Below are 55,331 nucleotides of genomic sequence, written 5' to 3'. Positions count from 1 at the left end.
GTTCATCGCGGCGAACACCGGGCTCAGGAAGTTCTCGAACACCGGCTGCGGGCGGCCGTCACCGGGCGCCTTGAGCAGCGGCCACGCGTACACGGAGGCCACCACGCTGAGCACCGCCAGCACCACCAGCGGCAGCGTCATCTGCCACGCGCTCTCGTGCGCGTGCGCCACCTTGGCCTCCTTGGAGCGGGGCCCCTCGAAGGTCAGCAGGTACACGCGCGTCATGTAGAACGCGGTGCACGCGGCGATGAGCAGGCCCAGGTAGTAGACCGCGCTGGACACCCAGTGCAGGCCCGCCAGGTGGTTGTGGTGCACGCCGTGGAAGATGGCGTCCTTCGAGAAGAAGCCGGACAGCGGGATGATGCCGGTGATGGCCAGCGTGGCGACGAAGAAGGTGCCCCACGTCCACTTCATCTCGTGGCGCAGGCCGCCCAGCTTCTTGATGTCCGTCTCGTCCCCGTTGCCGTGCATCACGCTGCCGGCGCCCAGGAACAGACACGCCTTGAAGAACGCGTGCGTCACCAGGTGCAGCACGGCCGCCCAGAAGATGCCCATGCCCACGCCCATGAACATGATGCCCAGCTGGGACACCGTGGAGTAGGCGAGCACCTTCTTGATGTCGTCCTGCGCGAAGGCGATGAGCGCCGCCAAGAGCGACGTCAGCGCACCGATGATGGCGACCGTGGCCATCGCCGTGGGGCTGAGCACCAGCAGCGCGGACATGCGGCTGAACAGGTACACGCCCGCGGTCACCATCGTCGCGGCGTGGATGAGCGCGGAGACCGGCGTGGGGCCAGCCATGGCGTCCGGCAGCCAGACGTAGAGCGGCAGCTGCGCGCTCTTGCCCGCGGCGCCCAGGAGGAACAGCAGCAGCGCCACCGTCATCACTCCGCCGAACGTGTAGCCCTCCAGGGGGCCCGCGGCGATGGTCGTGGACAGGTCCACCTTGCCGGCGCCGCCCTCGGGCATCGCCTCGGCGAACTTCTGCAGGCCCAGGAAGGTGACGGGGCCCTTGTCCTCGAGCGCGGAGGCGTAGCGCTGGCTGGTGCTGCCCGCCGCCGTGTAGTCGCGCTCGTCGGCCTGGCGGTTGAAGGCGCCGACCATCAGCACCATCAGGAACGTGGCGATGAGGAACGCGAAGTCACCGATGCGGTTGGTGACGAACGCCTTGCGGCCGGCCCACGCCTTGGCGGGGTCCGTGTACCAGAAGCCGATGAGCAGGTAGCTGGCCATGCCCACGCCCTCCCAGCCCACGAAGAGCAGGACCAGGTTGTCGGCCAGCACCAGCGTCAGCATCGCCGCGACGAAGAGGTTCAGGTACGCGAAGAACCGCCAGTAGGCCTCGTCGTGCTCCATGTAGCTGGTGGAGTACAGGTGGATGAGGAAGCCCACGCCGGTGATGACCAGCAGGAGGATGCCGGACAGGTGGTCCACCATCAGCCCGAAGTTCACCCGGAAGTCGCCCACCGAGAACCAGGTGCCGTAGTCGTGCGCAATCGCGTAGCGGACGTAGTCCCGCTCGTTGCCGAACGGGTTCACGATGAAGGACAGGAGCCGGCGGCTCTCCAGGTCCATGGAGCTGGTGGCCCAGAAGGCCAGCACGCTCAGCACGAAGGCGCCCGCGACCGCGGAGCACGCGACCAGGTGCACGTTGGCGCGGCCCAGCATCTTGCCGAACACGCCGCAGATGAACGCGCCCAACAGGGGCAGCGCGATGATGAGCCAGAGCGAGGGCGCCATCACTTCTGGCGCGACCGGCGCGACCTGGAGGAATTCCGAGAAGGTGCTCATGAGTGGGCTCCTGGCGTGTCCGTCAGTGCTTCATGGTCCGGATGTCTTCCACCAGGATGCTGCCTCGGCTCCGGAAGACGGCGATGACGATGGCCAGTCCGATGGCCGCTTCCGCCGCGGCCACCGCGATGACGAAGAAGGCGGAGACGTGCCCGATGCTGTCGCCGTGCATGCGGGCGAAGGCCAGGAACGTCAGGTTCGCCGCGTTGAGCATCAGCTCCACGCACATGAAGACGACCAGTGCGTTGCGGCGCACCAGCACGCCGAACATGCCCATGCAGAACAGGGCGGCGGCAAGCAGGAGGTAGTAGGAGATGGGGACCATGGCCGGTTCGGGGCCTCGCGGGCGGACGACCTGCGCCGCCATCTAGCACAGAAAGTTTGAGGGAGTCGGCTGCGATCAGATTCGCGACTTGGCCACGACGACCGCGCCCACGATGGCCACCAGCAGCAGCAGGCTCACCGCCTCGAAGGGAAGCAGCCACTGGGTGAAGATGACCTGACCCAGCGTCGCCATGGTGCCGAAGGTCGCCTGCGCCTCCACGCCCATGGACGGGGGCGGCCCGGAGGGCAGCTTGCTGAGCGCGATGCCCAGCACCGCCAGGAGGCCCACCGTCGCCACGCCACCCACGAGCCTCGCCAGCGTGGGCTTTCCACGCGAGGGCGACTCGCTCAGGTTCAGCAGCATGATGACGAACAGGAAGAGCACCATGATGGCGCCCGCGTAGACGAGCACCTGGAGCACCGCCACCGTGTGCGCCCAGAGCAGGACGTACAGCCCGGCCAGGAAGAAGAACGTGGAGACCAGGGCCATGGCGGAGTTGATGGGACTCCGCGCGAAGATGACCATCCCGGCCGACAGCAGCGTCAGGAGCGCGAACGCCCCGAAGAGGATGAGCTCGATGTTCAAGACCAGTCTCCGAACGAACCCCAGGGCTTGTCGCCGAACGGGCAGCGCTTCTCGCGGATGTGGGCCTCGAACTCGTCCTTGAACCGCATCAGGAACGAGTGCGTGGGCAGCGCCGCCGCGTCACCCAGCGCGCAGATGGTGTTGCCCAGGCCGATGGGCGGGTAGGGGGCGATGGAGGACGCCACGTTGGAGAGCATCTCCACGTCGCCCGGGTCGCCGCGGCCCTCTTCAATCTTGCGCAGAAGCCGCGTCTGCCACGGCGTGCCCTCGCGGCACGGCGTGCACTGGCCGCAGGACTCCTCCGCGTAGAAGCGGGCCACGCGCCACAGGCTGCGCACCATGCAGGTGGCGTCGTCCATGACGATGACGCCGCCGGAGCCCGCCATGGTCTGTTTGACCTTGAGGGCCTCGAACTCCATGGCCACGTCCAGCTCGTCCGCGCCCAGCACCGGCGCCGAGGACCCGCCCGGAATCACGGCCTTCACCTTGCGACCCGCCGGCATGCCGCGGCCGTACTTGTCGTCGTAGATGAGCTCCGCGAGGGTCGTGAACATCGACACCTCGTAGACGCCCGGGCGGTTCACCGTGCCGGACAGGCAGACCAGGCGCGTGCCGCCCGACTTGTCCGTGCCCAGCTTCGCGTACCAGTCCGAGCCGCCCGTGAAGACGTGGGGCACGCTGGCGAGCGTCTCCACGTTGTTCACCACCGTGGGGCTGCCGAACAGGCCGACGACGGCGGGGAAGGGGGGCTTCAGGCGCGGCCAGCCCTTCTTGCCCTCCAGGCTCTCCAGCAGGGCCGTCTCCTCGCCGCAGATGTAGGCGCCGGCGCCGCGGACCAGGTAGCAGTTGAGCTCGAAGTCCTTGCCCATCAGCTTCTTGCCGAAGATGCCCGCCTTGTACGCCTCGTCGATGGCGGCCTGGCAGCGCTCCGCGGGGAACTTGAACTCGCCGCGCAGGTACACGTAGCAGGTGTGCACGCCCAGCGCGTAGGACGCGATGGCGATGCCCTCCAGCATCATGTGCGGGTCGTCCTCGAGGATGTAGCGGTCCTTGAAGGTGCCCGGCTCGGACTCGTCGCCGTTGACCGCGAGGTACTTGGGCTTGGGGCTGTCCTTGGGGACGAAGCTCCACTTCAGGCCCGTGGGGAAGCCGGCGCCGCCGCGACCGCGGAGGTTGGACTTCTTCACCTCGTCGATGATGGCGGCCGGCTGCATCTCCAGCGCCTTCTTCAGACCCTCGTAGCCACCGCGCTTCTTGTAGCTGTCCAACGTCCAGGACTGGGGCTTGCCCCAGGCCGCGGAGATGATCGGGTCGATGCCCTTTGCCGTAGAGGCCATGTGATGACGTCCTGCCTGGGTGAAAGGGTGGCGCTTCAGCTCAGCTTGGCCAGGATGGCGTCCAGCTTCGCGCGGGTGAGGCTCTCGTGGTGATCCTCGTTGATCTGCAGGCACGGCGCCGTGCCGCAGGAGGCCAGGCACTCGGTCTCGCGCAAGGTGAACTTCTCGTTGGCTTCACCTGCCTTGAGGCCAAGCTTCTCCTCCAGGTAGGCGAGCATCTTCTCCGCGCCCCAGAGCGAGCAGGACAGGTTCGTGCAGACGTCGATGACGTACTTGCCCGGCTTCTTCAGGTGGTACATCACGTAGAAGCTGGCGACCTCGTAGGCGCGCTCCGGCGTGACCTCCAGGTGCTTGGCGACCAGGCGCAGGCCCTCGGGCGGCAGCCAGCCCTTGATCTCCTGGAGCAGGCGCAGCGCCGGGAGCATGCCCGCGCTTTTGCGATCAGAGGGGTAGTGGGAGATGATCTCCGCGATACCCGCGTCGAACTTCTTCTGCTCTTCAGGAGTGAACAGGGGCTCCGCCATGGCGGGGGGCTACGTATTGCTCCAAAGGCCGCGTTGTCAACATAAACCCTCGACGGTACACTGGGCCGCCATCAGCAAATTGCCGAGCGATTTCAACCCCTTGTTATGACCCCGGGCCCAGAGAACAAGCGTCAGCACCCCCGGGTCCCGGCCGTGCTGAAGGTGGAGTACGCCGACGGACGCCAGGCGCGTGACGTCACGGAGAACCTGTCCCATTCGGGGCTCTTCGTGCAGACCGACCAGGTCTTCACCCTGGGGGACGAGGTGCGGCTCGCACTTTCTTTCCCGGGACTGCTGGATCCGGTAGAAGTCACCGGCATCGTGGCCTGGATGAGGCCCGCGGGCGTCGATCAGCCCGGAGGAGTCGGGGTCCGCGTCGAGCGCGCGGAGGACAGGCGCAGACTGGGTGACATCTTGAGTGCGGCAGGACCCAACAGCCACGCGCCCCACGCCGAGCACGAGGGGTACCGTGTGCTCATCGTCGAGGACAACCCGCACATCATCGAGATGTACAGCTACGTGCTGAAGAAGCTGGCGTCCGGTGAGCTGCACGGGAAGGTGCCCCTGGAGGTCCACTTCGCGCCGGACGGGCACCACGCGCTGGGCATGCTGCGCGAGGGCCGCTTCAGCCTGGTGATGACGGACCTCTACATGCCGGTGATGGACGGCTTCGCGCTCGTGGAGCGCATCCGGGAGGAGGAGGCCCTGCGGGCCATCCCCGTCATCGCCATCTCCGCCGGCGGCAAGGAGGCCCAGGACCGCGCGCTGCAGCTGGGCGTGGACATCTACCTGCGCAAGCCGGTGAAGTTCGTCGAGGTCCTGGAGACGGTGAAGCAGCTGCTTCGCATCCGCTGAGAACCCCCCGGGTTCCGCCAGTCCCACGTTGAGCGGTGGCGGGTGGACGTCGTAGAGTCGCCCACCCATGCCGAAGGCCGCCATCAACCGCGACGCCGTCAGTGGCGAGGCGCTGTTCATCCTCCGAAACCTGAGGGAGAACGGCCAACTCGGACGCTCCAACAAGCTGGCCGATGTGAAGGCCGCGCTGGAGCCGTCCGTCTCGCTCGATTTCGACAACTACTTCTTCTTCCTGCGCAAGTTCCACTACATCGCCATGGACCGCGAGGCCCAGCTCAAGCTCACCGAGCAGGGCGAGCGCGTGGCGGGCGGGGAGCTGTCGGACAAGTTCTCCGTGGAGGTGGGCGAGTTCTTCGCCGACCAGATTGCCTCGGCCGAGGACGAGCCCCCCGTGGCCCAGGGCACCGAGGAGTCGCTGGTGTTGCCGCCGCCCCCGCCGGAGCTGCTCCTGGACGAGGCGGAGGTGGTGCCCACCGCGGCCACGCAGATTGCGCCGCCCCCGTCGCCGCCGCCCATGCCGCCGATGCGCGCCGCGCGCTCGGCCATGCCCGCGCTGGACCTGACGCCGCCGCCCAACACGTCGCAGGTACCCGTGCCCGTCCCGGCGCCCTTCACGCCGCCTGTGCCCGTGGCGCTCATCACCCCCGCGACGCCCGAGCCTCGCCGGGAGACGTCCATCGGTCTGGCTCCCACCGCGCCGCTGCCCCTCGCTCCCCCGTCGTCGTCCGCCGCCCCTTCCATGCCCCCTCCCGCCGCCACTTCTCCCGTCGCCGCCGCGCCCGTCGCCCCGAAGGGCACGGAGCTGGACTTGCGCTACCAGAAGTTCGACCCCATCGGCACGGGCCCGCTGGGCACCGTCTTCAAGGGCCGCTTCACGGCGCTGGGGCTGGACATCTGCCTGAAGGAGCTCAAGGACATCTTCGGGTACTTCTCCTTCCTGCAGCGCGGTGAGGTGCTCAAGCGGCTGAAGAAGGAGCTGTGCGCCCAGGCCCAGGTGCGCCACCCCGGCATCGTCCAGGTGGTGGACCAGAACGTGGAGGCCAGCCGCCCCTACTTCGTCCTGGAGCTGATGAACGGCAGCCTGAAGGAGCGGCTGGACGCGGGCGGTGGCAGCGGGGTGCCGGTGCCCTTCGCGCTGCGCACGTTCCTCCAGATGGCCTACGGCCTGCGCGCGGCCCACGCCACGGGGCTGACGCACCACAACCTCAAGCCGGAGAACGTCCTCTTCGACGCCTACGGCAACGCCAAGCTGTCCGACTTCGGCCTGGGCCGCGTGGTGGAGGTGGACGCCACCAAGGGCATGCCCCAGGTCTTCGTGGGCACCGGCGGCATGGCGTACATGGCCCCGGAGCTGATGAACCGCGGCGCCAAGGACCCGGGCCCCTCCGCGGACGTGTACGGGCTGGGCATCCTGCTCTACGAGATGCTCACCGGGCAGATTCCGGGCCGCCGCTCGCCGCTCCCCTCGGAGGTGAACCCCGAGGCGCCCAGCGGCCTGGACCAGCTCTTCGACAAGGCCACCCAGGACAAGCGCGAGCAGCGCTACCCGGACGTCGACGCCATGCTCGAGGACTTCTACAAGGCCTTCCCGGACAAGGAGTTCCTCGTCCGCGGCGACCTCATCCTGTCCTCCGAGTCGCCCCAGCAGTGACGCGCTCCAGGGCGCGGGCCTCCTCGTGAGGCTCGTCCCCCGTGTGGACGGTGGCGTGGAGAGGCCGTGCCCTGGCCCTCCGCCACCGCGGTAGCAGGCAGGCACGACGTGGGGGCCTCGCGGCGTCCGCCCCGTCCAGGCGGGGTCATGGCATTGTGCCGCGCGCCATGACCTCCACTGCTCCAGGCTGTGTGCTCGTCACCGTGACGGGCAAGGACCACCCCGGCATCACCGCCCGCCTCACCGGCCTGCTCGCGGACGCGGGCGCCGAGCTGCTCGACGTGGAGCAGGTGGTGGTGCAGGGCCGGCTGACGCTGTGCCTCCTGGTGCGGCTGCCCGAGTCGGTGGGCATTCCCCGGGCGCTGCTCTTCGCCGCGCGGGAGCTGGGCGTGGCGCTGGACTTCCAGGCGGTGGAGACGCCGGACCCCGGGGCTCCCATGCCCGCGCGCTACGTCGTCACCGCGGTGGGGCGCGCGCTGGGGGCGGGGCAGCTGCACTCGCTCACCTCGCACCTAGCCCAGGCGGGCGCCAACGTGGAGCGCATCGTCCGGCTGTCCGAGCCGCACCTGGGCTCCATGGAGCTGCACGTCACCCTGCCGCCCGCGCTGGAGCCCCAGGTGCTCAAGCGCTCGCTGCTGGCGCTGTCCATGTGCGACAACACCTTCGACGTGGCGCTGCAGAAGGAGAGCCTGTTCCGGCGCGGCAAGCGGATGGTGGTGATGGACATGGACTCCACGCTCATCCGCATCGAGGTCATCGACGAGCTGGCGCGCGCGCACGGCGTGGGCGAGCAGGTCTCGCGCATCACCGAGCGCGCCATGCAGGGGGAGATGGACTACGACGAGTCGCTGCGCCAGCGCGTGGCGCTGCTGAAGGGGCTGGACGTGGACGTGCTGCACCGGCTCGCGGCCAACCTGCCCCTCACGGAGGGCGCCGAGACGCTGGTGCGCGTGCTCAAGCGCCTGGGCTACCGCACCGCGGTCATCAGCGGCGGCTTCTCCGTGGCGGCGGAGGCGCTCAAGGGGCGGCTCGGCATCGACCATGCCTACTCCAACGTGCTGGAGGAGGAGGGCGGCAGGCTCACGGGCCGCACCGTGGGGGCCATCGTCAACGCGCGCCGCAAGGCGGAGCTGCTCGAGCAGCTCGCGGCCCAGGAGGGCATCCTGCTCGAGCAGGTCATCGCGGTGGGCGACGGCGCCAATGACTTGCTGATGCTGGAGCGCGCGGGGCTGGGCATCGCGTTCCGCGCCAAGCCCCGGCTGCGCGAGGCCGCCGACACGTCCATCTCCGCCGGCGGGCTGGACACCATCCTCTACCTCCTGGGGCTCACCGGGCGGGAGCTCCAGGAGGCGGGCTGAGCGCTACAGGCGCATCCTGGCGGCGAGCTCGCGCTGCTGCAGCTTGCCCTTCTCCAGGAGCAGCTCCAGCAGGGCGCGCAGAATCTTGGAGCTCTTCTCCTGGTTCTGCTGGAGCGTCTGCAGCCGCTGCAGGTCCTCGTCCGTCCACTCGGGGGAGGTGGACGGGCCACCGGCCAGGATTTCGTCGAGGATGTCCGCCGCGCTCGACCCCTGGGCCGCCGCGGGCGGTGCGGGCCGCTCCGGAGCGCGGGGGGCTGGCGCCGCCGCGGGTGACTCGGGCGGGACGATGTCGGCGATGCGCTTCACCACCGTCTTGCCGCTCATGTCGACGACCTTGAACTCGTCGTCCTGCTCGTCGACGGTGGCCTGCGTGTCCGAGGACTGGTTGCGCGAGGGAGAGAAGCGCGTGCTGACCACCGGCTCCTGGCCTCGGTAGTGCCGCAGGATGGCGTGCTCGATTTCACGCTCGCCCGCCACCATGGGGACCACCCGGGCGCGGCTGCGGGCCGCCACCTGGTCCAGCGTGGCCAGGTCCGTGGGGTCCGCCATGGCCAGCACCAGCGTCTTGCCGTTGTCCTTGAGCGAGACGGGGAAGACGGCCTTCTGCTCGGCGAGCGTCATGTCCACGCGCGAGAGCGCCCCCGCGTCCCGGCTGATGTTGCCCAACTGCACGCGCTGCATCCCCAGGCCCTGGCAGATGGCCTCCGTAATCGTGTCCTCGGTGGCCAGCCCCAGGTCGGCGACGACGCGCGACAGCCGCCCGCCCCACTGGTCCAGGGTGGCCATGGCGCTGCGGAGCTGGAGCTCGTCGATGACGCGGGCCTTGACGAGGATTTCGCCGATGCGATTGCGGGAAGGAGAAGCCATGGCTCGGGAGTCTACCGTCTGACGGCGCGGACGCTCAGTCCGCGACGCTTTCGCCCGCTACGAGGGCGAGGAGGCACCATCATGCAGCCCTTCGCGGAAGCCGCCATCCAGCAGTGCCCCTACTGTGGCGAGGAGGTGGAGGTCGACGTGGACCCCATCGGCGCCAGCGCGGAGCGCTACATCGAGGACTGTCCCGTCTGCTGCCGCCCGTGGACCGTGCACGTGTCCCGCGACGAGGAGGCCTACGCCGTAGCCCTGGCCCGCGACGACGACTGAAGTCTCCCATGTCCGCCCGTCCCGGAAGGCCCTCGCCCGGCGGTCCGCAGAGCAGGCGGGCGGGCATGGCGGGAGGGGGCCGCGAGGGCCCGGGGGCGTTGCTTGACACGTCCCGGAGCATGGTTCTCTTGAGTCTTGTGAGGCGGCGCTGGAGTGGAGCCCCGATGGGGCCCCCGAGGCGAGACCGCCGACAACGACAACGTCTGTGATTCACACACCGTGCACTCCCTCCGAGGAGTGTCACGCACAGGAGAAGACCATGCAGAATCGCAACCCGTTCAACTCCGCCGTGGTGGTGAACCCCCTGATGCGCGACTTCGACGCGCTCTTCCGTGAGTTCGCCCAGCCGGGCTTCTTCCGTCCGTCCGCGGTCCGCGAGCGCGTGCCCGCCGCCGACATCCTCGAGTCCGAGGCGGGCGTCACCCTGCACCTCGACATGCCGGGCGTGGACGCCAAGGACATCCAGGTGACGGTGGAGCGCGACGTGCTCACCGTGAAGGCCGAGCGCAAGGCGCAGCCCGTCGCCGAGGGCGTGACCATGCGCCGCCAGGAGCGCGCACAGGGCGGCTTCACGCGCTCGTTCTCCCTGCCGGAGACGGTGGACGCCACCAAGGTGGAGGCGCGCTACGAGCAGGGCGTGCTGACGCTCACCTTGCCTCGACGCGAGGAGTCCAAGCCTCGGGTCATCGAGGTCAAGGTCCAGGGCTGATGCTTCGCGCGAGGCGTCGAATCGCGCGCACACCCCTGCTGGGAGGCCGCTGTCCGGGGAAGAACGGCGCGGCTTCCTCCTTCTTCACCCCTGTCGAGGGCTTCCGCGAGGGGGCGGCGGAAGCCCTCCCGACCTCAGCGCTTGGCGCCGAGCGAGATGGGCACGCGGAACAGCTCCAGCACCTGCTGCACATCGAGCGGCTTGGCCAGGCACGCGAGCGCGCCCGCCTGCTTGGACTGCTCCACGACGTCGGCGGTGTGCATGGACGTCATCGTGATGAGCCGCACACCCTCCATCTGCTTGCGCGCGCGGATGCGACGGCAGACCTCGAGGCCGTCGATGTCCGGCATGTTCAGGTCGATGATCATCCCGTGCGGCTTCTGCTCGGACACCAGCAGCAGGGCCTCCACGCCGCTCGTCGTCGTCTGGAGCTCCACCTGCGCGGAGAACGGCTTGAACGCGCGCTTGACGGCGTCCAGCACCGCCCGCTCGTCATCCACCACCAACAGCCGCACCGTGCCGCTGCCCAGCTCCTCCGGAACCGGCATCTGGTGCGCGATGAGGAAGGTGCGCAGGTCCGCCGAGCGCACCCGGCGGTGACCGCCCGGCGTCCTGAAGGCCATCAGGATGCCCCGGTCAATCCACTTGCTCACCGTGGACGGATCCACCTGAAGCAAACGACTGATGTCGTGCGTCGTGTAGAGCTGGTCCGTCATCGCCGTACTCCCCTCTTGCTGCATCATTCCGCTGCCCATGGAATCAACCACCTACCTTGAATACGGGGTTTCCTTCAACCTCTCTGCGCACTGCGTCCATCAGTCCCCCTCATCAGACCCACGGCCCCGTCCCACCGGGCACTGGCCTTGAGGCAGAGCTCCACGAGCTCCCGGGCGGCCCCACGGCCTCCCGGGTTCTGAGCCACGAAGTGGACCTCCTGACGCACCTCGGGAACTGCATCCGCGGGACACGCGGACAAGCCCACCCTCGACAGCGGGGCCAGGTCATTGTGGTCATCCCCCATGTAGGCACAGGCCTCATGGGGGACGCCCAGCTGCTGGAGGAGCTCGTCCAGTGCGGCACCCTTGTCCCGGCGGCCTTGAAACACAGCCGCCAGCCCGAGCTCCCGCCCGCGTGCCTCCACGATGCCTGAGGTGCGAGCGGTGAGGATGGCGGCGGGCAGGCCCGACAGCCGGGCCATGACCAGGGCGTGGCCATCCTTCACGTCGAAGCGCTTCATCAGCTCCCCGCCGTCGCCGTAATACAGGCCGCCGTCGGTGAGCACCCCGTCCACGTCGAAGACCAAGAGCCGCACGCGCGCCGCGCGGGACGTCAGCTCTTCCTTTCCAGGCTTGGAAGGTGCGTCCGTCTGCATCGTCTGCTCGGCTCCCCTCGTCGTGTTCATCAGCCGGGCTCGTGTCCCAACACCCGGCGGATATCCAGCACATTTCGTACCACGTCCTCGAACATCTGTGGATTGAGGGAGCACGGACCGTCACACAGGGCACGGTCAGGGTCCTCATGGACTTCCGTGAACAATGCATCAATCCCGGCGGCCGCGGCAGCGCGGGCGAGCAGTGAGACGAATTTGCGGTCGCCTCCCGTGACGCCGTCCCCGGAGCTGGGCTGCTGCACGGAGTGCGTGGCGTCGAAGCACACGGCCAGGCCCGCCTCGCGCATCTGCGCCAGGCCCCGCATGTCCACCACCAGGTTGTTGTAGCCGAAGGTCGAGCCCCGCTCGGTGACGAGCACGTTGGGGTTGCCCGTCTCGAACGCCTTGCGCGCCGAGTGGACGATGTCCTTGGGGGCCACGAACTGTCCCTTCTTCAAGTTCACGCCCTTTCCCGAGCGAGCCACCGCCTCGACCAGGTCCGTCTGCCGGCACAGGAACGCCGGTATCTGGATGATATCCACAACTTCCGAGGCAGGACCTACGTGGCTGGTTTCATGGACGTCCGTGAGGACCGGGACGCCCACTTCATCCCTGATACGCGCTAGAATGCGCAGCCCTTCCCGGAGGCCAGGACCTCGGAAGGACTTCCCGCTTGTCCGGTTGGCCTTGTCATACGAGCACTTGAAGGCATAGGGCACGCCCAGCCGGCTGGTGATGCCCTTGAGCAAGTGAGCATGTTTCAGCGCCATCTCCTCGGACTCGATGCTGTCCGGGCCGGCGATGACGAAGAGTTTCTGTCCCGGGCCAACCTTGTGGCCACAGAGGGTAATCGGAAGGCTGCTGGCGCTCATGCGCGCACCTGGCCGGCGGAGGCGTCGCGCTGGTCGAGCGCGGCCTTGATGAAGCCGGAGAAGAGAGGGTGGGGGGCGAAGGGCTTGCTCTTGAACTCGGGGTGGAACTGGCAGCCGACGAAGTAGGGGTGGTCCGACAGTTCAATCATCTCCACTAGGTTCAGCTCCGGATTATGACCGGAGATGACCAGGCCCGCCTCCTGCAACCGGCCGCGGTAGGCGTTGTTCACCTCGTAGCGGTGCCGGTGGCGCTCCTGGATGAGGTCCTGGCCGTAGAGCTGGTGGGCGCGGGTGGAGGGCTTGAGCGCGCAGGCGTAGCTGCCCAGGCGCATGGTGCCTCCCTTGTCCTGCACCGACACCTGGCTCTCCATGAGCGTCACCACCGGGTGCGGCGTGTGCTCGTTGAACTCCAGGCTGTTCGCGTTGGTGAGCCCCAGCACGCTCCGGCTGAACTCCACCACCGCCATCTGCAGGCCCAGGCAGATGCCGAAGAACGGAATCTTCTTCTCCCGCGCGTAGCGCACGGCGGCGATCTTCCCCTCGGTGCCCCGCACGCCGAAGCCGCCGGGGACCAGGATGGCGTCCACGCCGGCGAGCAGCTTCTCGGGCCCCTGCGCCTCCACGTCCTGGCTGTCCACGAAGTGCAGGTTGACCTTCACGTCGTTGGCGATGCCGCCGTGGAGCAGGGCCTCGTTGAGGCTCTTGTAGCTCTCCGTCAGGTTCACGTACTTGCCGACGATGGCCACCTGCACCTGGCCTCGCGCGGGCTCGTACACCTTGCGGATGATGTTCTCCCAGCGCTCCAGGTGCGGCGCGCGGCTCCAGATGTTGAGCACCTCCGCGAGCCGGTCATCCAGGCCCTGCCGGTGCAGCTCCAGCGGCAGCTCGTAGATGCTGCGCACGTCCGGGGACGTGAACACGTTGCCGGTGTCCACGTTGCAGAACATCGCAATCTTGTCCTTCAGCTCGCGCGACACCTCTCGGTCCGTGCGGCACACCAGGAAGTCGGGCTGGATGCCGATTTCGCGCAGCTTCATCACCGAGTGCTGCGTGGGCTTGGTCTTCACCTCGCCGGCCGCGCCGATGTACGGCAGGAGCGTCAGGTGCACGTAGACGGCGTTCTGGCTGCCCACGTCGTAGCGCATCTGGCGGATGGCCTCGAGGAAGGGCAGGGACTCGATGTCGCCCACCGTGCCGCCCACCTCCACGATGACCACGTCCGCGTCCTGGGCCGCCTGACGGATGCTCGCCTTGATTTCATCCGTGATGTGCGGAATCACCTGCACCGTCTTGCCCAGGTACTCGCCGCGGCGCTCCTTCATGATGACCGCGTGGTAGATGCGGCCCGACGTGAAGTTGTTGAGCCGGCTCATCCGCGCGTTGGTGAAGCGCTCGTAGTGGCCCAGGTCCATGTCCGTCTCGCCACCGTCCTCGGTGACGAAGACCTCGCCGTGCTGGAACGGGCTCATCGTGCCCGGGTCCACGTTGATGTACGGGTCCAGCTTGAGCAACGTGACGGCGAGGCCACGGTTCTCCAGCAGGGCGCCGATGGAGGCCGAGGCGAGGCCCTTGCCGAGGGAGCTGACCACTCCGCCCGTCACGAAAATGAACTTGGTCTTCTTGGAGCGCATATCCCGTTCTGCCAAGTAGGGCAGGGATGCGTCAATTATTCTGCGCCGGACGGGGGGTCGACCGGTCCGCCTGCTGACGCCGCCTCAGTTGCCGTCCCAAGCACCAGGGCGGGACACGGCGAACTCCCGGACGTCGGGTTGTCCGACGCGGAAGTCACGCAAGTCGCAGTTGCGGCAGCTCCAGCCCTCCCAGCCACGCTTGACCACCATGTGCAGGCAGGCGTCGTAGTTGGGACAGTACAGGTTGCGCTGCGCCTGGACGGACTCCTCGTCACGCAGGGCGGTGGGTAGAGGGCTGGGGCACGGGGTGATGGACACGGCGAATCTCCCGGATGGGTACGTCAAGGGTCGGCCACTCCCCCCGGCGCGTCGGAACAGGTTGTCGGGACTTCCATTCCCGACCGGAAAGTAAAAGACCCGCCCCCGCATGTGCGGAGACGGGCCCCTGAAACCTTTAGCGTCTTCCACCGCGACGGAAAGCCGTTTCAGGCCACCGAAGCGGAGGTGGACGCCTGACTCTTGCTGTCGGTCAAGGCATCACCTCCTTTCTTGAGGCCGGAACAACTAATCGCCCCCCTGATTTCGCGCCACTTTCCGATGCGATGAGCGAAGGACGCGGAGGGTAGGCGGCCGTTCAGGCCGCGACGAACTGGCGCTCGACCAGGCGGCGGTAGAGGCCGTCCTGGCCCATGAGGCTGGCGTGGGTGCCGCTCTGGACGATGCGGCCCGACTCCAGCACGAGCACGCGGTCCACGTTGGCCACGGTGGACAGGCGGTGGGCGATGACGAGCGTGGTGCGGCCCTTCATCAGGCGCTCCAGCGCGTCCTTCACCAGGTGCTCGCTCTCCGCGTCGAGCGCGCTGGTCGCCTCGTCGAGGATGAGCAGGCGGGGGTCCTTGAGCACCGCGCGGGCGATGGCGACCCGCTGCTTCTGGCCGCCGGACAGCTGCACGCCGCGCTCGCCCACCTGGGTGTTGTAGCCCTCCGGGAAGCGCTGGATGAAGTCGTGGGCGTTGGCGGCGCGCGCGGCGTGTTCGACCTGGGCGTCGGTGGCGTCGGGCCTGGCGTAGCGGATGTTGTCCGCGATGGAGCAGGAGAACAGCTGGGGCTCCTGGGCCACCATGCCGACGTTGCGGCGCAGCCACTCGGGCTCGAGCGTGGTGAGCGGATGTCCGTCCAGCACCACCGCGCCGCCCTGCGGGTCGTAGAAGCGCGACATGAGCGAGGCGAGCGTGGACTTGCCTCCGCCCGAGGGGCCCACCACCGCGACGACCTCGCCGGGCTTGAGCTCCAGGTCCAGCCCCTGGAGCACGGGTACGTCCGCGCGCGTGGGGTAGGAGAAGCGCACGCCGCGGAACTCCACGTGGCCCTTCACCGACGGGAGTTGGTGGCCTCCGGCGGGGATGGCGGGCACGCGGTCCACCAGCTCGAAGACGCGCTCGGCGGCGCCGCTGGCGCGCATGAAGTCCGCCCACACCTCCGCCACCGCGCTCAGCGAGAGCGCCACGAGCGAGGTGTAGATGAGGAACGAGGTGAGCGCGCCGACGGTGAGCTCGCCGTCCACCACCATGCGGCCGCCGTACCAGAGCATGGCCGCGGTGGAGCCGTACATGGCCAGCGAGGCGATGCCCATGAAGAGCGCGGACTGGCGCGCGCGGTCCTTGGCCAGCGCCAGCGCGCGGTCCACCGCGGCGCCGTAGCGCTCCACCTCGTGGGCCTCCGCGGCGAACGAGCGCACGGTGCGGATGCCGGACAGGTCCTCCTCGGCGACCTCGCTGGAGGCGGCGAGCGCGTCCTGCACCTGGCGCGACAGCACTCTCACGCGCCGGCCGTACACCACCGCGCCGATGGCCACCGCGGGGATGAGCGCGAGCATCACCAGCGTCAGCCGGGGCGAGGTGAAGAACAGCAGCGCCACGCCGCCCAGGGCCTGGAAGGTGTAGCGCAGCGTCATGGAGACGTTGGTGGTGACGGTGTTCTGCAGGACGCTCGTGTCCGAGGCGAGCCGGCTGGTGAGCTCCCCGGTGCGGCGCTCGTCGAAGAAGGCCACCTCCTGGGACAGCAGGCTCTGGAACAGGCGCTTGCGCAGCCGCGTCACCACGCGCTCGCCGGCGGTGCTGAAGAGGTAGGCGCGCAGCGCCATGGCCACCGACTGCACGACGAAGACGGCGAACATCACCAGCGCGATGGTGTCCAGCTTGTCGCGGCTGCGCGCGCCGAGCGCCTCGTCCACCAAATCACCGATGGCGCGGGGGAAGACGAGCGTGGCGGCGCTGCTGAGGAGCAGGAAGAGGGTGCCCACGACGAGCGTGGGGACCTCGGGCCGGGCGAGGGTGAGCAGGCGACCCAGCGTCACGCGCGAGGGGAGCCGGGGCTTGGCGGGTGACGGGCGGGCGGACACCGGCGGAGACTAGCGCGGAGTTTCCCGCTTCGCACGGCTCCCGGCTGTCGGAGCGGGTGGGAGGTGCTCATCCTTCCGGACACGGAGGTAGGCCATGGAGCAGCGCGTCTTCGGCGGTACCGGCAGGCAGGTTCCCGTCCTCGGGCAGGGGACATGGCAGATGGAGGAGGATGACCGCGACGAGGCCATCCGCTCGCTGCGCGCGGGGTTGGACCTGGGGCTCACGCATGTGGACACCGCGGAGCTGTACGGCCATGGCCGCGTGGAGGAGTCCATCGTCTCCGAGGCCGTCGCCGGCCGGCGTCAGGAGGTCTTCCTGGTGTCGAAGGTGATGCCGTCCAACGCGACGTACGCGGGCACCCTGGCCGCGTGTGAGCGGAGCCTGAAGCGGCTGCGCACCGACGTGTTGGATTGCTACCTGCTGCACTGGCCCGGTTCGCATCCGCTGGAGGAGACGGTGCGCGCCTTCGAGAAGCTGGTGGCGGACGGGAAGATTCGCTCGTGGGGTGTGAGCAACTTCGGTGTGGCGGAGCTGGAGGAACTCGTCGAGCTCGCGAAGCCGGAGCGCGTCGCGTGCAACCAGGTGCTGTACCACCTGGAGGAGCGCGCCATCGAACACGCGGTGCTGCCCTGGTGCGAGGCGCGTGGCATCGCGGTGGTGGGCTACAGCCCGTTCGGTAACGGGCGCTTCCCTCGTCCCGACAGTCCGGGCGGGCGCGTGCTGGAGGCGGTGGCCCGCGCGCATGGCGTCACGCCCCGGCAGGTGGCGCTCCAGTTCCTGGTGCGCAGGCCCTCGCTGTTCGCCATCCCGAAGGCGAGCCGCGTGGCGCACCTGCGCGACAACGCCGCGGCCGCGTCGCTGAGGCTGTCGCGGGAGGAGCTGGCGCGCCTGGACGCCGCGTTCCCGCTGGGGGCCTACAGCGACGAGCTGCCGATGCTCTGACTACAGCAGGCCCTTTTCGCGCATGACGGCCTCGACCTTCGCGACGTCGGCGGGGATGTCCACGGCCACCGTGCGCCAGGAGACGCGGGCGCAGCGGATGGCGATGCCGTGCTCCAGCGCGCGCAGCTGCTCCAGCTTCTCCGTCTCCTCGAGCGGCGTGGGGGCCAGCTCGGCGAGGCGCAGCAGCACGTCGCGGCGGTAGCCGTACAGGCCGATGTGGCCCCAGCGGGGGACGGGGGTGCCCGTCTCCCGGGCGTGGGGGACCAGGCTGCGGCTGAAGTAGAGCGCGTCGCCGTTGAGCGCGAGCACGGCCTTCACCACGTGCGGGCTCTCCGCCTCGTCGGCCTCCAGGGGACGCACGAGGGTGCCCATGCGCACGGCGGTGTCGTCGAAGAGTCCGGCGAGGGCCTCGAGCGCGGCCGGGTCGACCAGGGGCTCGTCGCCCTGCACGTTCACCCACACGTCGACATCCGGACGGGCGCGGGCGACCTCGGCCACGCGGTCCGTGCCGGTGGCGCAGGCGGGGCTGGTCATCACCGCGCGGCCGCCGAAGGACTCGACGGTGGCGCGGATGCGCTCGTCGTCGGTGGCGACCCAGACCTCGTGGAAGACGCCTGCTTCCTGACAGCGGCGCCAGACATGCTCCACCATGGGACGGCCGGCGATGAGGGCGAGCGGCTTGCCCGGATAGCGGGTGCTGGCGTGACGGGCGGGGATGACGGCGATGGTGCGCGAGGAGGGCATGGCACACTCCGTCTATCAGATTCAGAACGGACGCTGGCCCCCCGATGGGTGGGCGCCCCGCAGGCACTAGGCATCCGACCCGGCGTGCCTAGCTTGGCTGGCGACATGAAGAAGGTCATCCACATCGTCGGCGCGCGCCCGAACTTCATGAAGGTCGCGCCCATCCACCGCGCCATCGCCGCGCGGAATCAGCTCCAGCAGGTCCTGGTCCACACGGGACAGCACTACGACGTCAAGATGAGCGACGTCTTCTTCTCGGACCTGGGGCTGCCAGCGCCCGAGGTGCACCTGGGCATCGGCTCGGGGAGCCACGCGCAGCAGACGGCCAAGACGATGGTGGAACTGGAGCGCGTCTTCCTCGAGCACAAGCCGGACCTGGTCTCCGTCGTCGGTGACGTCAACAGCACCGTCGCCGCCGCGCTCGTGTCGTCGAAGCTGGGGATCGCACTCGCGCACGTCGAGGCGGGCCTGCGCAGCTACTCGCGGCACCAGCCGGAGGAGATCAACCGCGTCGTCACGGACCGGCTGTCCGACCTGCTGCTCACGCCTTCTCGCGACGCCGACGCGAACCTCCTGAAGGAGGGCGCGGACCCGGAGCGCATCCACTTCGTGGGCAACGTGATGATCGACTCGCTGCTCGCCTCGAAGGAGCGGGCGGACCAGCTGCCCGTGCTGAAGACCCTGGGCGTGGAGCCTCGCGGCTACGCGGTGTGCACGCTCCACCGGCCGTCCAACGTGGATGACCCGAAGCTGCTCGGGGGGCTGCTGTCCGCCATCGCGCACGTGGCTTCGCGCGTGCCGGTCATCTTCCCGGTGCACCCGCGCACGCGGAAGATGATTTCGGAGCAGGGCCTGGGGTCGTGGTTCGAGCGCAGCCCGAACCTGCGCCCCGTGGACCCGATGGGCTACCTGGAGTTCCTCGCGCTGACGTCGCAGGCGAAGTTGATCCTCACCGACTCGGGCGGTCTGCAGGAGGAGACCACGGCGCTGGGCGTGCCGTGCCTCACGCTGCGCGAGAACACCGAGCGCCCCATCACCGTGGAGCAGGGCACCAACGAGGTGGTGGGCACGGACCCGGACCGCATCCGCGAGTCGGCGGACCGCGTGCTCGATGGTCAGGGCAAGAAGGGCCGCATCCCCGAGTACTGGGATGGGCGCTCCGGCGAGCGCATCGCGGACCTGTTCGCGCGCTTCCTGGGCGTGAGCGACGACGCCCGGCGCGCGGCTTCGGCGTGAGCGTGTGACGGCGCACGGTGGGGCTCGTGTGGGCTTCACCGTGTGGCGCGTGCCGCCTCGGCGCCAGGATGTGAGTGCGCATGTGATGGGGGCCCGTGTGGGCTTCACCACGTGGCGTGTGCCCGCCTCGGTGTGACGTTGTGAGGGCGTAAGCGACGGGGACATGTTTGGGCTTCACCGTGTGGCGCGTGTCTGCATCCGCGTGAGGCTGTGACCGCGTACGCGGCGGGGGAGTGAGGACTCCTCCAGGTGGCGTGGTTCCGCAGGGGCTCGTCGACGTCGGCGTGAAGCCGCTTCGATGCGCAGGTCCTTCTGTTTCCGCGCTGGCTCGGGTGGTGCCTCGTCGTGAGGCCTCCCGACCCTGAAGGGTTCGGACTGTGCGCCGTCCCGCGCCGTGTTAGAGCGCGGAGGTGATGCACGGCGAGAAGGATTCATCGGCGGAGGACTCCTCCCCTGAGCAGGAGCCCTCCGAGCAGGGGGGCTCGAGTCGTGCGCCCGCGTCGGACGCCGCTCCCGAGGGCTTCGTCGACATCTCCTTCGTCGTCGAGCCCAACTATGCGGGCTGGCGCCTGGAGGACTACCTGGGCCAGAAGCTGCGCCGCATGCCTCGCGAGCGTCTGGCCGGCATCATCCTGCGCGGCGTCCGCTGCGAGGGACGGCGGCTGAAGCCCTCCACACCCGTGTACCCCGGACTGGCCTTCCGCCTGCGCCGCCCCGGCAGCGAGGAGCCGGAGACGCCCACCACGCTGCCCGTCGTCTTCCAGGATGAGTGGCTGCTGGTGCTCGACAAGCCCGCGGGTCTCCCCATCCATCCGACGGCGCGCTACCACAAGGGCACCCTCGTCTCCATCCTGCGCGAGCGCTTCGGGGAGCGCTTCGCCGAGCCCGCGCACCGTCTGGACCGCGAAACCAGCGGCCTGGTCGTCTGCGGTCGCACCACCGAAGCCTGCCGTGTGCTCGGCCGGCTCTTCGTCTCGCGCGACGTGCACAAGGAGTACCTCGCCCTCTGTGAGGGACATCCTCCCGAGGACACCTTCACCGTGGATGCCCCCATCGCCGAGGGCACCGAGCTCATCCGCATCGCCGTGCGCATCGACGCCGTCGAGGGCAAGCCGAGCCGGACCCGCTTCCAGGTGCTCCAGCGCTTCACCCGCGATGGTGAGCCCTTCGCGCTCCTGCGCTGCTTCCCGGAGACGGGACGTCAGCACCAGATTCGCATCCACCTGCGTGAGGCGGGCTTCCCGCTGGTCGGCGACAAGATGTACGGCCCGGACCCCGGCTACTTCGACCGCTTCAGCAAGCACAGCCTGGAGCCCGAGGCCTGGTCTCGACTGCGACTGCCCCGACACGCCCTGCACGCCGAGCGCATCGTGTTCCCGCACCCCGGCACCGGCGCGGAGGTCTCGTTCTCGGCGCCGCTCCCCTCGGACCTCGCGGACTTCATCGCGGGCGCGCCCCTGCCGCCTCCGCCCTCCACGGCACCCAGCCGTTGAAACGACGAAGGCCCCCGACCCGATGAAGGGCAGGGGGCCTGGGGCCTCACGCGCGCATGCGCGGCGTCAGGCGGTGAGCTTGTTGGCTTCCTGCGCGGAGCCGGCCATCTCCCCGAGCAGGTACTGACCGGAGAAGCACGCCGTGCAGAAGCTGCCCCGGCTGGGGTCGCCCACGGCCTCGCCCAGGCCCTCGATGGAGATGTAGCCCAGCGAGTCCGCCGTGACGTAGCGGGCAATCTCGTCCGTGCTGTGGCTCGCGGCGATGAGCTCCTGCCGGCTGGGCGTGTCGATGCCGTAGAAGCAGGGCCACTTCGTCGGCGGCGAGGAGATGCGCAGGTGCACCTCCAGCGCGCCGGCCGCCTTGATCATCTTCACGATCTTGCGGCTCGTCGTGCCACGCACGATGGAGTCGTCCACCACCACCACGCGCTTGCCCTTGATGACGTTGCGCACCGCCGACAGCTTCAGCTTCACGCCGAAGTGACGGATGGACTGCTGCGGCTCGATGAACGTCCGGCCCACGTAGTGGCTGCGGATGAGCCCCACGTCATACGGAATCCCGCTCTGCTGCGAGAAGCCGATGGCCGCCGCCACGCCCGAGTCCGGCACCGCGATGACCAGGTCCGCGTCGGGCGCCGGCTGCTCGCGCGCCAGCTGCATGCCCATGCGCTTGCGCACCTCGTACACGCTGTTGCCGAACAGCACCGAGTCCGGCCGCGCGAAGTACACCTGCTCGAAGATGCACCGGCCCAGCCGCGCCGGCTCCGCGAACGGCTTGCTCGTGCGCATGACGCCGTTCTCGATGACCAGCAGCTCACCGGGCTCCAGCTCGCGCACCACGTCCGCCTCGATGAGGTCCAGCGCCGTCGTCTCGCTGGCGAGCACGTACGCGCCTTCCTTCATCCGCCCGAGCACCAACGGCCGGATGCCCAAGGGGTCCCTCACCGCGACCAGCTTGTTCTCGGTGAGCACCAGCAGGCTGTAGGCGCCCTCCACCTTGCGCAGGGCCTCCACCAGCTTCTGCTCGAAGCTCCCCTGTCGCGAGCGCGCGAGCAGATGGAGGATGACCTCCGTGTCGGCGTCCGACTGGAAGATGGCTCCGTCGGCCTCCAGCTTCTCCTTCAGCGCCGCCGCGTTGACCAGGTTGCCGTTGTGCGCGATGGCGCACTGTCCGCCCGCGTACTGCACGAAGAGCGGCTGCGCGTTCTTGAGCTGGCTGCCGCCCGCCGTCGAATAGCGCACGTGGCCGATGGCCGACTGGCCGGGCAAGCCGGCGAGCACTGGCGCATCGAAGATGTCCGCCACCAGCCCCATCTGACGGTGGGCCCGCAGGCCATGACCATCAGAGGCGACGATACCCGCGGACTCCTGCCCGCGATGCTGCAGGGCGTGCAGCCCCAGGTACGTCAGGTTGGAGGCCTCGGCGTGTCCCGTGATTCCGAAGATGCCGCACATGGCGCGCTGCCTTACTCCTTTCGGGCGGTGAGCGGAACAGGAACGCACGCCCCTCTGGTGGGTATTCCACCCGTCACCGGAGTCGGCCGATGTGGGCAGACGAGCCTCGCGGCGGGTGCCGCATGCCGTTAGTCTGCGCACCGCATGGTGTTTCCACGACGAGCCTCCTGGCGTTCCCTGTTTCCCCTGGTCTTGCTCACCGTGGGTGCCGCTTATGCATTGGGTTCCTGGAACTGGTGCGGCACGTGGGCGGAGCGCGCGCCGGTGCTGCTGTCGCAGGTGAAGGGCGAGGGGCCGCTGCGCGCGGGCGCGGCGAAGGTGGCCCTGGCGCCGCCGTTCCCGGTGGTGGTGGCGGGGTACTCGCCGCCGCGTCCCGACGCGACGCAGTCCGACCCGCCGCTCCATGCGCGCGCGGTGGTGTTGGAGGCGGGGGGCTCACGCGTGGGGCTGGTGTCGCTGGAGCTGCTGCTCGTCACGGATGTGGTGACGGCGCGGGTGCGCGAGCACGCGAAGACGCTGGGGCTGCAGGATGTGTTGGTGCTGGCCACGCACACGCACTCGTCGCTCGGGGGCTATGACTCGCGGCTGGTGTCGCAGCTCGTCGGCACGGGGCGCTATCGGGAGGACTCGGAAGCGACGGTGGTGGCCGCGGCGAGCGCCGCGCTCGGGCAGGCCGCCTCCTCGCTCACGGACGTGATGCTGGAGCTGGGGGAGGCGAAGGAGTCCTCGTATGTCTACACGCGCTCGGGTGGCACCGCGCCGGATGGGACGCTGACGCGCGCGGTGCTGCGCGGTGAGGCAGCGCCCGTGGCGGAGCTGCTCTTCTTCGCGGCGCACCCGGCGATGGTGCCTCGGCAGCGCGCGTACGTGGACCCAGACTATCCGGGCCGCTTGAGCACGCTGCGCGAGTCCGAGGGCAGCGGCGTGACGCTGTTGTTGCAGGGCGCGGTGGGCAACGCGTCGGTGGCGTACTCGGAGGGGCAGGGGCTGGAGCGGGTGTCGGGCTTCGCGCGGGCCTTGTCGGAGCTGGCGGGCAAGGCGCCCCTGGCTTCGGCGGGGCCGTCGGTGCGGCTGTCGCTGGCGCGCGCGGAGGCGGTGATGCCCCGGCCGGATGCGTCGCGGCTGGTGCCGGCCTTCACTCGGGCGGCTGGGGATAACTTGTTGTGCAGCTCCGCCGAGCGCGTGGCCGAGGTGTCCGCGTTGGTGTTGGGGCCGCTGGAGCTGGTGACGGTGCCGGGCGAGCCCACGGTGGACGCGGGCGCGGAGCTGGTGCGGCGCACGGGAGCCTCGGGCGTGCTGGGGCTCGCGGGAGGGTACGTGGGCTACGTGGAGACTCCGGACCTGGTGAACGCGAAGGGCGGAGAGTCGCGCAGGCAGTACTTCGGGCCCGCGTTGCTGGAGCGTCTGGGCGTGGCGGCGGAGCTGGCCGCGAGCACGGCGGGCTTCACGCGCTGACGGTGGTGTCACCCGCGTGCATGCGCTGGATTGCACTCGTCCTGGCGTGCTGGGTGTGTCGGGCCCCGGATTGACAGGCCGCGACGCGGTGGCCTGAAGTCCCGCGGGAGAGGGGGGGATTTCCGATGCAACTGCGATGCGTGGTGGGCGTGCTCGCCGTGGTCCTCGTGGGGCTGCCGGCGTGGGGGCAGCATCTGCCCGAGTCCGCGGGGCCAGAAGGCCCCTCGACGCAGACGCCTCCGCTGGTGTCCGTTCCCGAGGCGGCGGTGGCTCCCTCCTCGGCGCAGGTTGGCTCCGCCCCACTGGGGCAGCGTCCCTATCGACGACGCGCGCACATTCCCCTGGGCATGCTGTTGGGCGGCGTGGGGCTGGCGTCGGGTGCGATGGTGGGACTCGCCGCGGGCAACGCGCTGACGGGCTGCAATGGCTATCCCTGCTCGAACAACGCGGCGCTCTCGCTGTCCCTCGGCGTGGGGTCCGCGCTTGGCGCGGCCAGTGGTGTCTACCTCATGGGGCGATGGCTCCGTGGGCAGGGAAGCTTCGGCTACACGCTGCTGGGTGCGACGCTCGGCGCGCTTCCGTCATCGTTGATGCTCACAAGCAGCAGCGATGACGTGGTGGTCATCGGCGTGCTCAACCTGCTGGTGACGCCCATCCTGGGCTCGTTCTTCGGCTATCGCATGTCGCACTCTGCTTCCCTGCGCGCGCAGGAGCAGGAGTTGGCACAGCAGGCGGTGTGGGGTCCGACGTTCACGCGGACGAAGGAGGGGAGCCTCGTGGGTGGATTGGCGGGGCGGTTCTGAACGTCGTGCGGTGGACGGCGTGACACGCGTGATGGTGCGCGCGGCGCCGCGTGGCGGACAATGCGCGTCCACCTTCACCGTGGAGCGCAGATGAGCCCGTCGGACCCTCGCATCACCCTGGAAGTGCGCGGACACCTTGCCCTCATCGGCATCCACCGGCCGGAGAAGCGCAACGCGTTCGACGTGGGCATGCTGCGCGGTCTCTCGTCCGCGGTGACGGAGGCGGACCGGCATCCGGACGTGCGGTGCATGGTCATCTTCGCGGTGGGCGACCACTTCTCGGCGGGGCTGGACCTCGCGAGCGTCGCGCCCGCGCTCTCCAGCGGCGAGCCGCTCTACGCGGAGGGGTTCATCGACCCGTGGGGCATCCAGGGGCCGCCGCGCACCAGGCCCCTGGTGCTCGCTGTGCAGGGTCTGTGTCTCACGCTGTCCATCGAGCTCGTCCTCGCGGCGGACATCACCGTGGCCTCGGAGGATGCGCGCTTCGGACAGATTGAAATCAAGCGCGGCATCTTCCCGTTCGGCGGCGCCACGGTGCGCTTCCCCCAGCGCGCGGGCTGGGGCAACGCCATGCGGTGGCTGCTCACCGGCGATGAGTTCGACGCGCGCGAGGCCTACCGCATCGGCCTGGTGCAGGAGGTGGTGGAGCGCGGCCGGCACCTGGAGCGGGCGCTCGCCCTGGCGGAGACGGTGGCGAAGCAGGCCCCGCTGGGCGTGCAGGCGACGCTCGCGTCCGCGCGACAGGCGGTGCACGAAGGGCCCGACGCAGCCAGGGCCGCGCTGCTGCCCCGGCTGCTGGAGCTGGTGAAGACGGAGGACGCCGCCGAGGGCGTCCAGTCCTTCCTCGAGCGCCGCGAGGCCCGCTTCAGCGGCAAGTGAAGCGGACATGCGGGGCCCGGGGACGGTCCGTCAGAACTTCTCGAACTTGGACTTCTCCTTGCGCTTCTTGAAGAGCAGCGCCGTGCGGCCCAACAGCTGGGCCAGCTCGGCGCTGGTGCCCTCGGCGAGGCGCGCGGCGGCTTCCTGGCGCGACTCGGGGCCCTCGTTGATCTTCACCTTGATGAGCTCGTGGTCGTGCAGCGCCTGCTCGACGGCGGCGATGACGCCCTCGGTGACGCCGGATTGACCGACGATGACCACCGGCTCCAGGTGGTGTCCGAGCGCGCGCAGATGGCGGCGTTGCTTCCCGGTGAGCGACACGTTGCTGTCTCCTTCGACTCCACCCGCGGGGCCCCTGGCCCCTCCGGATGGGGGGCGCACCCTACTTCTTCTGGGCCGCCATGCGAATCTCCCGCTGAGCGTCGATGTGGTCTGGCTGAAGCTCCACGGTCCGCTTGAAGTGCTTCAGCGCCCCCGCGGTGTCTCCCGTCAGCTTCGCAATCACCCCGAGGAAGTAGTGCGCCGGCGCACACCGCTCGTTGCGCTTGATGGCGTTCTGGATTTCCCGGAACGCCTCCGGCTGCGCCGCCTTCTTGTCCGTCGCCGTGAAGAACCGCGCATAGCCCCGCCAGGCGTAGAACTCCGCCTCCTCGGCGTTGAGCTGGATGGCCTCGTTCAACATCTTCACGGCCTCCGGGAACTTGCGCGCCTTCACCAGGATGCACGACTTCTGGAAGAGCTCCTCCGCCATCAGGATGGCGTTGATGTCCACCTCCGCCCCGGCGCCACCACTCTTCAGCTCCTCGAGATAGGCCGCCCGGCTCTTGTCGTCGGACAGCGTCCGGTACGCATCGCCGATGTAGGCGAACACCTCGGCCTTGAGCTTCTCGAGCTCCGGCGGCGCCCCCTGTGGGAGCGTGTCCGGGTGGTACAGCTTGGCCAGACGGAAGTAGGCGACCTTGACCGCGCTGCCGTCCGCCTGCTCCGCCAACCCCAGCCGCTGGAAGTGGTTCTGCTGCTTCAACGCCATCGCCAGCTGCTTGAGCGCTGGAATCTCGTCGGCGCCCGGCGGAGGGCCGGAGACCGTGGGCGGCGCCGGACGTGCTGCCGCGGCGGGCGCGGGGCTCGCCGGACGGGCTGGCGCCGCGCCGACGACGGGCGGAGGACGGGGGGCCGCGGCGGCTCCAGGAGGATTGCCCGGACGGGCCGCTGCCGGCGCGGCGGCACCCGGCGGATTGCCCGGGCGCGCGGCCTGCGGTGAGCCCGCTCCCGGGGGATTCCCAGGCGCGGCGGTCGGAGCCTGTGCCCCCGGTGGCGGGGCCGGGCGGGGCGCGGCCGTGGGACCCGCGGTGGGCGCAGGACCGGGCTGCGCGGCGGCCGTGGGGCCCGCCACCGTCGCGGGGGCCGGGCGCGCGGCCGCGAAGGACACCGCGTCCAGCTCGCGCAGCAGGAAGGCCAGGCGCAGCAGGTGGTCGGCGTCCTGCGGGAAGTCCGCGAGGAGCTGCGACACCGAGCGCACTCCATCGATGACCGTGAGCGCGCGAACCTCGTGCGGCGTCAGCCGCAGCTCGCTGGCGGCCACCATCCCACCCGACTTCATGATGGGCAGGTTGAGCACCGGCATGAGCCGACGCTTGATGTCCGCGGAGGGCATGCGGCGCACCGTGTCGCTGAGCACCGCCCACCGGTTGCCCAGCGGCATGGCCTTGTTGCCCGCCAGCTCCCGCAGCTCGAAGGCGAACATGCCGGACTCGGCGCGCAGGCCCTTGAACAGGATGCTGGAGGCTCGCTGCGCCAGAATCGAGAACGCGCTGGCGGGCTGGAGCAGACCGAGTCCGAAGAGCGCGGCGAGCAGGTCTCCGCCGAAGCGCTCCTTGGCGGACTCGGCTTGCTGGAGCTGCTCGGGCGTGAGCAGCCGCGCGCCCATCAGCGACGTGCCCAGCGAGTCCTCGGGGTGGTTGGAGTCGACGAACTCCGGGTTGCCCTTGCGGAAGTGAATCAGGGTGACCCGGTCCGTGAGCGCCAGCTTGAGCAGGCCCGTCTGCTCCGCGGAGGCGATGCGGCCGAAGAGGTTCAGCGGCGAGGTCTGCTCGAGCTGCCCCTGCGAGGGCATCGCGTAGGGCGAGGACTCCGTGGAGACGGCGGGCGCGGCTGCCGTGGAGGGGAAGGGGGCTGCTGGAGGGACGGCTCCCGCCTGCGGCGTGGCGACCTGGGGCTGTCCGGTGGCCGCGTTGGGCGGCGCGACGGGCCGTGCGACGGCTCCGGGGGCTCCGGGGGCCGCACCTGGAACTTGAGGCCGTGCGGCCTGCATCGGGTTGCCTTGCGCCCGAGGATCCCCCGGTCGAACCCCTGGACCCGCCATGGGGACCCCTGGGCCCGCCATGGGTGCACCTGGGCCTGCCATGGGGACCCCTGGTCGAGCCACGGGCGCTCCCGGGCCTGCCATCGGGGCTCCTGGGCCCGCCATGGGGACACCAGGGCCCGCCATGGGGACACCTGGACGCCCGGTTGCACCGGGCCCCGCCATGGGCGCACCTGGGCCCGCCATGGGGACACCTGGACGCCCGGTTGCACCGGGCCCCGCCATGGGCGCACCCGGGCCCGCCATGGGAACTCCTGGGCGTGCGATCGGCGCGGCACCTGGCCCCGCCATCGGCGCGGCACCTGGCCCTGCCATCGGCGCGGCACCTGGGCCCGCCATCGGTACTCCCGGTCCCGCCATCGGCACGCCCGGACCGGCCATGGGCGCCGCACCCGGCCCCGCCATGGGCACACCGCCCGGCCCTGCCATGGGGACACCGGGGCGCGCTACCGGGGCCTGGGGCCCGGGGCCGAGGTTCGCCGGCGCGCCGTCACCCCACAGCTCGCGCGGGAACACCTCGCGGGCCTCGGGGAAGCGCCAGGGGAAGGCGAAGTTCAGCCCGTCCTCGGAGACCTGGAGCTTGCCCTTGATGGCGCCGCTGTCGATGAGCAGCTCGATGGTCGGCAGGGTGAGGGGCCCCCACAGGGTGCCCCTGTCGTTGCGGACCCAATATTGACGGACGTCACCCTCCGCCATGCGCGGTTCTGCTCCATTCCTGCTGCGAGAAGACGGCAACCCTACCGCTCTCCCAGGAAGGCTCAAAGCAGACGGCGGGGCGGAGGGCTCATACCCTGTGTCAGGGCGTGGCCCCGTCCAGCACCGCCATCCCCAGGACCGACAGGCAGGCCGGGTCCGCCTGCTGCTCGACGGGCGGGTCGAAGCAGTGCACCTCGCTGTCGAACACCTTGCAGATGCCCGAGGGCGTGGACGCACACGCGGACTTCGAGAACGCCGTCGTGCACGCATATCCACACGCCGGGCCGGACTCCGTGTTGCGGCACTCCGGCGCGGGAATCGCGCGCTTCCAGGTGCACAAAGCCGCCGCAGGCGGGTCGAAGCAGGTGATGCGCCCGCTCGAAATCTTGCACACCCCCGCCGGCGTCCGGGTGCACCGCACGCCCTCTGACGCGTTGAGACAGTTGTAGCCACACGTCAGCTCCACCCCGTTGCTGCGGCAGTCCGCGCGGGGCGTCTCCTTGCCGTACACCGCGAAGACCACCGCCGGCGGGTCGAAGCACTCCACCTCGCCTCCGCGCGCCTTGCACACCCCGGCCGGCGACTTCGCGCACTTCACCCGGCCCGGCTGCGTCACGCAGTGGTAGCCACACGCCACCGCCCCGTCGATGGCCTTGCACTCGGGCTCCGGCAGCGCCGCGCCATACGCCTTCACCACGTACGCCGGCGGGTCGAAGCACACCGCCTGCCCGTCGATGAGCTGACAGCGCCCCTGGGGCGTCTGCGCACAGCGGGCGCGGTTCGAGTCGGACTTGCACCCATATCCACACGCCACCTGGCTGTTCATCATCCGGCAGGTGGGCGCGTTGGGGTCCTGCGAGGGTGGAGCCGAGGCCAGCGTGAGCGCCAGCACGGTGAAGAGGGAGGCGAGCATGAAGACCTCGGAGGTGAAACGACCCGGGCATTGACGCCCAAGGTGGCGGGGGACGCAAGAAGCGAGCAGCCGCGACGGCGCCCGTGGTACCCAGGCGCCGCTCGAGGCGAGGGAGACACAGGGTGGACCTACTGGTGGACGTCAGTGCGCAGCACCTGCTGCTGCTGTGTGTCGCGGCGCTGGTGGCGGGCATGGTGGATGCCATCGCGGGCGGCGGCGGGCTCATCACGCTGCCGGCGCTGCTGACGGCGGGGCTGCCCCCGCACGTGGCGCTGGGGACCAACAAGGGGCAGTCCGTGTTCGGCTCGTTCGCGGCGCTGGTGCGCTTCTCGCGCGCGGGGCTGGTGGACTGGAAGCTGGCGCGCGTGACGTTCCCCTTCGGCCTGGGCGGCGCCTTCGCGGGCGCGGCGCTGGTGCTGCTGGTGAAGCCGGAGGTGCTCAAGCCGCTGGTGCTGGTGCTGCTCATCGCCGTGGCGGTGTTCCTGGCCTTCCGCCGCGCGCCGCCCAAGGCCCCCGCGCACGCGGAGCCCTCGCCCCGCTCGCGCGCCCAGGCCATCGGCGCGCTCATCGCGCTGGCCGTCGGCACCTATGACGGGTTCTTCGGCCCGGGCACGGGCACCTTCCTCATCGTCGGCTTCAACACGCTGCTGGGCCACGGCCTGGCGCGAGCGTCCGCGGACGCGAAGGTGGTGAACTTCGCCTCCAACCTGGCGTCCGTCATCCTGTTCTCGCTCAAGGGCGTGGTGCTGTGGAAGGTGGCGCTGCCCATGGCCGCGGCGCAGTTCACCGGCGCGTGGCTGGGCGCGCACCTGGCGGTGAAGGGCGGCGACACCCTGGTGCGCAAGGTGGTGCTCGCCGTGGTGCTGGCGCTGGTGCTGAAGCTGGGACGCGACGTGGTGATGGGCTGACGGTCCTTCAGCCGATGTGCACCAGCAGCGCGCCGTCGCGGCGGGACACCTGGGCGACGAACTTCTGGAGCTCCTCGAAGTAGGAGAGCACCTCCTCGAGCGGGTCGCTGTCCTCGGGCGGCTCATCCCAGGTGCCGGGGTAGATGTCCTGGGCCTGCATCTTCGCCGGGTCGAAGCGGCGGCGCAGCGTGTTCTCGGAGACGTCCTTCAGCGCGGTGGCGAGCGCCTTCACCTGCGCGGGCGCGAAGACGCGCGCGGTGCCCTCGTCGGAGGGGATGTCGCCCACGTCGTCACCGCCGCGGACGAGGAAGTCCAACGGCGCGCTGCCCTCCCACGCGGTGCCGGTGAGCAGGTACTGGAGGGCATGCCACGCCTCGCCGATGTCCAGCTCCAGGAACGCTCCGCCCTTCGGGTCTCCGAAGTCCTCGTCGTCGTCGAGGAAGTCCTCCAGGCGCTCGGGGGCCTGAAGCAGGGCGCCGCGCTGCGCCTCCGTGACGCTGCGCAAGGTGCAGAGCATCTCCATGCGGGGGACCTCGTGTGACGCGAAAGCCGGGGGAAGTGGAGCGGCGCCGGACCCTACCAGTCCCGGGCGAGCGTGCGGAATTTCGATGCGGGCCCCTCCGCCCCCAGGTCCACCGACGCGGGCCGCGAGTCCTCGGAATGCTAGGCTTCCGACGTCGGGCCGTCGTCCTCGCGGTTGGAAGCCAGGGAGCTCGGGTATGCACCGAGGGGTTCGTTGGGTCATCGCCATCGCGGGCGTCGGGGTGTCGCTGTCGCTCGCGGCGCTCCTGCGGCGGCAACTGGCGCAAGAGCCCCGACCCAAGGTCGCCACCGCTCGGGTTTCCGACGCGGGTTCGCCGGACGCGGGCTCGATGCCCATCGAGGACCCCGAGGACCCCCGCACGCTGGCGCCTTCTCAACTGGGGCGCGTCTATGTGCGGACGCTCGACCCCTGGGGGCTCAAGCCGGTGCCGGGAATCACGGTGGCCATCGTGAGCGAGGGCCAGCCGCGTCGGCTGCATCCGGAGCAGTTGAAGACGGATGCGCAGGGCATGGCCCGCTTCCCCAAGGTGCGCGCGGGCGTGTTCACCGTCTGCGCGAAGGGGCCGCGCCACATCGAGACGTGCCAGATGAACCTGGAGCTCTCACCGGAGAGCAGCCACACCGTGGAGCTGTCCATGACGGAGCGCTCCACGGCCGCTGGCAGGTGACGCTCAGCAGGGCAGCCAGGGACCCACGCCGCGCTCGCACGAGTCGTAGCAGACGGAGATGGCCTGGGCGCACACCTCGCTCGAGACCCCGCACTGGGACGGACACCAGGCGTTGGCCTGGTAGCACTCGTCCCAGCAGGAGACCTGGGCGCTCGTCGAGGTCTCGGTCTGGGGCGCCTCCGGGCTCACCGGCTCGCTCGCGGGCGCGCCGCCACCACAGCCGAGGAGGGACAGGCAGACGGCGAGGGACGCGAGGAAGGGGCGCAGCTGCATGGAGGTGCTCCGTGGCGTGGGGGATGACCGCGGACACCACTGTAGCCGAATGGCAGATGCAGACTCGTTCCCAGTTCGGCGTGCCGCCGCGCGCCCCGCACGGCTAGCTGCAGACGCGGCTCTTCACGGGACAGGGCAAGTCGAAGCTGCCCTCCACCCGGATGGTGCGCTCGGTGGCGTCCTTCTTGTTGGCGGAGCTGTGCGTGCGGGCGGTGAACTTGAACGTGCCCGCGACGCCGCGGCCGTCGAACCGGGTCAGCACCAGGACGCCGGGCACGGTGAGCATGTAGTTGACGCCCTTGAGGCGCAGCGCCACGGGCAACTCGCCGGGCTTCTCGTCCAGCGTGACGAGCGGGTACGCGCCGGGCTTGAAGGGAACGCTCTCCTTGGTGTTCTGCCCGGAGAGGATGCTCAGGCTCGCCGACTGGATGCCGCCCGCGCTGATGCAGTGGATGGACAGGGGGCCGCTCATCGTCCCCTTCGCCGCGAGCTTCGCGGCGGCGGCCTGGACCTTCTTGGGGTCCTGCTTCATCCGGCTGTGGATCTTCTCGTAGACCGCGCGCATCTCCTCGGGAGACATCCAGTGGTCCGAGGTGGCGGACTGCGTGCCGCCCTTGCCGGAGAAGGCCAGCTGCAGGCCTCCCATCACCCGGACCTCACAGGTGCCCTCGCGCCGCGCCGCGAGCGCGGGCAGCGAGCAGAGCATCACGAGGGCGACGGCGGCGGCGTGTCGCATGGGGCGGCTTTCCGGGGCAGGGGGCGGCACGAGGCCGCCCGGTGGTTCCCGGACTGTAGAACGTCAGGGCGTCGGAGAGGCGCTCTTCGGGGTGCCGGTCTCCGGCGGCCGGTCGATTTCCTCGGCCGGGAAGTTGGCGGCCGCCTCCAGGTAGCGCGGCGGCTGGATGCGGCGGCGGTCGCGCTTGTTGAGCCCCTCGGGCTCCACGTAGGTCGGCTCCGCGCCTGCGCGCTGCTCCACGAGGGAGCCGTCGCAGAAGTGCCACCGGAAGGTGCCGTCCATTGCGGCGCGCGCGTAGAACACCGTGGCCTCGCCAATCTTCGGGTCGGCGGTGCACCACGTGCCGCGCGCGGTGGCCTCGCGCTGGGGCGACTCCTCCTTCCACTTGTCCTGGGCCTGGCGCAGCGACACGGCGGCGAGCACCGAGTCCGCGCTGGACAGCCGCTCGCGCGCCTCCTTCACCAGCTCCCCACCCCGGCGCGAAATCTCCGGGAAGGCGCCCTTGTCCTTGAACCCGCACTGCGCGAGGCCCCGGAGGTTGTTCTCGTGGACCGCCAGCACCGGCGGCAGCGTCTGCTGGGCCTCCTTCAGGAGCTCCACCTGCTTCGCATGGTCCAGCGAGGCGGGCGTGTCGAGCTTGTCGGTGCCGTTGACGAAGCGCGCCAGCACGCCGTTGACGGCCGTCAGCTCGTCCGACAACCAGCGCTGCTCCGCGTCACAGGGGCTGGCCTTGGCACCCCCGTAGTCTCGGTAGTCCGCTCGGGAGATGCCCAAGCTGTAGTGCAGGACCGGAGGGGCGGGCCGGGACGCGCACGCCGACAGCGACGCGCCCAGGGCCGCGAGCAGGACTCGGCGACCAGTGACCTTCATGACGCCCCAGTCTGCCATCTGGTTTGCGTGCGAACAAACCACGAGGCGGGCCGGGGCGCCGTTTCACACTAAGAGTGTGAGGGAGTGACTAGAGCGGGCACACGATGGGCCCGCGGCTGCCACAGACGTTGCGGGGGATGAAGTAGTGGCCGAGCTCGTCGCTCCAGTACGCGTACATCTGGAGGCCGTTGTTGCAGCGCACCGAGGGCGTCATGACGATGCAGTGCAGGTCCTCGTTGTACTCCAGGGCGGCCTCCGTCTGGGCCAGCTCGGGGGCGGCCGCCTCGGGCTGCCCGTCCAGGGCCTCGGTGCCACCACAGCCCGCCAACAGCACGCCAGCCAACCACAGCCCCTTCATGTTCCAGCTCCGCATGGTGCCTCCAGGTGAGCGACCGCTCGGGTCGAACTGAGTAGCAAAAGCATCTGGGTTGCGCGGGTCGCATTTAAAGTCGCGGACGGCTCCCGGAGGGGCGGAGAAATCGTGTCCCCTCCCGGGAAGATGGTGCGGGCGCGTCGTTGACCCGTGGGTGGGCGCGCCTCCTCGCGCGTCCCGGACTCGGAGACACGCGATGCGCGGACGCAGGCGGTTCCCTCGGTGCTCGTGGGTGGGAGTGCTTTCGCTGGCCCTGCTGTGGGGCACGGGCTGTGGCGAGGCTCCGCCCGACACTCCGGACGTGGCGCTGCCGGACGAGGTGCTGGAGGGGGCCTTCGTGGCGGTGCCTCGGGAGGTGGGGGCCGCCGAGCGACAGCAGGTGGAGCAGAAGCTGCGAGGCGTGGTGGAGGACTCGGGGCGCGGCTTCTACCTGGCCATCCGTCGGGACCAGCTGGCGACGAAGTGGTTCTTGTCCGCGTACATCCAGCAATACCACCCGGGAGGCGCCGCCTACTTCGCGGCCAACTCGCTGGGCACGCGCGTGGTGAGCTTCAAGGAGCAGAACGGCAAGCTGTTCGTCCTGGATGTGGATGACCGCAAGGTCCTGAGCGACATCTTCGACCCGCAGGTGTTGGTGGAGGCGTATCCCATCGTGGAGGACCACCCGCCGTTCCACCGGCGGCGGGGCTCGGAGCAGTACGTGCTCATCGACCCGGCGGCGGGGCTCAACCGCTTCGGGGTGATGGGGGACCTGAACGCGGTGATGATGCGCGCGCAGTTCCAGGTGGAGCTGAGCCTGGCGCAGAAGCTGCGGCCCATCGCGGACGGCGTCACCTTCGAGCAGGTCTTCACCGGCTACTCGAACCTGCCGGATGACATGGCGCCGCTGTACCTGGAGGAGAACCCCTTCCGCACGTCGGGCACGCTGAGCATCGCGCTGCGCCGCTACCAGGAGAGCCCGAGCTACGTGCCCACGCCCGCGCCCGCGCGGGAGCACTACTTCCTGAGCGAGCCGAAGCTGATTCCGAACACGGGAGGCGCCACCGAGCGCGTGGCCGCGAAGTGGGCCATCCAGCCGGGCATGACGCCCATCCGCTGGCGCATCACCCCCAGCCTGCTCACGGTGCAGGCGGACCCGCGCTTCCAGGCGTATGACCTGGTGGGCGCGGTGAAGCGGGGCATCGAGGGATGGAACACGGCCTTCGGCTTCCCGGTGCTCGAGGCGGTGATGGGGGACAGCTCCAGCGACTTCGGCCGTGATGACGAGAACCACCTCATCGTCGACCCGGACCGCGCGGCGTCGTTCGCCTTCGCCGACTGGCGGACCAACCCGAACACCGGCGAGATTCGCGGCGCCAGCATCTACCTGGGCAGCAACTGGCTGGAGGTGGCGCACCAGACTTTCTCAGGGGACATGGGCGCGGGCGCGGGGGTGGCCACCGAGCGGCCCGCCCCGTCGCTGCGGATGTCCTGGGCCGGCATGGGGGGCGAGGCGCGGTGCGACTTCCACTCCGAGGCGCTGCTCGAACAGGGCGAGCAGGGGGCGGAGCTCCTCGTCGAGCCCGGCTCGCCGATGACCAAGAAGCAGAAGGTGGAGGCGTACCTCACGTACCTGGTGCTGCACGAGGTGGGGCACACGCTGGGGTTGCGGCACAACTTCGCGGGCTCGCAGGTGTACGACGGCGGCGCGACGGGGGCGCGCTCCAGCTCGGTGATGGAGTACCTGGACCCTCGGGATGCCGTGTACGGCGACGCGCCGGGCGCCTACGACGTGCAGGCAGTGCGCTACCTCTATGGCCTGTCCCCGGACCTGCCCACGCAGCCGTACTGCACCGACGTGGACGCGCGCGTCGACCCGTACTGCAACCGGTATGACCGCACCGACGAGCCGCTGACGAAGTTCTACGTGCCCGCGATGAACGTGGCGATGAACACCCTGCTGAATGTCTCGCACCCCCTCCTGTATGCGTCGCTGGCGGGCCGGTTCAACGCGACGGCCAACCCCGTGCTCCAGTTCGTGCGCGCGGGCAGCCCGGCGGTGCAGGCGCAGGCGTATCAGCTCGCGATGCAGCAGGTGCGTCCGCCGCTGGTCATTCCCGCTGGGGCTCCCGCGCACTACGCGTCGCGCGCGGATGACCTGGCGCGCAGGCTCCTGGCGCGGCTGTACCTGGACCCGGCGGCGCAGCGAGGCCCCTTCAGCGCCAACCCGCCCGACGCTCCCGCGCTGACGTCGCTGGTGCTGGCGGACGTGCAGGGCATCCTGCTCAACTCGGATGGGGTGCGCGGGTACGCCGCGCGCCGCGCCATGGTGGATATCCTGAAGGTCCAGCAGTCACTGGCCGCGTACTCCATCCTGATGTCCGCGCGGGACTCGCTCACCGCCGCGCTGCCCACGCTGAGCGCCGATGAGAGGTTGCAGACGACGGACCTGATTGCCCGCATCACCGCCGCGCTGTCCCCGTACTACCGCTGAATCCCTCGCGCGAGTTGGCGCACCCGGGATGCAGGTGCAATCCAGGGGGTGCTGTGCCTACGCTCGGGGCATGTTCTCGTTGCTCGTGGGGCTCACCGCTTCACTCCTGGCCGCGTCCCCTGTCGCGAAAGGGGATGCGTGCGAGGGGAAGGTCCGGGTCCACCGGGCCTGGGTGTTCCGGGGCGGGGCGACGGTGCAGCCCCCTCCGTCCACGGAGTTGGTGGCCATCGACTTCTCGCACCGGGACGCGGAGCCCGTCCGAATCCATCTCCAGGATGGAGCGGGGAGGCCCCCCGCGTCCGACTTCCAGTGGGTGTTGCTGGATGACCAGGGCGCGCCGGTGGACCGCTACTTCGAGTCGCTCGGCGCCGCGGCGAAGCCTCGACGACTGGCGCTCATCACCGCGGTGCCCAAGGGCACCCGCGCGCTGAAGCTGACGTTCCAGGGCGTGTGCGTCGTGGACCTCACGGTCCAGGCCCGAGGGCCCGAGTGGCCGCCGCTGCCCCAGGTGGAGCTGCGCTCCTGGACGCGCCAGGGCTCCGCCGCCACCGCGCTCGTCGCTGTCCGCTGGTTGCTGGACGGAGAGCTGCCCACGGGCTCCGCGCTTCAGGGAAACAAGCTGCGTCGGCCCATCGCCGCCATCGCCGTGGACGCGAAGGGACAGCGCTTGTCGCGAGGCACGCTCCAGCGGCGGCACTTCCTGGTGCGCTACTGGCTGGACGCGGACTCGCCGGAGCTGCTCGAGTCCCACTCCGGCCCGCTGCGACTGCCTCCGCTCGTGGAGGCGCCGCTGCCCGCGCCCCTGACGAGGGCGCTCACGCGGGTGGAGGCGTTGGCCGCCGAATCGGACGACCCCTACGAGGCGAGGCGCTTCGGACTATCGCCCCGGCCCTGAACGACGGGTTGGCGGCGCGCGCGAGACGGGGCACGCGCCGCCACGCCTGGCTACTCGACGACGACGAGCTTCGCGTTGTTCTCCACGGTGGTGCCTTCCTTGGCGAACAGCTCGGTCACCTTGCCCGCCTTGGGGCTCTTGAGCTCGTTCTCCATCTTCATGGCCTCCACCACCACCAGGCCCTGGCCCTCCTTCACCTCGTCGCCCACCTTCACCAGCACCTTCACCACCTTGCCCGGCATGGGCGCGGTGACGAGCTGCTTGCCCTCCACGGAGAAGCCCGCCGTGCCCGCGCGCAGCCGCAGCCGACGCTCGTCCGCGACGTCGAAGCGGCTCACCTGGCCGCGGAGCAGCACGCCCACCTCGTCGCCGTTCTCCTCGAACTCGACGCTGTAGGACTGGCCGTCCACCAACATGCTCATGGTGCCGTGCTCGAGCGCGAGCGCGTCCACCTGGTACGTGACGCCGTTGACGGTGAGCTTGTAGCGCTCGCCACCCAGCGCCTCCAGGTCCACCGGCACCGCTTCCTTCTGTCCCTGCTGCTTCGTGAAATAGCGCATGGAAGTCTCGTGAGCCTCAGGGTGGGGTTAGCGGCGACGCGAGCGCAGCGCCTGGCGCCACGCGCTGACCTGGCCCGTGTCGGAGCTGCTCGCGGCCTTGGCGCCGGGGAGCGTCTTGGCGCGCTTGGCATCGCGCTGGTGCGCGTAGACGACGCTCGCCAGCAGCGCCATCTCGCTGAGCTTCGGGTCCTCCACGCCCTGCAGCGTGGTGTGCTCGCGGCCGAGGAAGCCCGTGTCGTAGTCGCCCTCGACGAACTCCGGGTGCGCCAGAATCGCCCGCAGGTAGCGGATGTTGGTGGTGATGCCCTTCACCACGTACTCGGACAGCGCGCGCTGCGCCCGGGCGATGGCCTCGCGCCGCGTGGGGGCCCACACGGACAGCTTGGAGATCATCGGGTCGTAGACGTTGGGCACCGTGTACCCGGGGAACACGCCCGAGTCGTCGCGCACGTTGGGTCCGCCCGGCACGCGCAGGTACGTAATCTTGCCCGGGCTGGGCATGAAGTTGCGCGCGGGGTCCTCCGCGTACACGCGCACCTCGATGGAGTGGCCCTGCGGCGCGGGCGCCTGGAGCAGGGGCAGCTTCTCCCCCTCGGCGACCTTGATCTGCAGCGCGACCAGGTCCAGCCCCGTCACCCACTCCGTCACCGGGTGCTCCACCTGGAGGCGCGTGTTCATCTCCAGGAAGTAGAAGTTGCGGTGCACGTCGACCAGGAACTCCACCGTGCCCGCGCCCACGTAGTTGACGGCCTTGGCCGCCTTCACCGCGACCTCGCCCATCTTCGAGCGCAGCTCCGGCGTGAGGATGGGGCTGGGCGTCTCCTCCACCACCTTCTGGTGACGGCGCTGCGCCGAGCACTCGCGCTCGTTCAGGTGGATGACGTTGCCGTGCGTGTCGGCGAACACCTGGATTTCGACGTGGTGTGGCTTCTCGAGATACTTCTCGATGTAGACGGCGTCGTTGCCGAAGGCGTTGAGCGCCTCGCTCTTGGCGGAGCGCCACGCGGACTCGAAGTCACCGAGCCCCTCCACGCGGCGCATGCCCTTGCCGCCGCCGCCGCCCGCGGCCTTGAGCATGATGGGGAAGCCGATCTTCTGCGCGTACTCGCGCGCCTCGGCCTCCGTGGCGATGGGCTCGGTGGTGCCGGGGACCACGGGCACGCCGGCCTTGATCATGTTCGCGCGGGCGCGGGTCTTCTCGCCCATGGCGTCCATGGCGGAGGCGGGCGGACCGATGAAGGTGATGCCGGCGGCCTCGCAGGCGCGCACGAAGGAGGCGTTCTCGGAGAGGAAGCCATAGCCGGGGTGGATGGCGTCCGCGCCGGCGGCCTTGGCGGCGTCGAGGATGCGCTGCTGGACCAGGTAGCTCTCCCGGGAGGGCGGAGGGCCGACGAAGATGGCCTGGTCCGCGGTGCGGACATGCAGGGCGGCGCGGTCCGCCTCCGAGTACACCGCCACGGTGGCGATGCCGAGCTCCTTGCAGGTGCGCATCACCCGGATGGCGATCTCGCCGCGATTGGCGACGAGCACTTTGCGGATCTTGGGCATGGGCGCCCGTCTACCACGGGCCGCCTCGTTTTGCCTGGGTTGGATGCGGGCCCCGTTGTTGGCACGGAGCGCGTCCTGTCGGGCTCTCGGAGGGAGTGGAGGCTTCCACCTCCACGCTCGAGTCCACCCGGTACGCCTCGAACCTCTTCCGCCCGGAAGACCCCTCCGGGCGTCACATGCGCGCGCCCTACTTCCGCGCGCTGCGGTACTGCTCCATGTACGCCCGCGCCTGCGCGAGCTTCGCCTCGACGAACCGGTCATCCTCATCCGGCTCCGGAGGCTTGGACGGCACCGCGGCGGCGTCCCCACCGAAATCCACGGCCGCGGCCAGCAGGTTGCGCGCGGTGTTGCCACCCCCGAGCATCCGCGCCAGCAAGCCCGTCTCCACGTCCAGCCAGCGAGCGGCCTGGCGCATCACATCCAGCACCTCGCCCTCCACGGCCTTGGAGGGACGGCCCGGGCCGCTGACGCACGTGCGCGCGTAGCTGTGCTCCCGGTCCACGAAGATGCCCAGCGTGCGCTCCCGGAAGTCCTGGGAGATGGCCTGCGCCATGGCGTCGAGCTGCTCCTCCAGGAAGGGCTGCTCGGACTTGCGCGCCTTGCGGCCAGGGGCCGGGGGCAGGGCCACCTCCGCGGCGTGCCAGCCCGCATCGGCCAGCCCGTCCGGGGGCGTTTCCACCCACTTCACCTCCGGCGTGGGGAGGTCCACCGCCTCGCAGACACGCTTGAGCGTCTGACGCAGTGCGGTGAGGTTGCCTTCGACGTCGGCGAGAAACAGAAGGAGTCGGCGGTGGGGCAAAATGGGGGTTCCTTTCCTGGCCCGGTGAAAGCCCTCGGGCCGCACGAGAATTTCCCGCGCGGCCCGAGCCTGCCTGCTCTCCAGCCGAGGGAGAGCAGGCGTCCAGGGGCCCGGAAGGGAGCCTACAGCGGGATGTTCCCGTGCTTGCGCGGCGGGTTCTCCTGACGCTTGTCCTTCAACATCTCCAGCGCCCGGATGACCTTGGCCCGGGTCTCCTCGGGGCGGATGACCTCGTCGATGTAGCCCAGCTCCGCCGCCTTGAACGGGTTGGCGAACTTCTCGCGGTAGTCGTTCACCAGCTTCGTGCGCTCGGCCGCGGCGTCCTGCGCCTTGTTCAGCTCGTTGCGGAAGATGATGTTGACCGCGCCCTCGGGGCCCATCACGGCGATTTCGGCGGTGGGGTAGGCGTAGTTGATGTCCGCGCGGATGTGCTTGGACGCCATCACGTCGTACGCGCCGCCGTAGGCCTTGCGGGTGATGAGGGTGATTTTGGGGACGGTGGCTTCGGCGAAGGCGTACAGCAGCTTGGCGCCGTGGGTGATGATGCCGCCCCACTCCTGGTCGGTGCCGGGCAGGAAGCCGGGCACGTCCACCAGGGTGAGCAGGGGGATGTTGAAGCAGTCGCAGAAGCGCACGAAGCGCGCGGCCTTCACGCTGGCGTCGATGTCCAGCACGCCGGCGAGCACCGCGGGCTGGTTGGCGACGATGCCCACGCTCTTGCCGTTCATGCGCGCGAAGCCCACGACGATGTTGCGCGCGTAGTGCTCCTGCACCTCGAAGAAGTGCTTGTTGTCGACGACGGCCTTGATGATGTCCTTGATGTCGTAGGGCTTGTTGGGGTTGCTCGGGACAATCGTCTTGAGCGACTCCTCGGCCCGGAACGGGTCGTCATCACACGGCTGGACGGGCGGGTCCTCCTGGTTGTTGGAGGGCAGGAACGACAACAGCTCGCGCGTCATGACGATGGCGGCCTGCTCGTTCTCCGCGGCGAAGTGCGCCACGCCGGACTTCTGGTTGTGCGTCAGCGCGCCGCCCAGGGACTCCTTCGACACCTCCTCGTGCGTCACCGTCTTGATGACGTCCGGGCCGGTGATGAACATGTACGAGGTGTCCTTCACCATCATGATGAAGTCGGTGATGGCGGGCGAGTACACCGCGCCGCCCGCGCACGGGCCCATGATGAGCGAAATCTGGGGGACCACCCCGGAGGCCAGCGTGTTGCGCAGGAAGATGTCCGCGTAGCCCGCGAGGCTCTCCACGCCCTCCTGGATGCGCGCGCCGCCGGAGTCGTTCAGGCCGATGACGGGCGCGCCCACGCGGGTGGCCATGTCCATGATCTTGCAGATCTTCTGGGCATAGGCGCCGGACAGCGAGCCGCCGAAGACGGTGAAGTCCTGGGCGAAGACGAACACCTGGCGGCCCTCGACGGTGCCGTAGCCGGTGACGACGCCGTCGCCCGGAATCTTCTTGTCGCCCATGCCGAAGTCGGTGGAGCGATGGGTGACGAACTTGTCCAGCTCGCAGAAGGAGCCGGGGTCGAGGAGCAGGTCGATGCGCTCGCGAGCGGTGAGCTTGCCGGCCTCGTGCTGTTTGGCGATGCGGTCCGCACCGCCGCCCAGCTCGGCCTGCTTCTCCATCTGCTGGAGGCGTGCGCGGAGGGGGTCCTTCTCGGTGGTCTCGTCCATGGGCCCGCGCTCTAGCACGATTGGGGCGCTCGCGCGCTGCCCGCCTTCGCTCAGGCGGCGCGTCGGGCGGGGTCGTCCTTTACCGGGCCCATCAGGACGGGGAGCAGCGCGTCCACTGCCAACAAGTCCAGGCCGTAGCGCTGGCGGACCTCCTCCAGGGGGCGCGCCCACAGCTCGCTCCAGGGGGCGCCGAACACGGGGTGGGCGCGGCGTCCCAGCACCCAGCCCCGGGCGAGCGCCTGGACGCGGGCGTCGCGCTCGGAGAAGGCGTAGAGCAGGGTGTTGGCGAGCCCGCCGGTGAGGATGCCGAGCGCGAAGGGGGTGCCCACCTGCGCCAGGCTGAAGGCCTGGACGCCCAGCTCTCCGGCCACGTCGGTGTCGAAGCCGGTGAGCACGTGCCAGATGTCATGGGACTCGAGCAGGTGCGCGCGCACGTAGTCCTCGGGGGTGTGGGCCTCGCGTTGGGGCAGGGCGTCGGGGTCCAGGCCGTTGCGCTCCAGGTGGTCGATGAACGCGCGGCCCAGGGTGCCCTCGGGCAGGGCTCGCAGCGTGGCGAGCGGGAGGCGGCCCACGCGGGGGCGCTCGGCGAGGGCGCGGGCGCAGGTGGGGGATTGGCTCAGTCGCTCCACGATGCGGCGCATGGCGGTGGGGGGCACGAGCACGCGGGCCAGGTCGATGATGTCCTGCAGGCGGTGGGGGTCCCTGAGCACGCGGGCCGCTCGCCAGACTTCGCGGGCGAGGGTGAGGGGGCTGTTCAGGTTCATGCGGGGCCTCTCGAGGGGAAGGGGCACGGCGGGCAGTCGAGCGCGGGCACGCTAGCTGGCGAGTCACGCGCGTGGCGCCGTGTCGTCAGCGGTGTGCTCGTGGGTGGACACCTGCCGGGATGGGGAGCGGACACTCAGGGGCCGGGCGGGCGAACGCGTCGCCCCTGGCACCGTGCGCGCGTCGCGCGGCTGACGGAGGTTGGTGGGGGCAGGCGAGGGCGCGCCGGAAAAGGAGGAGGCGAGATGCGCGAGACGCGAGGTGCGTTGAAGGTGGGCTCGTTGCGCGGCATTCCCGTCCGCGTGCACTTCTCGCTGCTGCTCGTGTTGCCGTTGCTCGCGTATGTCTTTGGCGGCGCGTTCCGGCGGGCCGCGGAGGTGGCGGCGGTTCCGGCGGGGCAGCTGTGGGGCGCGCCGTGGGCATGGGGGCTGGCCGTGGCGGTGGGGCTGTTCGTGTCGGTGTTCGTGCACGAGCTGGCGCATACGTTGTACGCGTTGGCGCGGGGCGGGCAGGTGCGCTCGATAACGCTGATGATGGTGGGCGGGGTGTCGGAGTTGTCGGAGGCTCCGCCGAGGGCCCGGGACGAGGCGCTGATGGCGCTGGTGGGGCCGCTGACGAGCCTGGCGCTGGCGGGGCTGCTCGCGTTGGCCACGTGGGGTGTGGCGGGCACGGGCTCGTTCAATCTGCAGTTCGCGTGTTTCTACCTGGCGAGCCTGAACCTGTTCCTGGGGGTGTTCAACCTGCTGCCCGCGTTCCCGATGGATGGCGGGAGGATTCTGCGGGCGTTGCTCGCGGGGCGGATGGGGATGGTGCGCGCGACGCAGGTGGCGTCGGTGGTGGGACGGGGGTTCGCGCTGCTGTTCGGGGTGTGGGGGCTGGCGACGTTCAACCCGTTCCTGATGGTCATCGCGTTCTTCATCTTCATGGGCGCGGATGGGGAGGCGAAGCAGGTGCGGATGAAGGCCACGCTGGAGAAGGTGCGGGTGGCGGAGTTGATGACGCCGCGCTGGATGGGCGTGGACGTGGGGGCGTCGCTGGAAGAGGCGCTGTGGGAGTTCCGGGTGGAGCGGCGCACGGCGTTGCCGGTGACGGAGGACGGCAGGCCGCTGGGGCGCGTGGCGGTGGAGGCGGTGCGCGCGGTGCCGGCGGGGGAGCGGACGCGGCGGCAGGTGCGCGAGGTGATGCGCGCGACGCCGGTGGCGCGGCTGGAAGAGGACGGGTGGCAGGCGCTGCGTCGCATGGCGGAGGAGGAGTCTCCGCTGCTGTTGGTGGTGGACGCGGACGGGCGGCTGGCGGGGACGCTGGAGTTGGGCGACGTGGAGCGCGGGTTGACGCTCTTCCAGAACCGGGAGGAGCGGGCGGAGCGGGATGCGCGGGGGTGGCGCGAGGAGCGGCCCGCTTGAGCGGTCTCGAGGGACTGGCTCGCACGGGACGAGACGGCGCGACTCCGTTGAGAGGTTGCCCACCGGAGCCGGGGGGCGAGGCTCAGTCGAGGTTGAAGTAAACGTCGTCGATTTCGCCGTGGTACTGGTCGTTGTTGTTGCCAACGCTCTTGGCGCCCACGTTGACGGCCTGGCCCGTGGGGCTGATGTCGTAGGTGGCCGGGAGCAGCGCGCTGCCGCGCGCGACGTTGTCCACGAGGATGGTCAGCGTGGTGCTGGTGCGCTGGCAGGCGACCTTGTGCCAGGCGCCATCGGCGACGCCCACCGACGATTTGACGATGATGGGATTCACTCCGCCCGTGGTGCGGACCACGCAGCTGGGTCGGCCCTGCACGGCGTCATCGAGCTGGAGCTTCCACTGGGCGGTGCTCGCCAGCCCCTTCTGCACGAGGTTGGAGCCGTGGGCCGTGGAGAGGTCGGCGAGCGTGAGGCGGACGCGGGCGCCGAAGGTGAAGAGCGCCGTGCCGGGGTTCAGGTCGGTCGCGTCGGGGGTGGTGATGTTCGCCAGGGGGCAGCCCGTGCCGTCACAGACGGCGGGGAACCTCACGCCGAGACCCTCGAAGCCCGTCACCGCCGTCACCGTGGCGCCATTGTTCGTCTGCACCGTGCCGGTGTGGCCCTTGCCGCTGTCGTCCGTGACGGTGGTGACGGGCGTGGTGACGGTGTCGAAGCGGTAGCGCAGCTTCTGGCTCACGGCGCCAGCCGCCATGGGGGCCAGCACCAGCGTCGCGAGCGCCGCGCGCTTCGCCGTCCATCGGGGATGTGTCGTGCCAATCATGGGCTCTCCTGGGTGTCTCGGGTGTGGGGACAGCGAGGAGAGGATAGACGGGCCCGGCGTGGCGCGTGCCCTCGTGGGACGCTACGGCGTGGGCGGGTCCATGGGGCCGCCGGGACGCGGGCGACGAAGGCGTTGGAGCGCGCGCGGCAGGTCCGGCAGGGGCGGCACCATCCAGCCGCGCCAGGCCGCCACCAGACGCAGGCTGAAGGCGGCGGCGGTGGCGAGCGCCTCCGCGGTGAGTTGCGGTAGGCCGAAGCCGCGCAGGGCCGTCAGGTACACGCTCCCGGCGAACAGCGCGGCCACCGAGTAGGGCTGTCCCGACAGCAGCAGGACGGGTGTCTCGCGGCACAACACGTCGCGCACCACGCCCCCGCCCACGCCGGTGACGACCCCCAGGAACAGCGAGGGCACCACGTCGAGCCCCGCGGCCTGGGCCCGTTGCAGGCCGACCGCCGTGAAGAGCCCGAGCGAGAGGGTGTCCACCACCCACAGGGGGCGCCCCAGCAGGCTCACCAGGGTGCCGAACAGGGCCCCGAGCAGGGCCGCCACCGCGGCGGTGATGAGCAGCGCGGAGGTCCGCAGCGCGAGCGCGGGCCCCTGGCCGAGCATGACGTCGCGGATGATTCCGCCCCCAAGGCCCGTGGCGATGCCGATGACCACCACCCCCACGAAGTCGAAGGTCCTGCGCTGCGCATGCAGGGCGCCTGAGACGGCCCCGGCCGCCACCGAGGTCAGCTCGAGATAGGGACGGATGTCGTCCAGGTCGTACACGTCCTGGCTTCATGGCACGAGCGCCCGGGCCCGGACGAACCGGAGCTGCCAGGAGCGTGCGGCGGACGACATCCCCGCGTCGGCCGGCTCACAAGAAGAGGTTCAGTTGCAGCGTGGTCACCCCCGAGGTCCCCGGGGAGAAGGGGAGTTGTACGCCCGTGGGCAGAGGGGTGTCGGGGGTGCCCTGGTCCAGCCAGCCGTAGCGCAGCTTCAGCATCAGCTCGGGGGCCTGGATGAACCACGCCACCTGGGCCTCGAGCTCGAGCGTCCGGTCTCCGGTGATGTCCGCATGGGGGTCCAGCCAGTTCATCCGGACGCCGGCCCCCAGCCGGTTCCGGTAGACGTTCACGAGGACCTGCCCCCACGCCCCATAGGTGGAGAAGGGGTCGGCCACGCCCACCGGCTTCAGGGCGCGCCAGTAGAACTCTCCGAACACGATGATGCGTCCGAGCTGCCACCAGAGGTCGAACGACAGCGTGCCGACGCGGGTCGCCACCGTGGTGGGCACCGCGGGGTTGAGGATGCTGTTGGACGGGTTGAAGTTCTCCGCGTCGGTCTGGACGCGGCCGAAGTAGCCCTGGACGGTGAAGGAGATGCGCGGAGGCAGGGGCCCACCTTCCGGCGTGAAGGGCAGCTCGCTGGCGTTCACCGGGCCCAGCGGGCTCACGGTGGCGCGCGCCTCGACGAGATAGTCATCGGGCAGGTTCACCGGCTCCAGCAGCGGCGAGCCCCCGTAGACGCCCAGGTAGTAGTCGACGCGTCCCTGGGGGGTGCCGCCGAAGAGCGTCAGCCCCTGGTCCCGCCCGGACCAGAAGAAGTTCGCCACGGCGGCGTGCTCGGGAAAGAAGAGCTGCTGGGGGCCGAAGTCCTCGTGCCGCGACACGGGCGTGCCCTGCTGCCCGTAGCGCAGGCCCAGGGCCTCCCAGGGCTGCACCTCGACGAAGGCGTCGAGCACGTAGGGTGAGTCTCGCGACAGCTCCAGGGAGAGCCAGTAGCGCATCCACGGCCTGACCACGTTGCCCCGGAGGCTGGGACGCAGGACACCGAAGCTGCTCTGCAAGAGCGTCCCCTCCTGCGTCCAGTTCAGGTCCGCCTTCAGCGCCGCCTGCAGCGCCACGCGCAACAGGTAGGCGCCGTCCTCGGACTTGAGCCGGAAGCCCTCGCCCGGCACGTGTCCCGCGGGGATGAAGGGGGGCTGCGGCTCCTCCGCGGGGACGGCGTCCTCCGGGGCCCGTGGGTCCTCGTCCGACGCGGGCTGGGCCCAGGTCGCGGTGGACAGCAGCGCCAGCAGGGTCGACAGCCCGCCACGGAGGACGAGAGACCGGCTCGCCATGAGGACCCCGAGGACGACGAGGAGCCGTCATCCTAGGGGGCCCGCGGACCCCACCCGGACATGGGGCCGGGTGGGGCGGGGAGCGATTGTCGGCCAGATGACGCGGGGGGCGTCCGGCTACTTCTTCATGGTGTTGAGCGTCTCGACGACCATCTGGGGCGCGCCGCTCGCAAGGAGCGACACCGCGATGGCGGTGAGCAGGATGCCCGCGATTCGCTCCAGCAGCGTGCGCGTCTTGGGCGTCACCCTCCGCTCGATGTGTCCGGAGATGAAGACCGTCAACCCGGTGACCGCGGCATAGGCCAGCGCCGCGATGGAGAGGGCGACGACGTCCAGGAGTCTCTCCGCCTGGGCGCGGAACGAGACGAGAATCGCGAACGTGGTGCCTCCCACGGTGAGCGGGAAGGTCACCGGCATGAAGAGGACCGAGCGCCAGGAGCCGCTCTGCGCGGCCTTCTCGGCCTTGCTCTCGTCCGCGTCGGTGGGCTTGTCGGGCGGCTTGTCCTCGACGCCCCTCATCAATGGGACACCGACGTAGAGCAGCGCGATGCCGCCCGTCACGGTCAGCGCCGCGGTGCTCAGGCCGAGCAGCTCGAGCAACGGCTCGCCCACCCAGAGCGCCACCATGGCGAAGATGGCCACGTAGGTGAACAGCCCCAGGGCGAGCCGCACCTGCTCGGCGGGTTTGAACTGGCTGACGATGGGGAAGTAGGACGACACCGCCGCCAGGGGGCTGTACAGCGCGAACAGCGACAGGAACATGAGCAGCGGGTTCTCGAATGAAGGCATCTGGCGTCCTCTTCGGGCCGGGCCCGACGTGGGAATGGGGCCGACGAGGACTCCTCACGGGTCCCTGAGCAGGGGACACGTCATGCAGTGGCCGCCGCCCCGGCCCTTGCCCACCTCGAAGCCGTCTATCTCCACGACGTCGATGCCCGCCTCGCGGTACTTCTGGTTGCTGTAGACGTTCTTCGAGTACGCCACGACGACGCCCGGAGACAGGGCCACCACGTTGTTGCCGCTGTCCCACTGCTCGCGCTCCTGTTGGGCCGCGTCGCCGCCCGTGGTCACCACGCGCAGGTCCTTCTGCTTCACGCCCAGCGCGTCGGAGACGGCGCCCAGGAAGCTCTTCTCCTCCGTCACGTCGAGCACCCACGGCTTGTGGCCCGGTCGGATGCTGAAGGCCTTCGTGGTGTCGATGACCTTGGGGTAGATGGTGACGGCGTCCCGGTCCATGAAGGTGAACACCACGTCCAGGTGCATGTAGGAGCGCTTCTTCTCCAGCTCCACGGCGATGACGCGGTCCACCGCGCCCTTCTCGAAGAGCCGGCGCGACAAGACCTCCACCATCTGCGCGGTGGTGCGCTCGCTGACGCCAATCAGCACGGTGCGGTTGCCGATGGGCATCACGTCACCACCCTCGATGGCGGAGCGCCCGAACGACTGGATGTCGAACTCGTCGTGCTCCTCGCCGTGGCCGGCGTCCGGGTACCAGAAGTCGAACTTCGCCTCGCGGAACATCGGGTGGAAGCGGTAGATGACGCCGATGTTGACGGTCTCCAGCTGGCGGGACGGCCAGAACATCGGGTTCAGCGACACACCGCCATAGAGCCAGCAGGAGCTGTCGCGGGTGAACAGGTGGTTGGGCAGCGGCGGCAGGATGAAGGCCGAGTCGGGCGTGGTGGAGGCCACCAGGGAGTGCACGAAGAGGTCCCGGTCCGCGTACTGCATCAGCTCGGCGCGCGTGACGCCGCCAATCAGGTGGGTGGCCAGCGCCTCGGCGCTCATGTTCTCCAGGGCGCGCTGCACGGACTCGACCGCGGCGGGGCCCACGGTGTAGGGGCTCACCGTGTGGCTGATGGCCCACTGGCGGGCGCCCGGCGTCTTGAGTGCCTTGGTCAGCAGGTCGTGGACGTGGAAGACCTCCACGCCGCGCTTGCGCATCTCCGCGACGAACTGGTCATGCTCCCGCTGCGCCTGCTCGACCCAGAGCACGTCGTCGAACAGCAGCTCGTCGCGGTTGGACGGGGTCAATCGCTTCAGGCTCAAGTCCGGGCGGTGGACCATCACCTTGCGCAGCCTGCCGACCTCTGAATGTACGCCGAATGCGTTCATCGCGCAGCTCCCCCTGGGAAGGGCCGGGGCTCGCTCGTCCGGGGACGAGCGGGCTCACGTGTTGCTCCCAGCCGTGGCCGAAACGTCACCACCGGAACGCTGGCGGGCAATCACGGGAGGCTGGCTGCGCGAGGGGTCGACGCCCCTCCTGGCCGGACCTGGCGCCACCCCGAGGCGAGCGGGGAGCGCGTCCACGGCGCGGCTACTTCGACTCCGGCAACGTCCAGTCGAAGAAGAACCGGTGCGCGCCACCCGGAGCGCTGTCCAGCCATCCGGTGATTCGCTCGCTGCGCGAGAGCAGCGGCCCCAGCTCGGAGCTCACCGCGAACATCGCCGCGAGGTTCTCGTCCGAGAGCACATCCGCCAGCGACACCTGGGACAGTCCACGCGCGAGCAGCTTGGGGTCCAGTGAGAAGTCCGCCGCGCGCTCCAGCTTCGCCGTCGTCTCCGGCAGCGCCGCCATCGTCGCCTGCGTCACCGCGTCGTCGTTGCCCACCACCAGGTGCTTGCCCTTCTGCCGCACCTGCACCGTGCCGCCCTTCACCGTCAGCGCCCAGCCATCCTCCAACGCCTTCGCCCCCGGCAACTTCCCCAGCGGCTCCAGCGCATTCTTCATCGCCGCCGCGTCCTTCACCTCCGCCGCCAGCGCCTGCTTCACCGCGAAGAAGCGCGCCTCCGGAGCCCTGAGCGAGCCGCGCACCTGCACGTTGCTCATGCTCACCAACATGTTGCCCGTCAGCTGCTTCGCCACCGCGTCCGTCGTCGCCTGCACCTGCTCCTTCGGACACGTCGCGCACAGCGCCTGGATGTTCGCCCTGAGCGAGCCCACCGCCTGCGAAACCCCCGCCGGCGCCACCGCCACGCGCGAGAACAACAGCCCCTCCGGCTTCATCGCCGCATATGGGCTCGCCGCCTTCGCCTGGAACGGCGGCAACGGCAGCTTCGTCGTCGTGCCGTCCACCTTCAGCCCCGTCGCGTTGCCGTCCAATCCCAGCACCGCTCCACCCGTGGCCAGGAACGCCACCCCCGCCACCTTCCCCAGCCGCGCATCCGCCGCGGGCGCCTTGCCCACCAGCTTCACCGACTCCTTCAGGAGCGCCGCCCCGCCCTCATCCGTCGCCCCGTACGCGCAGACGTCCGAGCCCTTGAGCGCATAGCCCATGGCCCCACCCGCCGAGCGCGTCGTGCTCACCGTCGTCACGCCCTTCGACGTCGCCGACTTCGCCGCCTCGCCCCCGGCCTGCGTCATCGCCTCGGCCGCCTTGGCCTGGAACACCTTCGCGTCCGACACCCGCATGCACGACACGCGGCCATCCGTGCGCAGCGACACCGTCGCCGGCCCCGCCGGGTCCAGCCCCACCGCCGTCAACGTCTCCGGCTTCGTCGGGTCGATGGTCAGGAACGGGTGCAGCTCCGCGCGCCACGCCGCGGGCCTGAGCAGCGCCGCATGCGTCCCCGCGCGCTCCAGGAAGGCCGTGAGCCCCGCCAGCGCGTCCAGCTTGGGCACGTGGACCACCGTCTGGGCCTGGGCTGCGGAACGGGGCGCGGGAGCAGCCGCCATCGTGGCGGCGAGGACGAGCGAGGAGAGCATGCCCTCCGTGAGAGCAGCGCACCTCCACCCCTGTCAAGGCACTCGCACCACCCGTGCCCTCGGAACCCGCCCGGGCCTCACCCGAACGGCCAGTGGTGGACGATGTCGCCGATAAAACCCGGTGGAACAGCGAGGCGAAGCCAGTCCGCCCGACTGCCCACCGGTCCCCCCCTCTGCATCCCGTGCCGGCACTCCCCCTCATCCAGACCGAGGCGGGCACGCGGGCCCGGGGCCTCGAGCCCCAGGCGTCCGCCCGCACGGCATGTCGTGTCAGCCGGGATGCGTCACGACTTCGCGCGGCTCAGAGTCGGCCCTGGTTGGCCCACTCGATCATCCGCTCCGCCAGGTCCTCGGTGTTGCGCCGCAGGTGCGCGAGCTGAAGCACCTGGTCATCCGCGTCCGCGAGCGTCATGCGCCGCGTCAACAGCTCCGCGAAGCGCACCACCTGCGCGATGCTGATGCAGTCGGCGTCCTCCGACGCCCCGGCGAACCGCGCCACCTCCGCGTCCACCTCCAGCTGCTCATCCAGCAGCGCCTTCACCAGCGCCGAGCGGGACACCGGCGTCTCGAACTCCTCCGGATTGCGCAGCTGACGACGCCACGGCTGGGACTCCCACCGCACACGCGCGGGGTCCCTGAGGACTCGGCTCCGCGAGGGCTGAATGCTCATCAAGGCCTGCATGCCGACCTTCGTCGGCGACGCGAAACTGAGTTCCATCAGTGCCCCCTCTCCACCACGGGGTCTGTCCACGAGCGTGACCGACTTCATTCGTTCCAGCCGTTGCCTTCCCGTCCTACCCACGCGACCACCCCTTCATTACGCGCGAGCGGCCAAATCTTGATTGGAGCCACGGCGCCAAAGGGTTGCGTGCATGCGCCAGGAGTGCGTTGACACACGGCGGTGGGCCCGGGACAGTCGCGCGCGCCATGCCGACCTATCCGTCCTCACCCCGAGAGGCCTTCCACCTGTTGCGCGCGTTGTCGGAGGACCTGGCCCACCCGGAGCGGCGCGCCCAGGCGCGGGTGGAGCTGCGCGAGCTGGCGGACCTGTCGCGCGACCAGCCCGAGTCGGCCCCGCTGCGGCTGGTGACCGTCACCGTGGCGGTGGGCGCCTCGCAGGAGCGGCTGGAGCTGTTCCTCCTGCCCTCCATCTTCGCGCCCGAGTCCTGGGCCTACACCTTCCTGGAGGGGCTGCTCAGCGTCCCGTTGGACGAGTACGCCGGCAAGCGGCTGGTGGAGGTGGGCGCGGGCTCGGGCTGGATCTGCATCGCGCTGGCGAAGTTCACGCGGCTGGCGCACGTGCACGGCGCGGACCTCAACCCGCACTCGCCCGTCGTCGCGCGCTGCAACGCGTGGCTCAACGGCGACGAGACGCTGGTGTCGCGGCTGTCCTTCGCGGAGAGCGACCTGTTGCGCGGCGTCCCGGCGCAGCCCGCGTGGGACTTCGTGGTGGGCTGCATCCCCCAGGTGCTGCGCACGGAGGAGCTGCCCGGGGAGCTGTCCCAGGCCGACGAGCAGGCGCTGTATGACTTGTCGAACTACTGCACGTTGCAGAACGTGTACGAGGACCACTTCGGCCTGGGGCTCATCGCGCGGCTGCTCGACGAGGCGCCCGAGCGGCTGGCGCTGACGGGCAGGCTGCTGCTCAACCTGGCGGGCCGTCCGGGCCGTCCCATCATCGAGCGCATGTTCACCCGGCGCGGCTTCTCCACGCGGGTGCGCGTGGCGCGGCGGGTGCGGCAGGCGGCGGACACGGACATCCGTCCGCTGGTCGCGCTGGAGCAGCGCACCGGGCGCGAGTTCGAGTTCTTCATGGAGGCGCACAGCCCCGAGCCCCTGCGCGCCGCCACCGCGCTGGGCTGGCTGCAGTCGGGCCATGCCGTATGGCACGAGGTGGCCGTGTGGGAGGCGCACCTGTCGCGTCCGCGCGAGACGCTGGCCCTGCGCCAGTCGCTTCGAGGACTGGGCATCCCCGCGCTCCAGGAGGAGCTGGATCTGGGCGCCGCCTCGCCCGAGCAGCTCGGCTTCGTCGCGGCGCTCTCGGAGCGGCTCGCGAAGGGGCCGCTGCTGCCGTACGCGCACGAGGCGGGGGACGCGTCGTTCCGGCGCCAGCTGGTGCGCTACCTGGAGCGCTACTTCGGCCTGAGGCTGTCGGCGGAGGAGCTGTTCGTCGCCCCCGAGCGCGAGCAGGCGGTGTACTCGCTCCTGCTCGCCACGTGTGACGCGGGCGACGAGGTGCTGGTGTCGCGCAACCTCCACCCGCTCTACGCGCGGGCGCTGGAGAAGGCGGGCGTGCGCGCCACGGTGACGCACACGACGCTGGAGGAGATTCGCCGGCTGCTGTCCGCCTTCGACGTGAAGATGGTGCTGCTCACGGTGGAGAAGGGCGAGCGCACCAACCTGTCCGTGCTGCGCGACATCATCGCGGAGGCGTCGCGGCGGGGCATCTGGGTGGTGCTCGACGAGAGCGCCTTCTTCAACATCACCGGCCAGGTGGAGCCGCTCACCCTCTTCGAGTTCCTGGCGCGCGAGCCGTACGCCCCCAACCTGGTCGTGCTCTACGGCCTGGTGAAGAACGCGGTGTGGCCGGACCTGGAGCTGACGCTGCTGCTGCCCGTGCCGGAGCCGCTGCGCGCGGACCTGGAGGTGGCCGCGGAGGTGACGTACTCGCGCATCAGCACGCTGGCCCAGTGGTTCTATGAGCGCACCTTCGCGGACCTCTTGTCCTTCCGCATCTCCTTCGCGGAGCCGGAGCCGCCCGGGCCCCGCCGGCACCCGGTGGCGCCGCTGCCGCGCTCCTCGCGCATCCAGACGCTCTCGGCCTTCCCCGCCTTCGCGCCCAAGGTGTTCCGCGAGGACGACGCGGAGTTGGTGCGCCTGGACTACGGCGAGAACGAGGGGCCGCTGCCCGAGCCGCTCGTGGAGGGGCTCATCGCCGCCGCGGCCGCGCCTCGCGAGTCCGGCGCGCAGACGGGCCTCTCGGAGGCCGTGGCCGCCTTCCTGCTGGAGACGCGCGCCGTGCGCTACACGCCCGAGGAGCTGGTGCTCGCGCCGGGAGTCTGGCCGCTCATCCACCACCTGGGCGTCGCCCTCAAGAAGCGCCTGGGCCGCGCGCCCCGCGTCTTCCTGACGACGCCCTGCTACGGCGTGCTGCCGCCGACGTTCCTCTCCGCCGGCTGCCAGGTGGACCAGGGCACGTTGTCGGAGCTGCTCTCGCGACGGGGACAGGGCGGCTTCGTCCCGGACGCCGTCGTCATCTCGCAGCCCTCCAACCCCACGGGCGTCTACGTGGCGCGCGAGGAGCTGGTGGCGCTCGCCAACTACGTGGTGGAGCAGCGCTGCCTCCTGGTGTCCGACGAAATCTTCGGGCTGGTGAACCTCACCAGCCCCACGGCGGAGACGGTGCACAGCCCGGTGACGCTGGAGGGCGCGGTGCCGGGCGTGGGCGCGCGCACGGTGGTGCTCGGCGGCCTGTCCAAGGAGTTCGCCGCGGGCGGGCTGCGCGTCGGCTGGCTCGCCACGAGGGACCGCGCGCTGGCCTCGGCGATGCGCGAGGCGGGCCCGGGCGTGCTGCACCTGGTCACCGCACGCGCGGCGGCCTACCTGTACGCGGCCTACGCGCGCAGCCCGGACGGCCAGCTGCTCTACCCGGCGCGACACCGCTCCCTGCGCGCCTTCCTCACGAAGATGCGCCGCGAGCTGGCGGAGAAGCGCGACCTGCTCGCGGCGGTGCTGCCGAGCGAGGCGCGCGCGGAGGTGGGTGACGCGGGCGGGCTGTTCCTCGCGCCCCGCGTGACGTCCTGGTTGGGGCGCACGGTGGACGGCGAGCGGCTCACGCCCGAGAACCTGCCGCGCGTCGTCTACGAGCACACGCACGTGGTGCTCAATGGCGGCCCCTGGTGCTCGGACCCGGAGCGGGTGCGCGCCGTCTTCTCCATCCCCCGTGACAAGCTGGAGAAGGCCTGCGAGCGATTGAAGGCCTTCGGCGCGAAGCTCCCGTCCTCCTCCTGACACCCCGCCGCCAGCGAGGCGGGACTGTCCTCGACTCGACGCCGGGGCCGTTCATGTGGGGACACAGACCCTGTCCCCACGGCGGATGGGGTGCTCCGGGTAATTCCAGCATGATTGGTAATCCCCGGTAGGCCGACGGCCCGCCCCGGGGTTCTTCCGTCTCCTGTCGTGGGGGGTGTCATGCCCAATCTGCTCGACCTGCCTCGGCAGGCGTTGATGGACCTGCGTTCTCGGCTGAGCCACCTGCCGTTGGTGTCGCAGCTGCCGTTGCGCAACGTGGTGCCGGACAGTCTGGCGTTGTCGAGCCCGGCGCCGCAGGACTCGGCGCTGTCGGACCCGGCGCGGGTGCTGGCGTGGCAGAAGGCGTGTGCGCGGTACGTGAAGCCGGGGCAGGTGGTGATGGACGTGTGCGCGGGGGCGGGCTTGCGCACCTTCGCGGCGGCGACGCGTCATCCGCGGCGGCTGTATGCGGTGGACCCCTCGCGGCTGCTGGACACCACGCAGTGGGTGGCGCGGCGCAACGGGCTCGAGCACATCGACTTCGTGCGCGCGCAGCCGTGGGGCTTCCAGCCGCCGGAGAAGGTGGACGTGCTGTTGCACGAGCTGCTCGGGGAGGCGCTCTTCGACGCGGGGCTGGTGCCGAGGATGCTGGACCTGCGCTCGCGGC

General features: G+C 70.2%; 52 protein-coding genes (2 of these 52 cut by a window edge). 18 read left to right on the top strand and 34 right to left on the bottom strand.

Annotated features, from left to right (window positions below):
• The 5 genes from nuoL to nuoE form a co-directional block, all read right to left on the bottom strand.
• Window positions 1-1,791 carry the 5' portion of an NADH-quinone oxidoreductase subunit L gene (gene nuoL / locus K8625_RS18635; protein ID WP_223746160.1) on the bottom strand. The gene continues 444 nt to the left of window position 1, outside the view, so 1,791 of the gene's 2,235 nt are visible here — the first part of the coding sequence; it begins with the start codon at window positions 1,789-1,791; its stop codon lies beyond the left edge, outside the window.
• Between the two features lie 22 nt (window positions 1,792-1,813).
• Window positions 1,814-2,116 (bottom strand): NADH-quinone oxidoreductase subunit NuoK, encoded by a 303-nt coding sequence (gene nuoK / locus K8625_RS18630; protein ID WP_046711231.1) that lies wholly within the window; start codon window positions 2,114-2,116, stop codon window positions 1,814-1,816.
• Window positions 2,117-2,191: 75 nt separating this feature from the next.
• On the bottom strand, window positions 2,192-2,701 hold the full coding sequence (locus K8625_RS18625) for an NADH-quinone oxidoreductase subunit J (RefSeq protein ID WP_223746161.1): 510 nt from the start codon (window positions 2,699-2,701) through the stop codon (window positions 2,192-2,194).
• The gene (gene nuoF, locus K8625_RS18620; RefSeq protein ID WP_223783442.1) at window positions 2,698-4,038 is read right to left on the bottom strand and encodes an NADH-quinone oxidoreductase subunit NuoF; all 1,341 of its coding nucleotides are present in this window, start codon (window positions 4,036-4,038) and stop codon (window positions 2,698-2,700) included. The genes K8625_RS18625 and nuoF overlap by 4 nt, the downstream gene beginning before the upstream one ends.
• A 35-nt stretch (window positions 4,039-4,073) precedes the next feature.
• Window positions 4,074-4,562: an NAD(P)H-dependent oxidoreductase subunit E gene (gene nuoE, locus K8625_RS18615; RefSeq protein WP_141324621.1), complete on the bottom strand. Its 489-nt coding sequence runs from the start codon at window positions 4,560-4,562 to the stop codon at window positions 4,074-4,076.
• A 105-nt stretch (window positions 4,563-4,667) separates the two neighbouring features.
• Here nuoE and K8625_RS18610 point away from each other — a divergent pair, with 105 nt between their 5' ends.
• The 3 genes from K8625_RS18610 to serB all read left to right on the top strand — a co-directional run bounded on the left by K8625_RS18610 (window position 4,668) and on the right by serB (window position 8,426).
• Window positions 4,668-5,417, top strand: a complete 750-nt coding sequence (locus tag K8625_RS18610; protein ID WP_046711233.1) for a TIGR02266 family protein — start codon at window positions 4,668-4,670, stop codon at window positions 5,415-5,417.
• A 67-nt stretch (window positions 5,418-5,484) separates the two neighbouring features.
• Complete coding sequence (locus tag K8625_RS18605) at window positions 5,485-7,068, top strand: serine/threonine-protein kinase (RefSeq protein WP_223746163.1); 1,584 nt, start codon at window positions 5,485-5,487, stop codon at window positions 7,066-7,068.
• A 167-nt stretch (window positions 7,069-7,235) separates the two neighbouring features.
• A complete protein-coding gene (serB, locus tag K8625_RS18600) occupies window positions 7,236-8,426 on the top strand; it encodes a phosphoserine phosphatase SerB (protein ID WP_223783441.1) in 1,191 nt (396 codons plus the stop codon).
• Window positions 8,427-8,429: 3 nt separating this feature from the next.
• Here serB and K8625_RS18595 read toward each other — a convergent pair whose 3' ends face one another.
• Window positions 8,430-9,293, bottom strand: a complete 864-nt coding sequence (locus K8625_RS18595; protein WP_223783440.1) for a general secretion pathway protein GspE — start codon at window positions 9,291-9,293, stop codon at window positions 8,430-8,432.
• Window positions 9,294-9,374: 81 nt separating this feature from the next.
• On the opposite strand from K8625_RS18595, the gene K8625_RS18590 reads away from it, so the two are divergent.
• Complete coding sequence (locus K8625_RS18590; RefSeq protein ID WP_141328702.1) at window positions 9,375-9,569, top strand: CPXCG motif-containing cysteine-rich protein; 195 nt, start codon at window positions 9,375-9,377, stop codon at window positions 9,567-9,569.
• Between the two features lie 259 nt (window positions 9,570-9,828).
• Window positions 9,829-10,278, top strand: a complete 450-nt coding sequence (locus K8625_RS18585) for an Hsp20/alpha crystallin family protein (protein WP_223783439.1) — start codon at window positions 9,829-9,831, stop codon at window positions 10,276-10,278.
• A 134-nt stretch (window positions 10,279-10,412) separates the two neighbouring features.
• Here the strand turns inward: K8625_RS18585 and K8625_RS18580 are convergent, their stop codons facing one another.
• From K8625_RS18580 to K8625_RS18555, 6 genes are all read right to left on the bottom strand, one after another.
• On the bottom strand, window positions 10,413-11,033 hold the full coding sequence (locus K8625_RS18580) for a response regulator (RefSeq protein WP_046711239.1): 621 nt from the start codon (window positions 11,031-11,033) through the stop codon (window positions 10,413-10,415).
• A 35-nt stretch (window positions 11,034-11,068) separates the two neighbouring features.
• Entirely contained in the window at window positions 11,069-11,650 is a 582-nt protein-coding gene (locus K8625_RS18575) for an HAD family hydrolase (protein WP_223783613.1), read from the bottom strand.
• A gap of 29 nt (window positions 11,651-11,679) precedes the next feature.
• Window positions 11,680-12,519: a 3-deoxy-8-phosphooctulonate synthase gene (kdsA, locus tag K8625_RS18570; protein WP_223746167.1), complete on the bottom strand. Its 840-nt coding sequence runs from the start codon at window positions 12,517-12,519 to the stop codon at window positions 11,680-11,682.
• A complete protein-coding gene (locus K8625_RS18565; protein WP_223746168.1) occupies window positions 12,516-14,150 on the bottom strand; it encodes a CTP synthase in 1,635 nt (544 codons plus the stop codon). The genes kdsA and K8625_RS18565 overlap by 4 nt, the downstream gene beginning before the upstream one ends.
• 84 nt (window positions 14,151-14,234) lie before the next feature.
• The gene (locus K8625_RS18560; protein WP_141328710.1) at window positions 14,235-14,468 is read right to left on the bottom strand and encodes a hypothetical protein; all 234 of its coding nucleotides are present in this window, start codon (window positions 14,466-14,468) and stop codon (window positions 14,235-14,237) included.
• A 316-nt stretch (window positions 14,469-14,784) separates the two neighbouring features.
• Window positions 14,785-16,551 (bottom strand): ABC transporter transmembrane domain-containing protein, encoded by a 1,767-nt coding sequence (locus K8625_RS18555; protein WP_223783438.1) that lies wholly within the window; start codon window positions 16,549-16,551, stop codon window positions 14,785-14,787.
• 94 nt (window positions 16,552-16,645) lie between these two features.
• Between K8625_RS18555 and K8625_RS18550 the strand changes: the two genes are divergently transcribed.
• Window positions 16,646-17,494, top strand: coding sequence for an aldo/keto reductase (locus K8625_RS18550; RefSeq protein ID WP_223783437.1), 849 nt, complete (start codon window positions 16,646-16,648; stop codon window positions 17,492-17,494).
• Here K8625_RS18550 and kdsB read toward each other — a convergent pair whose 3' ends face one another.
• Window positions 17,495-18,238, bottom strand: a complete 744-nt coding sequence (gene kdsB, locus K8625_RS18545) for a 3-deoxy-manno-octulosonate cytidylyltransferase (RefSeq protein ID WP_223783436.1) — start codon at window positions 18,236-18,238, stop codon at window positions 17,495-17,497.
• 105 nt (window positions 18,239-18,343) lie between these two features.
• Between kdsB and wecB the strand changes: the two genes are divergently transcribed.
• Together wecB and K8625_RS18535 are read left to right on the top strand one after the other, a co-directional pair.
• Complete coding sequence (gene wecB, locus K8625_RS18540) at window positions 18,344-19,474, top strand: non-hydrolyzing UDP-N-acetylglucosamine 2-epimerase (RefSeq protein WP_141328718.1); 1,131 nt, start codon at window positions 18,344-18,346, stop codon at window positions 19,472-19,474.
• Window positions 19,475-19,887: 413 nt separating this feature from the next.
• Entirely contained in the window at window positions 19,888-20,967 is a 1,080-nt protein-coding gene (locus K8625_RS18535) for an RluA family pseudouridine synthase (protein WP_223746171.1), read from the top strand.
• Between the two features lie 66 nt (window positions 20,968-21,033).
• On the opposite strand, the gene purF is transcribed toward K8625_RS18535, so the two are convergent.
• Complete coding sequence (purF, locus tag K8625_RS18530; protein ID WP_223746172.1) at window positions 21,034-22,422, bottom strand: amidophosphoribosyltransferase; 1,389 nt, start codon at window positions 22,420-22,422, stop codon at window positions 21,034-21,036.
• A gap of 144 nt (window positions 22,423-22,566) precedes the next feature.
• Here purF and K8625_RS18525 point away from each other — a divergent pair, with 144 nt between their 5' ends.
• The 3 genes from K8625_RS18525 to K8625_RS18515 all read left to right on the top strand — a co-directional run bounded on the left by K8625_RS18525 (window position 22,567) and on the right by K8625_RS18515 (window position 25,559).
• A complete protein-coding gene (locus K8625_RS18525; RefSeq protein WP_223783435.1) occupies window positions 22,567-23,877 on the top strand; it encodes a neutral/alkaline non-lysosomal ceramidase N-terminal domain-containing protein in 1,311 nt (436 codons plus the stop codon).
• Between the two features lie 125 nt (window positions 23,878-24,002).
• The gene (locus tag K8625_RS18520) at window positions 24,003-24,680 is read left to right on the top strand and encodes a hypothetical protein (protein ID WP_223783434.1); all 678 of its coding nucleotides are present in this window, start codon (window positions 24,003-24,005) and stop codon (window positions 24,678-24,680) included.
• A 90-nt stretch (window positions 24,681-24,770) separates the two neighbouring features.
• Window positions 24,771-25,559, top strand: coding sequence for a crotonase/enoyl-CoA hydratase family protein (locus K8625_RS18515; RefSeq protein WP_223746175.1), 789 nt, complete (start codon window positions 24,771-24,773; stop codon window positions 25,557-25,559).
• A gap of 30 nt (window positions 25,560-25,589) precedes the next feature.
• On the opposite strand, the gene yhbY is transcribed toward K8625_RS18515, so the two are convergent.
• The 3 genes from yhbY to K8625_RS18495 form a co-directional block, all read right to left on the bottom strand.
• Window positions 25,590-25,880, bottom strand: coding sequence for a ribosome assembly RNA-binding protein YhbY (gene yhbY, locus K8625_RS18510; RefSeq protein ID WP_141328741.1), 291 nt, complete (start codon window positions 25,878-25,880; stop codon window positions 25,590-25,592).
• Window positions 25,881-25,941: 61 nt separating this feature from the next.
• On the bottom strand, window positions 25,942-27,672 hold the full coding sequence (locus K8625_RS44485) for a DnaJ domain-containing protein (RefSeq protein ID WP_223783433.1): 1,731 nt from the start codon (window positions 27,670-27,672) through the stop codon (window positions 25,942-25,944).
• A gap of 1,045 nt (window positions 27,673-28,717) precedes the next feature.
• A complete protein-coding gene (locus tag K8625_RS18495; protein WP_223746177.1) occupies window positions 28,718-29,530 on the bottom strand; it encodes a hypothetical protein in 813 nt (270 codons plus the stop codon).
• Between the two features lie 191 nt (window positions 29,531-29,721).
• On the opposite strand from K8625_RS18495, the gene K8625_RS18490 reads away from it, so the two are divergent.
• The gene (locus K8625_RS18490) at window positions 29,722-30,438 is read left to right on the top strand and encodes a TSUP family transporter (protein WP_255652742.1); all 717 of its coding nucleotides are present in this window, start codon (window positions 29,722-29,724) and stop codon (window positions 30,436-30,438) included.
• 7 nt (window positions 30,439-30,445) lie between these two features.
• Here the strand turns inward: K8625_RS18490 and K8625_RS18485 are convergent, their stop codons facing one another.
• The gene (locus tag K8625_RS18485; protein WP_141331012.1) at window positions 30,446-30,961 is read right to left on the bottom strand and encodes a YfbM family protein; all 516 of its coding nucleotides are present in this window, start codon (window positions 30,959-30,961) and stop codon (window positions 30,446-30,448) included.
• Window positions 30,962-31,157: 196 nt separating this feature from the next.
• Here K8625_RS18485 and K8625_RS18480 point away from each other — a divergent pair, with 196 nt between their 5' ends.
• Window positions 31,158-31,649 (top strand): hypothetical protein, encoded by a 492-nt coding sequence (locus tag K8625_RS18480; protein WP_223783432.1) that lies wholly within the window; start codon window positions 31,158-31,160, stop codon window positions 31,647-31,649.
• A gap of 3 nt (window positions 31,650-31,652) precedes the next feature.
• Here K8625_RS18480 and K8625_RS18475 read toward each other — a convergent pair whose 3' ends face one another.
• The 4 genes from K8625_RS18475 to K8625_RS18460 form a co-directional block, all read right to left on the bottom strand.
• Window positions 31,653-31,922, bottom strand: a complete 270-nt coding sequence (locus K8625_RS18475; RefSeq protein ID WP_223746179.1) for a hypothetical protein — start codon at window positions 31,920-31,922, stop codon at window positions 31,653-31,655.
• A 103-nt stretch (window positions 31,923-32,025) separates the two neighbouring features.
• Complete coding sequence (locus K8625_RS18470; RefSeq protein WP_223746180.1) at window positions 32,026-32,658, bottom strand: hypothetical protein; 633 nt, start codon at window positions 32,656-32,658, stop codon at window positions 32,026-32,028.
• A 63-nt stretch (window positions 32,659-32,721) separates the two neighbouring features.
• Complete coding sequence (locus K8625_RS18465; protein WP_223746181.1) at window positions 32,722-33,528, bottom strand: hypothetical protein; 807 nt, start codon at window positions 33,526-33,528, stop codon at window positions 32,722-32,724.
• Between the two features lie 88 nt (window positions 33,529-33,616).
• Complete coding sequence (locus K8625_RS18460; protein ID WP_223746182.1) at window positions 33,617-33,901, bottom strand: hypothetical protein; 285 nt, start codon at window positions 33,899-33,901, stop codon at window positions 33,617-33,619.
• 232 nt (window positions 33,902-34,133) lie between these two features.
• On the opposite strand from K8625_RS18460, the gene K8625_RS44480 reads away from it, so the two are divergent.
• Both K8625_RS44480 and K8625_RS18450 read left to right on the top strand, forming a co-directional pair.
• Entirely contained in the window at window positions 34,134-36,374 is a 2,241-nt protein-coding gene (locus tag K8625_RS44480) for a zinc-dependent metalloprotease (RefSeq protein WP_223783431.1), read from the top strand.
• 70 nt (window positions 36,375-36,444) lie between these two features.
• Window positions 36,445-37,269: a hypothetical protein gene (locus K8625_RS18450; protein ID WP_223783430.1), complete on the top strand. Its 825-nt coding sequence runs from the start codon at window positions 36,445-36,447 to the stop codon at window positions 37,267-37,269.
• A 50-nt stretch (window positions 37,270-37,319) separates the two neighbouring features.
• On the opposite strand, the gene K8625_RS18445 is transcribed toward K8625_RS18450, so the two are convergent.
• The 5 genes from K8625_RS18445 to K8625_RS18425 form a co-directional block, all read right to left on the bottom strand.
• Entirely contained in the window at window positions 37,320-37,829 is a 510-nt protein-coding gene (locus K8625_RS18445) for a biotin/lipoyl-containing protein (protein ID WP_141331022.1), read from the bottom strand.
• A gap of 27 nt (window positions 37,830-37,856) precedes the next feature.
• On the bottom strand, window positions 37,857-39,377 hold the full coding sequence (gene accC, locus K8625_RS18440) for an acetyl-CoA carboxylase biotin carboxylase subunit (protein WP_223746185.1): 1,521 nt from the start codon (window positions 39,375-39,377) through the stop codon (window positions 37,857-37,859).
• A 187-nt stretch (window positions 39,378-39,564) separates the two neighbouring features.
• Entirely contained in the window at window positions 39,565-40,176 is a 612-nt protein-coding gene (locus K8625_RS18435; protein ID WP_046711263.1) for a hypothetical protein, read from the bottom strand.
• Between the two features lie 122 nt (window positions 40,177-40,298).
• Entirely contained in the window at window positions 40,299-41,861 is a 1,563-nt protein-coding gene (locus K8625_RS18430) for an acyl-CoA carboxylase subunit beta (RefSeq protein ID WP_046711264.1), read from the bottom strand.
• 50 nt (window positions 41,862-41,911) lie between these two features.
• The gene (locus tag K8625_RS18425; protein WP_223746186.1) at window positions 41,912-42,625 is read right to left on the bottom strand and encodes a Coq4 family protein; all 714 of its coding nucleotides are present in this window, start codon (window positions 42,623-42,625) and stop codon (window positions 41,912-41,914) included.
• Between the two features lie 243 nt (window positions 42,626-42,868).
• Here K8625_RS18425 and K8625_RS18420 point away from each other — a divergent pair, with 243 nt between their 5' ends.
• Entirely contained in the window at window positions 42,869-44,026 is a 1,158-nt protein-coding gene (locus K8625_RS18420; protein ID WP_223783429.1) for a site-2 protease family protein, read from the top strand.
• Window positions 44,027-44,108: 82 nt separating this feature from the next.
• On the opposite strand, the gene K8625_RS18415 is transcribed toward K8625_RS18420, so the two are convergent.
• The 7 genes from K8625_RS18415 to K8625_RS18385 all read right to left on the bottom strand — a co-directional run bounded on the left by K8625_RS18415 (window position 44,109) and on the right by K8625_RS18385 (window position 51,371).
• Window positions 44,109-44,843: a laminin G domain-containing protein gene (locus tag K8625_RS18415; RefSeq protein WP_223746188.1), complete on the bottom strand. Its 735-nt coding sequence runs from the start codon at window positions 44,841-44,843 to the stop codon at window positions 44,109-44,111.
• An 81-nt stretch (window positions 44,844-44,924) separates the two neighbouring features.
• A complete protein-coding gene (locus tag K8625_RS18410) occupies window positions 44,925-45,614 on the bottom strand; it encodes a trimeric intracellular cation channel family protein (RefSeq protein WP_223746189.1) in 690 nt (229 codons plus the stop codon).
• An 88-nt stretch (window positions 45,615-45,702) separates the two neighbouring features.
• Window positions 45,703-46,947 (bottom strand): OprO/OprP family phosphate-selective porin, encoded by a 1,245-nt coding sequence (locus K8625_RS18405; protein ID WP_223783428.1) that lies wholly within the window; start codon window positions 46,945-46,947, stop codon window positions 45,703-45,705.
• A gap of 117 nt (window positions 46,948-47,064) precedes the next feature.
• Entirely contained in the window at window positions 47,065-47,736 is a 672-nt protein-coding gene (locus tag K8625_RS18400; RefSeq protein ID WP_223783427.1) for a MarC family protein, read from the bottom strand.
• Between the two features lie 54 nt (window positions 47,737-47,790).
• Complete coding sequence (locus K8625_RS18395; RefSeq protein WP_223746192.1) at window positions 47,791-49,062, bottom strand: arginine deiminase; 1,272 nt, start codon at window positions 49,060-49,062, stop codon at window positions 47,791-47,793.
• A gap of 202 nt (window positions 49,063-49,264) precedes the next feature.
• Window positions 49,265-50,653: a hypothetical protein gene (locus tag K8625_RS18390; RefSeq protein ID WP_223783426.1), complete on the bottom strand. Its 1,389-nt coding sequence runs from the start codon at window positions 50,651-50,653 to the stop codon at window positions 49,265-49,267.
• Between the two features lie 301 nt (window positions 50,654-50,954).
• The gene (locus K8625_RS18385; protein ID WP_223783425.1) at window positions 50,955-51,371 is read right to left on the bottom strand and encodes a hypothetical protein; all 417 of its coding nucleotides are present in this window, start codon (window positions 51,369-51,371) and stop codon (window positions 50,955-50,957) included.
• A 209-nt stretch (window positions 51,372-51,580) separates the two neighbouring features.
• Between K8625_RS18385 and K8625_RS18380 the strand changes: the two genes are divergently transcribed.
• Window positions 51,581-54,664 (top strand): aminotransferase class I/II-fold pyridoxal phosphate-dependent enzyme, encoded by a 3,084-nt coding sequence (locus K8625_RS18380; RefSeq protein WP_223783424.1) that lies wholly within the window; start codon window positions 51,581-51,583, stop codon window positions 54,662-54,664.
• A gap of 180 nt (window positions 54,665-54,844) precedes the next feature.
• Window positions 54,845-55,331, top strand: the start of a protein-coding gene (locus tag K8625_RS18375) for a class I SAM-dependent methyltransferase (protein ID WP_223746196.1). The gene runs 512 nt beyond the window's last position; the window shows 487 of its 999 coding nt (coding positions 1-487); the start codon lies at window positions 54,845-54,847; the stop codon falls past the right edge of the window.

It is taken from the genome of Myxococcus sp. AS-1-15, from assembly GCF_020037055.1.
Taxonomy (GTDB): Bacteria; Myxococcota; Myxococcia; order Myxococcales; family Myxococcaceae; genus Myxococcus; species Myxococcus fulvus.
The sequence above is the reverse complement of the archived record's forward strand: the minus strand, read 5'-3'. Positions and strand labels throughout refer to the sequence as shown.

Excerpts from the sequence above, each read along its gene's own strand:
- K8625_RS18465 (WP_223746181.1), bottom strand. The coding sequence starts at position 33,528 with ATGAAGGTCACTGGTCGCCGAGTCCTGCTCGCGGCCCTGGGCGCGTCG.
- K8625_RS18535 (WP_223746171.1), top strand. The coding sequence starts at position 19,888 with ATGCACGGCGAGAAGGATTCATCGGCGGAGGACTCCTCCCCTGAGCAG.
- purF (WP_223746172.1), bottom strand. The coding sequence starts at position 22,422 with ATGTGCGGCATCTTCGGAATCACGGGACACGCCGAGGCCTCCAACCTG.
- K8625_RS18515 (WP_223746175.1), top strand. The coding sequence starts at position 24,771 with ATGAGCCCGTCGGACCCTCGCATCACCCTGGAAGTGCGCGGACACCTT.
- K8625_RS18485 (WP_141331012.1), bottom strand. The coding sequence starts at position 30,961 with ATGGAGATGCTCTGCACCTTGCGCAGCGTCACGGAGGCGCAGCGCGGC.
- K8625_RS18385 (WP_223783425.1), bottom strand. The coding sequence starts at position 51,371 with ATGGAACTCAGTTTCGCGTCGCCGACGAAGGTCGGCATGCAGGCCTTG.
- K8625_RS18520 (WP_223783434.1), top strand. The coding sequence starts at position 24,003 with ATGCAACTGCGATGCGTGGTGGGCGTGCTCGCCGTGGTCCTCGTGGGG.
- K8625_RS18490 (WP_255652742.1), top strand. The coding sequence starts at position 29,722 with ATGGTGGATGCCATCGCGGGCGGCGGCGGGCTCATCACGCTGCCGGCG.
- K8625_RS18395 (WP_223746192.1), bottom strand. The coding sequence starts at position 49,062 with ATGAACGCATTCGGCGTACATTCAGAGGTCGGCAGGCTGCGCAAGGTG.
- K8625_RS18475 (WP_223746179.1), bottom strand. The coding sequence starts at position 31,922 with ATGCAGCTGCGCCCCTTCCTCGCGTCCCTCGCCGTCTGCCTGTCCCTC.
- kdsA (WP_223746167.1), bottom strand. The coding sequence starts at position 12,519 with ATGAGCGCCAGCAGCCTTCCGATTACCCTCTGTGGCCACAAGGTTGGC.
- K8625_RS18420 (WP_223783429.1), top strand. The coding sequence starts at position 42,869 with ATGCGCGAGACGCGAGGTGCGTTGAAGGTGGGCTCGTTGCGCGGCATT.
- K8625_RS18425 (WP_223746186.1), bottom strand. The coding sequence starts at position 42,625 with ATGAACCTGAACAGCCCCCTCACCCTCGCCCGCGAAGTCTGGCGAGCG.
- nuoK (WP_046711231.1), bottom strand. The coding sequence starts at position 2,116 with ATGGTCCCCATCTCCTACTACCTCCTGCTTGCCGCCGCCCTGTTCTGC.
- K8625_RS18415 (WP_223746188.1), bottom strand. The coding sequence starts at position 44,843 with ATGATTGGCACGACACATCCCCGATGGACGGCGAAGCGCGCGGCGCTC.
- K8625_RS18470 (WP_223746180.1), bottom strand. The coding sequence starts at position 32,658 with ATGCGACACGCCGCCGCCGTCGCCCTCGTGATGCTCTGCTCGCTGCCC.
- K8625_RS18430 (WP_046711264.1), bottom strand. The coding sequence starts at position 41,861 with ATGGACGAGACCACCGAGAAGGACCCCCTCCGCGCACGCCTCCAGCAG.
- K8625_RS18580 (WP_046711239.1), bottom strand. The coding sequence starts at position 11,033 with ATGGGCAGCGGAATGATGCAGCAAGAGGGGAGTACGGCGATGACGGAC.
- K8625_RS44485 (WP_223783433.1), bottom strand. The coding sequence starts at position 27,672 with ATGCCCTCGCAGGGGCAGCTCGAGCAGACCTCGCCGCTGAACCTCTTC.
- K8625_RS18390 (WP_223783426.1), bottom strand. The coding sequence starts at position 50,653 with ATGCTCTCCTCGCTCGTCCTCGCCGCCACGATGGCGGCTGCTCCCGCG.
- K8625_RS18445 (WP_141331022.1), bottom strand. The coding sequence starts at position 37,829 with ATGCGCTATTTCACGAAGCAGCAGGGACAGAAGGAAGCGGTGCCGGTG.
- K8625_RS18460 (WP_223746182.1), bottom strand. The coding sequence starts at position 33,901 with ATGCGGAGCTGGAACATGAAGGGGCTGTGGTTGGCTGGCGTGCTGTTG.
- K8625_RS18585 (WP_223783439.1), top strand. The coding sequence starts at position 9,829 with ATGCAGAATCGCAACCCGTTCAACTCCGCCGTGGTGGTGAACCCCCTG.
- K8625_RS18595 (WP_223783440.1), bottom strand. The coding sequence starts at position 9,293 with ATGGCTTCTCCTTCCCGCAATCGCATCGGCGAAATCCTCGTCAAGGCC.
- K8625_RS18590 (WP_141328702.1), top strand. The coding sequence starts at position 9,375 with ATGCAGCCCTTCGCGGAAGCCGCCATCCAGCAGTGCCCCTACTGTGGC.
- K8625_RS18405 (WP_223783428.1), bottom strand. The coding sequence starts at position 46,947 with ATGGCGAGCCGGTCTCTCGTCCTCCGTGGCGGGCTGTCGACCCTGCTG.
- serB (WP_223783441.1), top strand. The coding sequence starts at position 7,236 with ATGACCTCCACTGCTCCAGGCTGTGTGCTCGTCACCGTGACGGGCAAG.
- K8625_RS18605 (WP_223746163.1), top strand. The coding sequence starts at position 5,485 with ATGCCGAAGGCCGCCATCAACCGCGACGCCGTCAGTGGCGAGGCGCTG.
- K8625_RS18565 (WP_223746168.1), bottom strand. The coding sequence starts at position 14,150 with ATGCGCTCCAAGAAGACCAAGTTCATTTTCGTGACGGGCGGAGTGGTC.
- K8625_RS18550 (WP_223783437.1), top strand. The coding sequence starts at position 16,646 with ATGGAGCAGCGCGTCTTCGGCGGTACCGGCAGGCAGGTTCCCGTCCTC.
- K8625_RS18380 (WP_223783424.1), top strand. The coding sequence starts at position 51,581 with ATGCCGACCTATCCGTCCTCACCCCGAGAGGCCTTCCACCTGTTGCGC.
- accC (WP_223746185.1), bottom strand. The coding sequence starts at position 39,377 with ATGCCCAAGATCCGCAAAGTGCTCGTCGCCAATCGCGGCGAGATCGCC.
- kdsB (WP_223783436.1), bottom strand. The coding sequence starts at position 18,238 with ATGCCCTCCTCGCGCACCATCGCCGTCATCCCCGCCCGTCACGCCAGC.
- K8625_RS18525 (WP_223783435.1), top strand. The coding sequence starts at position 22,567 with ATGGTGTTTCCACGACGAGCCTCCTGGCGTTCCCTGTTTCCCCTGGTC.
- K8625_RS18450 (WP_223783430.1), top strand. The coding sequence starts at position 36,445 with ATGTTCTCGTTGCTCGTGGGGCTCACCGCTTCACTCCTGGCCGCGTCC.
- nuoF (WP_223783442.1), bottom strand. The coding sequence starts at position 4,038 with ATGGCCTCTACGGCAAAGGGCATCGACCCGATCATCTCCGCGGCCTGG.
- K8625_RS18575 (WP_223783613.1), bottom strand. The coding sequence starts at position 11,650 with ATGCAGACGGACGCACCTTCCAAGCCTGGAAAGGAAGAGCTGACGTCC.
- K8625_RS18480 (WP_223783432.1), top strand. The coding sequence starts at position 31,158 with ATGCACCGAGGGGTTCGTTGGGTCATCGCCATCGCGGGCGTCGGGGTG.
- K8625_RS18610 (WP_046711233.1), top strand. The coding sequence starts at position 4,668 with ATGACCCCGGGCCCAGAGAACAAGCGTCAGCACCCCCGGGTCCCGGCC.
- nuoE (WP_141324621.1), bottom strand. The coding sequence starts at position 4,562 with ATGGCGGAGCCCCTGTTCACTCCTGAAGAGCAGAAGAAGTTCGACGCG.
- wecB (WP_141328718.1), top strand. The coding sequence starts at position 18,344 with ATGAAGAAGGTCATCCACATCGTCGGCGCGCGCCCGAACTTCATGAAG.
- K8625_RS18400 (WP_223783427.1), bottom strand. The coding sequence starts at position 47,736 with ATGCCTTCATTCGAGAACCCGCTGCTCATGTTCCTGTCGCTGTTCGCG.
- K8625_RS18495 (WP_223746177.1), bottom strand. The coding sequence starts at position 29,530 with ATGCTCGCCTCCCTCTTCACCGTGCTGGCGCTCACGCTGGCCTCGGCT.